The organism is Methylobacterium sp. J-030, assembly GCF_022829545.1.
Lineage (GTDB): Bacteria > Pseudomonadota > Alphaproteobacteria > Rhizobiales > Beijerinckiaceae > Methylobacterium.
This window is the reverse complement of the sequence record NZ_JAKSYM010000227.1, coordinates 1-57671: the sequence shown is the minus strand read 5'-3', so window position 1 is coordinate 57671 and position 57671 is coordinate 1. Positions and strand designations below refer to the sequence as shown.

Sequence of the window (57671 nt, the reverse complement as noted above, 5' to 3'; positions counted from 1 at the left end):
AGTCCTATGGCGACAGACCGGTGCTGCGCGAGGTCAGCCTTGACGTCCGGCAAGGCGAAGTGGTCGTCGTCTGTGGGCCGTCGGGCTCCGGCAAGTCGACGCTGATCAAATGCGTGAACGCGCTCGAGCCGTTCCAGTCCGGTACGATCCGGGTCGGTGAGACTGTGCTCGGTCGAGGGTCGCTCGACGCCCGCGCCCTGCGCCGGCGGGTCGGGATGGTGTTCCAGCACTTCGAGCTCTACCCGCATCTTGATGTCATGGAGAACCTGTGTCTCGCCCAACGCACCGTTCTCAAACGGTCGCGGTCGGCGGCCGAGGAACGGGCTTCGGCGCTGTTGGACCGCGTCGGCCTCCGCGAGAAATGTTCCGCTCTGCCCGCCCAGCTCTCCGGCGGCCAGCAACAGCGCATCGCGATCGCACGTGCGCTCGCCCTCGACCCCGAGGTGATGTTGTTCGATGAACCGACCTCCGCCCTCGATCCCGAAATGGTCAACGAGGTTCTCGATGTGATGACCGCCTTGGCTCGCGAGGGCATGACGATGATGGTGGTGACCCACGAGATGGGATTTGCCCGGCGCGTTGCCGACCGGGTCGTCTTCATGGAGGACGGAGCTATCGTCGAGGATTGCGCGACCGATGTCTTCTTCGGCGATCCGGGGAAACTCTCGCAACGGGCGCAACGCTTCCTGAGTAAGGTTCTCCCTCACTAACGTATCGGCGCTGTTCTTTGGGAGCCGCGACACTTGACTACAGTCTCGAGCCGGAGAAATTTGCACCCAACGTGTGCGTCCCTGTATGCGGATCGCTCGCGTGCGGGTCCGTCGTCGTTCTCGGCGCAAAGAAAAATTTCAACTGCCGCCTTGCAGGTAACGATTGGCAATTATCGAGGCCGCAGTTCTGTTCTCAACCCCAAGCTTAGCATAGATGGCTTCGAGATGCTTGGTTACGGTCCGGTGGCTAAGACCTAGAATTTCCCCGATATCCCGGCTCGACTTGCCTTGGGACAGCCAGAACAGCACCTCCGCCTCACGGGCGGTGATGGGCAGGCTCGCCCGCAACCGGGCGAGATTTAGGGCCGGATCGTCCTGAGATAGGCGCAGCAGGATCTCTTCGGCCGTGCCGCCGACGAACGTGAGCGTGTGCGGAGGTCCACGCGACTCCTTCAGAGCCATGGAGCCGGCTGCCGTCCCGGCGAGACAGGACCGCAGCCAAGCGACAGCTTCGGGTGGCAGGGACAGCACGCCGTCGCGCGTCGGAGCCAGGGCGGCGATGATCTGCCCTGCCTGCGGCGTACACCATAGAACCCGTCCATTCGCCGAAACCGCCAGCAGGGTCCGGCCGATCGCGTCGAAAGCCGTGCGGGCGCTGCGGGTGGAACGCGCCCCGGCAAGGTGGGTGCGGATGCGGGCCAGGAGTTCGTCGGGGACGATGGGCTTCGTCACGTAGTCGACGCCGCCGGCGTCGAGGCCGCGGACGATGTGCTCGGTCTCGCTCAGGCCGGTCATGAAGATCACCGGAACTCCGGCAAGGTGCGGCTTCGCCTTCAGGCGGCGGCAGGTTTCGAAGCCGTCGAGGCCGGGCATGACCGCATCGAGCAGGATCACGTCGGGGGTGACCTCGTCAACGAGGGCGAGGGCGAGATCGCCCGCCACCGCGATCAGCACGGTCGCGCCCGAGCGCTCGATCGCCTCCGTCAGGAAGCTCAGCGTCTCGGGCGAATCGTCGACCACGAGGACCACGTCGCGGCTGGGCTCAATCATCGCCGGCGTGCTCCTTTAAGACCGTGAGGTAGCGGCGCAGGTCATAGCCGGCGATCAGGCCGCGCATCTGCAGCACGAAGGCCGGAGACACGGCCTCGTCCTGTTCCAGCGCCGCAAGCTTCGCCTCGATGCCCCGGATATGTCCGATGCGACCAAGCTGCAGCAGTTCGCCGATCTGGCCGGCGCTGGGGCGGCCCGATGCGGGCCGATGCCCGGGCTCCGCAGCCGGAGGGGACATCCCCGGCGCCTCCGTCCAGTCGAGGCGCAGCAAGGCGCCGGTCCGGTCCAGCACGTCGCGTAGGTCGAACGGCTTGGTCAGGATCGCGTCATGGGGCGGACTGTCGCCGCGCAGGGGGCCGAGTTCGTGGACGTTGGCAGACATCATCGCGATCGGCCCGACATGACCCCGCGCGCGCAGGGCCGCCGCCACGTCCCAACCGCTCATGCCAGGCATCGCGATGTCGAGAAAAATCAGATCGATCCCCTCGGACTCCGTCGCCTCCGCGACGGCCGCGAGGCAGGCGAGTCCCGTCTCGGCCTCGCGCACCGTGAGCCCGCGCGGTTCGAGGATGGCCCGCATCAAGGTGCGGTGCGCGGTATCGTCGTCGACCACGAGGACGGTTCTGCGCGGTCCTGCATAACCGGATTCCGCGCGGGCCGGCGGCGCGGGTGCGGGCGTGACCGCGGGCTGCGTCACCGCGGCCAGCATCAGGCGCAGCCGTGCCTGCGTCCCGCCACCCGGGGCCGCCGCCAGCGTGATCTCGCCGCCGAGGAGTTGCGCCAGCAGGTTGGCGATGGTGAGCCCGAGGCCGGTACCGGGCGTGCTGCGGGCCGCCGGCGTCGAGCCGCGCTCGAAGGGTTCGAAGATCCGGGCGCGGTCCGCCTCCGGGATGCCGGGTCCCGTGTCGCGGATCGTGAAGACCGCGACCTGGCTGCGATAGCTCAGATCGAGCGAGACGGTACCGCGCGCCGTGAACTTGATGGCGTTCGACAGCAGGTTGAGCAGCACCTGCCTGAGGCGCTTCTCGTCGGTGGCGACGACCTGCGGCAGGGTCTCGGGACGCGTGAAGCGGAAGTCCAATCCGGCCTCGCGGGCATGGAGCCGGACCATGTCGGCGAGCTGGTCGAGGAAGTCCGAGAGCCGGATCTCGTCGCGGTTGATCTGCAGGCGACCCGCCTCCATCCGCGAGATGTCGAGAAGCCCGTCGATCAGGCCTGAGAGGTGCTGGGCACTGCGCCGGATGACCCGGATGCCGTTGAGGCGGGCCGCGGGGATCGTCGGGTCCGTCTCGAGCAGCTGGGCGTAACCGAACACGCTGGAGAGCGGGGTTCGCAATTCGTGGCTGAGGCCGACGACGTAGCGGCTCTTCGCCTGATTGGCGGCCTCAGCGCGCTCCTTGGCCTCCTGGAGCTTGGCGTCGGTCACCTTGTGCGCCGCGATCTCGGCCTCGTAGAGGGCGGTCTGGCGTCGCGTCTCGGCCTGGGCGACCCGCCGGCTTTCCTGCGCGAGCACGAACAGCCAAGCGACGATCCCGAGGATGACGACGAGGATGAAGAAGACGCTGGTCAGCGCCGCGCGCAGGACCTCGCGATGGTCCGGATGGGCGAGGCTCGCGCCCGCATGCACGACCCCGAGAATCAGGCCGATCACCGTGCACAGCGTCAGCATCACCGCGAGATAGCGCCCGAGCGGCGCGCCGATCCAGGCGGCCGTGCGGCGGGGCAGGATATGACCGAGGGTCTGCTGGGCCTGGACCTCCAGCCGGCCGTGCGGCTTGCAGAGGTCGCCGCAGCGCGCGTCGAGGGAGCAGCAGAGCGAGCAGATCGGCGCGTCGTAGGCCGGGCAATGGGCCATGTCCTCGCCCTCGAAGGGCAGCTCGCAGACCCGGCAGGTGATCTCGCCCGCGCCCCAGTCGGTGCGCGGTGTCCGGGCGAGGTACCAGCGCCCGCCGGTCGCCCAGGCCAGGGTGGGGGCCGCGCAGAACGCGATGGCGAGCGTCAGCATCGGAGCGAAGGCCTGCAGCGTCGCGCCCCCGAGACCCAGGTGCAGCAGGCAGCCTGCCGCCAGGGCGAGCAGCATCGCTCCGGTGCCGACCGGGTTGACCGCGTAGAGATGCGCCCGCTTGAACTCGATGCCGGGCGGTGACAGCCCGAGGGGCTTGTTGACGGCGAGATCGGCGGCGAGCGCCCCGACCCAGGCCGAGACGACGCAGGCATAGAGCGGAAGGGTGCTCTCGATCGTCTTGTCGATGCCGAGCATCATCAGCAGCACGGCGATGGCGACGTTGAAGACGAGCCAGACGACCCGGCCCGGATGGCTGTGCGTGAGGCGCGAGAAGAAGTTCGACCACGCGATCGAGCCGGCATAGGCGTTGGTCAGGTTGATCTTGAGCTGCGAGACCAAGACGAAGGCCCCCATCAGCAGCAGCGCCGCCTGGCCGTTCCCGCCCGTCACGTAGCCGAAGGCGACGCGGTACATCTGGGTCGGTTCGGCGGCCGCGTCGGGCGGGACGCCGTGCGCGAGGGCGAGGACCGCGAGCCCGGCCCCGAGGAGGATCTTGACCATGCCGGGCAGGATCCAGCCGGCGCCGCCCGCCAGCACAGCCAGCCACCAGGTCCGGTCGCGCGCGGACTCCGGCTCGGGCACGAAGCGCAGGAAATCCACCTGCTCGCCGACCTGCGCCAGCAGCGCCAGCAGCACGCCGGTGGCGGTGCCGAACCGCGCGAGGTCGAAGCCGTCGCCCCGCCCGTCGAGACCGGGGAACGCCGTCAGAGCCTGCAGCGCAGCGGGATCCTGGACGGCGATGCAGACGAGGGGCAGCAGGCCCAGGGCGAGCCAGAGCGGCTGCGTCCAGATCTGCAGCCGGCTGATCAGGCGGATGCCGTAGGCCACGAGCGGGATCACCGCGCTCGCGCAGACGAGATACCCGATCCAGAGCGGCAACCCGAGGCAGAGCTGCAGCGCCAGCGCCATGATCGCCGCCTCGATGGCGAAGAACAGGAAGGTGAAGCTCGCGTAGATCAGCGACGTCACCGTCGAGCCGAGATAGCCGAAGCCGGCCCCGCGGGTGAGCAGATCCATGTCGACGCCGTAGCGCGCGGCATAGGTGGTGATCGGCACGGCGGTGGCGAAGATGATCAGGCCGACGACGAGGATGGCCGCCAGGGCGTTGACGAAGCCCGCGGTGAGGACGAGCGTGCCGCCGATCGCCTCCAGCGCCAGAAACGAGATCGAGCCGAGCGCCGTCTGCGCGACCTCGAAGCCGGACCAGCGTCGGGCTTTCTTGGCCGTGAAGCGGAGCGCGTAATCCTCGAGCGTCTCGTCCGCGACGAAGCGGTTGTAGTCGCGCCGGATCGGGATGATGCGCTGCGGGGCGCTCATCGGCCGCCGATCCGGACCCGGCCGTTGCCGCCAAGGCAAGCGGCCACAACCGCGCGTGACTTGCAACGCGCAGCACAAAACGCCCTTACGCGGCGTGAATACGCGACTCCGAGCGTCATCGGTTCCTGAACGAGTCGGATCGACGGTGCCGCAGAGGCAAGAGCCCGGCCATACGCAAAACAGCGTATATGCTGCACCGCGGCGAGCGCCCTAGCCTGCCCCCGTCGATCCGCGGCCGCCCCTCAAAGGCCCCGGACGGGAACAGGGTCAGGCAGATGGCAGACGACACCGACAAGGGCGCGGATCACGGCTTGCGCTCCCCGTTGCGGCGCAAGCTGCTGATGGGGCTGGCCGGCGCCCCGGCGCTCGCACTGATGCCGCGCACCGCCTGGGCCGCGCCGACCACCGCTTCGGTGAACACCACTGGCCTCGCGGTGACCGACAGCGAGGTGACGGTCGGCATCCTGCACTCGATCACCGGCACGATGGCGATCTCCGAGACGGGCGCGCAGGAAGCGGAAAAACTCGCGATCGCCCAGATCAACGAGGCCGGCGGCGTGCTCGGCCGCAAGATCAAGATCATCCAGGAGGACGGCGCCTCCGACTGGCCGACCTTCGCCGAGAAGGCCAAGAAGCTCCTGGTCAACGACCATTGCGCGGCCGTGATGGGCTGCTGGACCTCGGCCTCGCGCAAGGCGGTTCTGCCGGTCTTCGAGCAGTATAACGGCCTGCTCTACTACCCGACCTTCTACGAGGGGCTGGAGCAGTCGAAGAACGTCTTCTACACCGGCCAGGAGGCGACGCAGCAGATCCTCGCCGGCCTCGACTGGGTCCACAAGGAGAAGGGCGGCGACAGCTTCTACTTCATCGGCTCGGACTACATCTGGCCGCGCACCTCCAACAAGATCGCCCGCAAGCACGTCGAGAACGTGCTCAAGGGCAAGGTCGTCGGCGAGGAGTACTTCCCGCTCGGCCACACGCAGTTCAACTCGGTGATCAACAAGATCAAGCTGACCAAGCCGAAGGTGATCTTCGCCGACGTGGTCGGCGGCTCGAACGTGGCGTTCTACAAGCAGCTCAAGGCGGCGGGTATCGACCTGTCGAAGCAGGTCCTGATGACGATCTCGGTCACCGAGGACGAGATCGACGGCATCGGCGGCGAGAACATCGCCGGGGCCTATGCCTGCATGAAGTACTTCCAGTCGATCGACAACGAGAACAACAAGGCGTTCGTCGCGGCCTTCAAGAAGATGTGGGGCGAGAAGACCGTCATCGGCGACGTGACGCAGGCGGCTTATCTCGGGCCGCATCTCTGGAAGATGGCCTGCGAGAAGGCCGGCTCGTTCGACGTCAACAAGGTGGTGGCGGCCTCGCCAGGCCTGGAATTCAAGGGCGCGCCGGAAGGCTACGTCCGGATCGATCCGAACCATCACCTCTGGTCGAAGACCCGGGTCGGCCGGGCGAAGACCGATGGCCAGTTCGAGATCGTCTACACCAGCCCGGAGCTGATCAAGCCGGATCCGTTCCCGAAGGGCTATCAGTAAGCAGGCGCATAACGCGCATCCAACACGCGACCTCATCCTGAGGTGCAGGGCGATCATCGATCGCCCTGCCTCGAAGGAGCCCTCCAGGATCCGCGCGACTTCTGGAGTCCTCCTTCGAGGCCTCCGCTGCGCTTCGGCACCTCAGGATGAGATGATCTGAGTGGGATCACGGGCCTCCGCCGCGGGCGGAGCGCATCTCGGTCTGGAGATACGGGACCATGCTCGGCGACTATTCCCTCAGCGATCTCGGCGCCATCTTCGCCATGCAGGGCTTCGCCGGCCTGATCCTGTTCTCCGTCTACGTGCTGATGGCGCTCGGGCTCGCGATCATCTTCGGCCAGATGGGGGTGATCAACATGGCCCACGGGGAGTTCATGATCCTCGGCGCCTACGTCACCTACCTCTGCTCGACCTTCTTCCAGACCTATCTGCCGGCGCTCTTCCCGATCTACTTCTTCATCGCGATGGGCCTGGCGTTCCTTGCCTCCGGGGCCTTGGGCATGCTGGTGGAATGGGGCCTGATCCGGTTCCTCTACAAGCGCCCGCTCGATACGCTCCTCGCCACCTGGGGCCTTTCGCTGATTCTTCAGCAGGCCTACCGGTCGATCTTCGGCGCCCGCGAGGTCGGCGTCGAGCTGCCCTCCTGGCTGATCGGCTCGGTGCAGGTCACCGACACGATCGAGATCCCGATCAACGGCCTGTTCGTCATGGCCGTCACCATCCTGATCACGGTCAGCGTCGCGCTGCTGATCTACCGCTCGCGCTTCGGCCAGCAGGTCCGCGCCGTGATGTCGAACCGCGCCATGGCGGGGGCAGTGGGCATCGATACCGAGAAGGTCGATCGCTACACGTTCGGACTCGGCTGCGGCATCGCGGGGATCGCCGGCTCGGCCTTCACGATGATCGGCTCGACCGGGCCGACCTCGGGCCAGCTCTACATCGTCGACACCTTCCTGATCGTCGTGTTCGGCGGCGCCGCGAGCCTTTTGGGCACCATCGCGTCGGCCTTCTCGATCTCCCAGACGCAGTCGACCCTGGAATTCTTCCTCTCCGGCTCGATGGCCAAGGTGATCACCCTGCTCGCGGTGGTCGGCATCCTGATGCTGCGGCCGCAGGGCCTCTTCACCCTCAAGGTCCGGCGCTGAGGATTTTTCGACCATGACGAATCCGGTCCAGACCCTCACCAAATCCGTCACCGTCAACGACAACCCGTTCATGAAGCCGGTCGAGTGGCTGAGCTTGGCTTTGCTGGCCGGGGTGATCCTGGTGGTCCTGCCGATGGTGCTCGACAGCTTCCGCCTCAACCTCGTCGGCAAGTACCTGACCTACGCCTTCGTGGCCCTTGGGTTGGTGATCTGCTGGGGCTATGCCGGCATCCTGTCCCTCGGCCAAGGCGTGTTCTTCGGCCTGGGCGGGTACTGCATGGCGATGTACTTGAAGCTCGAAGCCTCGAGCGTTGCGAATACGAAGATCCAGTCGACGCCCGGCATCCCGGATTTCATGGACTGGAACCAGATCACCGCGATCCCGTGGTTCTGGCAGCCGTTCAAGAGCCTGCCGCTGACGCTGATCCTCGTGGTCGCCGTCCCGGTCCTGTTCGCGATGCTGATCTCCTACGCGATGTTCAAGCGCCGGGTCGGCGGCACCTACTTCGCCATCATCACCCAGGCGATCGCCGCTATCCTGACGATCCTGATCGTCGGCCAGCAGGGCTATACCGGCGGGATCAACGGCATCACCGACCTGCGCACCCTCCACGGCTGGGACATCCGCACCGATGGCGCAAAGACCATCCTGTACTTCGTCAACGGCGGCCTGCTGATCGCCTGCATCCTGGCGGCGCAGTACGTGAAGAAGTCGAAGCTCGGCCGGATCCTCGTCGCCATGCGCGACAAGGAGGACCGGGTCCGCTTCTCCGGCTACGCGGTGGCGGGGTTCAAGGTCTTCGCCTTCTGCTTCGCCGCCGGCCTGGCGGCGATCGGCGGGGCGATGTTCACCCTGCAGGTCGGGTTCATGTCGCCCTCCTTCGTGGGCATCGTCCCTTCGATCGAGATGGTGATCTACGCCGCGGTCGGCGGGCGGCTGTCGCTGTTCGGCGCGGTCTGGGGCACGCTCTTGGTCAACTGGGCCAAGACCAGCTTCTCCGAGAGTTTTCCGGATCTCTGGCTCTTCGGCCTCGGCGCCCTGTTCATCGCGGTGGTTCTGGCCTTCCCGAACGGTCTCGCCGGGATCTGGCGGGAGCATATCGAGCCGCGTCTCACCCGCCGGGTGAAGGGTCTGCGCGCTCCACCGCCCGCGATCGTCCCGCCCCACGGCGCCCCAGCCGAGTGAGGACCTGAATGAACGCCGCGATCCTCTCCTCCCCCGTGGTCGGCGCCGAGGCGGCCCCGCCCGACCATCTCCTCGCCGTCGAGGCCCTGACCGTCTCCTTCGACGGGTTCAAGGCGGTGAACGACGTGTCGTTCTACGTCGAACCCGACGAGATCCGGGTGATCATCGGCCCGAACGGCGCCGGCAAGACCACGGTCCTCGACCTGATCTGCGGGCGCACCAAGGCGAGCGCCGGCTCGATCAAGTACAAGGGCCAGGAACTGACCAAGCTCTCCGAGAGCGCCATCGTGCAGGCCGGGGTCGGCCGCAAGTTCCAGACGCCGTCGATCTACGACGACCTCACGGTGTTCGAGAACCTGGAGATCTCGTTCCCCCGGGGCCGCTCGGTGTTCGGCGCGCTGACGTTCAAGCGGGATGCGGAGGTCCGCGACCGCATCCACGCCATCGCCGAGACGATCTTCCTGAAGGACCAGCTGAAGGAGCGGGCCGAATTCCTGAGCCACGGCCAGAAGCAGTGGCTGGAGATCGGCATGCTGCTGATCCAGGACCCGGAGCTGCTGATGCTCGACGAGCCGGTGGCCGGGATGAGCGTCGGCGAGCGGATCAAGACCGCCGAACTCCTCAACCAGATCATCAAGGGCCGCTCGGTGCTGGTGATCGAGCACGACATGAAGTTCGTCGAGGACATCGCCCACCGGGTGACCGTCCTGCACCAGGGCAAGGTGCTCTCCGAGGGGTCGATGGAGCGGGTCAAGAACGACCCGAAGGTCATCGAAGTTTATTTGGGACATTGACGATGGCGTCGCTTCAGACCGCGCATACCCCAGGAATCCAGGCGCCGCCCCTCGCCACCATCCCGGCCGCGACGCCGGCGCTCGCCGTCGCGGATCTGCACGCCGCCTACGGCCAGAGCGAGGTCCTGCACGGGCTCACCTTCTCGGTGGCGCCGGGCGAGATCGTCGCCGTGATGGGCCGCAACGGCATGGGCAAGACCACGCTGATGAAGACCCTGATGGGCCTCGTGCCCGTCAAGGCCGGGTCGATCCAGGTCGAGGGCACGGATGTCGCCGCCCTCAAGAGCCATGCCCGGGTCGCCAGGGGCCTCGCCTACGTGCCGCAGGGCCGGATGATTTTTTCCACCATGACGGTCCAGGAGAACATCGAGACCGGCCTGACGGTGACCGGCACCCGCAAGGTCCCGCAGGACCTCTACGACATGTTCCCGGTCCTGCTGGAGATGAAGGGACGGCGCGGCGGCAACCTCTCGGGCGGGCAGCAGCAGCAGCTCGCCATCGCCCGGGCGCTGGCGAGCCGCCCGAAGGTGCTGCTCCTCGACGAGCCCACCGAGGGCATCCAGCCCTCGATCATCCGGGAGATGGGCCGGACCCTCAAAAAGATCCGCGATCAGCGCGGCCTGTCGATCGTCGTCTCCGAGCAGGTCCTGAGCTTCGCCCTCGACGTCGCCGACCGGGTGATCGTCATGGAGAACGGCGCCATCGTCCACGAGGCCCCGCGCGACGGGATCGACGAGGCCGCCGTCGCCCGGTTCCTGTCGGTCTAGGGGCGCAGCATGGCCGATTACGAGATCTTCGAACTCGGCGACTTCGTGCTCCAGTGCGGCAAGACGCTGCGCGCGGCCAAGCTCGCCTTCAAGACCTTCGGGACGCTGAGCGCTGCCCGGGACAACGCCATCGTCTACCCGACCTGGTATTCGGGCCAGCACACCGAGAACGCGTGGCTGATCGGCCCCGGCAAGGCGCTCGACCCGGACAAGTACTTCATCATCATCCCGAACATGTTCGGCAACGGGCTCTCGTCCTCGCCGAGCAATACGCCCGCGCCCTGGAACGGGCCGCGCTTCCCCAACGTCACCGCCTACGACAACGTCCGCGCCCAGCACCGCCTCGTCACTGAGCATTTCGGCATCGAGAAACTGGTCCTCGTCACCGGCTGGTCGATGGGCGCGCTCCAGACTTACCACTGGGCGTCGATGTACCCCGACATGGTGCCGAAGATCCTGCCGTTTCAGGGCTCGGCCAAGTGCTCCCGGCACAACTACGTCTTCCTGGAGGGCGCCAAGGCGGCGCTCCAGGCCGACGCCGCCTGGGCGGAGGGCTGGTACACGAGCCCGCCGACCCGGGGCCTGCGCGCCTTCGGCCGGGTCTACGCCGGCTGGGGCCTGTCGCAGACTTTCTACCGGCTGGAAGCCGACATCACCCACATGGGCTACGCCTCGCTGGAGGACTTCCTGATCGGGTTCTGGGAAGGCCTGTTCTACGAACGCGACGCCAACAACCTGCTCGCCATGCTGTGGACGTGGCAGCATGGCGACATCAGCGCCAACGACACCTTCAGGGGCGACTTCAAGGCTGCCCTCGGCGCCATCCGCGCGAAGGCGATCCTGATGCCCGCCTCGACAGACCTGTATTTCCCGCCCGAGGACAACGCCATTGAGGCGGCCGCCATGCCGAACGCGGAGCTGCGCGTGATCGACACGTGGTGGGGCCATTTCGCAGGCGGGCCCGGCACCAGCCCGGACGACATCAAGGTCCTCGACGACGCGCTCAAGGAGTTGCTCGCGAGCGGGTGAGGTTCGCGCAACGGCGCGCGGATGGGGTCCGCCCCAAGGTTCTAGGGAGCTGGAGACAGAACATGCCCGAGACGCTGATCAAGGTCGATCTGACGCAATCGGCCTACGACAACGACATGGTGCACAACCGCTGGCACCCGGACATACCGATGGTTGCCTATGTGAAGCCCGGCGCGGACTTCATCGTCGAGACCTACGACTGGACCGGCGGCTTCATCAAGAACAACGATTCCGCCGACGACGTGCGCGACATCGACCTGTCGATCGTGCACTTCCTCTCGGGCCCGATCGGCGTCGAGGGCGCCGAGCCCGGCGACCTGCTGGTGGTCGACCTCCTCGATATCGGCGCCAAGCCCGAGAGCCAGTGGGGCTTCAACGGCTTCTTCTCGAAGAAGAACGGCGGCGGCTTCCTCGACGAGCACTTCCCGCAGGCCCAGAAGTCGATCTGGGACTTCGAGGGGATGTTCACGAAATCCCGCCACGTGCCCGGCGTCCGTTTCCCCGGCCTGATCCACCCCGGCCTGATCGGCTGCCTGCCCGATCCGAAGATGCTGGAGACCTGGAACACCCGCGAGAAGGCGCTCTACGACACCAATCCCGAGCGCGTGCCGGCGCTGGCCACCCTGCCCTTCGGCCCGACCGCCCATATGGGCCGCCTCCAGGGCGACGCGAAGGACGCCGCGGCCGCCACCGGCGCCCGCACGGTCCCACCCCGCGAGCACGGCGGCAATTGCGACATCAAGGATCTGTCGCGCGGGTCAAAAATCTACTTCCCGGTCTACGTGCCCGGCGCCGGCCTCTCCATGGGCGACCTGCACTTCAGCCAGGGCGACGGCGAGATCACCTTCTGCGGCGCCATCGAGATGGCCGGCTGGGTGCATCTCAAGGTCGAGCTGATCAAGGACGGCATGGCCAAGTACGGGATCAAGAACCCGATCTTCAAGCCGTCGCCGATCACGCCGAAATACGACGACCACCTGATCTTCGAGGGCATCTCGGTCGACGAGCACGGCGGCCAGCACTACCTCGACGTGCACATCGCCTACCGGCAGGCCTGCCTGAACGCGATCGAGTACCTGAAGAAGTTCGGCTACTCGGGCGCGCAGGCCTACTCGATCCTGGGCACGGCACCGGTCCAGGGCCACATCTCGGGCGTGGTCGACATCCCGAACGCCTGCGCGACGCTGTGGATTCCGACCAAGATCTTCGAGTTCGACATCAATCCCGGCGCCGACGGACCGACCAAGTTCCTGGACGGCTCGATCCAGATGCCGCTCTCGCCGGATCTGTGATCATGCCGGTCTACGATTACGCCTGCGAGGCCTGCGGGCCGTTCACCGCCATGCGGCCGATGGCGGAGTTCAAGGATCCGCACGCCTGCCCGGATTGCGGGGAGGCCTGCCAGCGGGCCTTCATCACCGCCCCGCGGATTTCCGGGATGGATGCCGGGCTGAAAGCGGCCCACGCCACCAACGAGCGCAGCCGCCACGCGCCGCGGCGCTCGGGGAGCCACGGGGCGGGCTGCGGCTGCTGCACACCGAAGAAGACAGCCGCACCGGCCGCCGCCAAGAGCTTTCCGGCGGCGCGGCCCTGGATGATCAGCCACTGAACCACCAATCACCCTCCCCCCTCCGCGGGGGAGGGTGCCCCGCGGATGCGGGGCGGGAGAGGGGCAGCGCGACAGGTCAGGATGTCACGCCGGTCGCGCCCTGTCCGGACGCGGCGCTCCCCTCTCCCGACCCCCTTCGGGGGCCACCCTCCCCCGCAGAGGGGGGAGGAAACGGCACCCTTCGAGCCCGAACACCAGGAGGACATCACGCCATGATGCATGGAGACATCTCGTCCAGCCAGGACAGCGTCGGCGTCGCCGTCGTGAACTACAAGATGCCGCGCCTGCACACCCGCGCGGAGGTGCTGGAGAACGCCAAGGCGATCGGCAAGATGATCGTCGGGATGAAGTCCGGCCTGCCCGGCCTCGACCTCGTGATCTTCCCGGAATACTCGACCCACGGCATCATGTACGACGCCGCCGAGATGTACGAGACCGCCTCGATGGTCCCGGGCGCCGAGACCGAGGTGTTCGCCGCCGCCTGCCGGGAGGCCGAGGTCTGGGGCGTGTTCTCGCTCACCGGCGAGCGCCACGAGGAGCACCCCAACAAGGCGCCCTACAACACCCTGATCCTGATGAACGACCAGGGCGAGATCGTGCAGAAATACCGCAAGATCATGCCCTGGACGCCGATCGAGGGCTGGTATCCGGGCGACCGGACCTACGTGTCGGACGGGCCGAAGGGCCTGAAGATCAGCCTGATCATCTGCGACGACGGCAACTATCCCGAGATCTGGCGCGACTGCGCCATGCGGGGCGCCGAGCTGATCATCCGCTGCCAGGGCTACATGTACCCGGCCAAGGAGCAGCAGGTCGTCATCTCGAAGGCCATGGCGTTTGCCAACAACGTCTACGTCGCGGTCTCGAACGCGGCCGGATTTGACGGCGTCTACACCTATTTCGGACACTCGGCGATCATCGGCTTCGACGGCCGGACGCTCGGCGAGTGCGGCGAGGAGGAGATGGGCATCCAGTACGCGGCCCTCTCCAAGTTCCTGATCCGGGACTTCCGCGCCCACGGTCAGTCGGAGAACCACCTCTTCAAGCTCCTGCACCGCGGCTATACGGGCATGATCAACTCGAAGGAGAACCGGCACGGGCTATCGGAATGCCCCTACGACTTCTACCGGCGCTGGATCGAGGATCCCGACGGAACCCGTGATGCTGTGCGGGCTATCACGCGACAGAGTGTCGGGACCGACGAATGTCCGATAGAGGGTATCCCCTTCGTCGGTAAGGGCGAAGGGCCGCCTCATCTCTGATCTATCGAGCTTGCAGAGCCTCAGCGAGCTTTATGTTGCATGACGCCGTCGAGGCTTCTCCGCTCTCGTTCTTGGAACGGCCCCTACTGCAGCGAATGTCTGCATCTGTGACGTTTGAGGCCGAGAGCGGGCTTGCCGCTTTCGGCCCGTAAGCAAGATGCGCGGCGGCCGCAGCGGGATCCTCTCAGCTCATGGAACGTCGAGCGCGGCGTAGACCATGGCGCGGATCAAGGTGCGATAGTGCTGGCGCTGCACGGCCGATGAGGTCTGCATCATCAGGAGGGCGAAGAAGCTCGCCGCCGGATCGACCCAGAAGTACGTGCCGCCGACCCCGCTCCAGAACCAGTCGCCGACGCTGCCGGGAAACGCCGCCTCGCCCGCCACGAGCCGCACCGCCACCCCGAGCCCGAAGCCGTAGCCCGGCCCAGGCGGGTAGTAGGCGCCCTTCGCGATCGTCGTCCCGAGATGGTCGGCGGTCATGAGCCGCACGCTCGTCGGCGCCAGAACGCGCATGCCGCCGAGGCTGCCGCCGGAGAGCAGCATGCGCAGGAAGGCGGCGTAGTCCGCCACGGTCGACACGAGGCCGCCGTTGCCGCGCTGCCCGCGCTTGGGCAAAGCCGGATCGTGGAAGGCCGGCCGCTGCCCGGTCGCCTGCGGCAGGGGTTGCGCCACGCGACCCGCCGCCCCTGCCGGGATCCGGAAGCGGGTATCGACCAGGCCGAGCGGCTCGAGCAGGGCCGCATCGAGCACGCCCTGCATTTCCGCGCCACCGGCCACCTCCAGCACCCGGCCGAGCACGTCCGTGGCGTGCGAGTAGTGCCAGACCGTACCGGGCTCGTGCTCCAGCGGCAGTCGCGCGATCCGTTCGGCGAAGGCCGCGTTGTCGAGATCCTCGGCGAGCAGCCCGTCGGCCTCGTAGGCCCGGCGCGTCGGCCCGTCGCCGAGATAGCCGTAGGCGATCCCGGCCGTGTGCCGCAGCAGATCCTGGATGGTGGGCATCGCGGTGGCCGGGACGCGCGTGCCGTCGGCGTTGACCCGGGAGAGGCGCGCGAAGGCGGGGATGAAATCGGCGACCGGCTGATCGAGGCGCAGGGCGCCGCGCTCGGCGAGGACGAGGGCGGCCACCGACACCATGACCTTGGTCATGGAGTAGATGCGCCAGACCGCGTCCGGCTTGAGGGGATCACCGGTGACGGTGTCGCGGAAGCCTGCGGTGCGCCGCCAGATCTCGCCGCCGGTGCCGCCGATGAGCAGATCTGCGCCCGCGATGGCACCTGCGGCAGCGTCGGCCTCCAGCCGGTCGCCCAGGCGATCGAGGAGCGGGAGCGAGAAGGTCGGGCTGGTATGCATGGGAGCGGTATAGGGCGCTCGGCAGCGCCGCCGAATAGACCGGGTGGGGTGCCGAGCATCGCCGACGCCCCCCCGCCCGCCACATAGACCCTCGATGCCCTCCGAGGGCCGCTGGCAGGCTTCTCAATCGTCGTCAAAGGAGCGGATGCGCGGGCCGGCGTCGAGGTCGTCGCGCGCCCAGATCAGGAACTGGCTCATCGCGTCGACCTGATCGTCGTGGCGGCCGTGCGTGACGGCCAGGATCTCCTTCTCGAACTCGCCGAGCCAAGCGGATATGGCTCGTGAGAAGATACCGGACGGTGATGGCCGAACCTTCTCTGCCGTCGTCCGCGATTAGGCCGGGGCGGTTGTCGACACGGCGACGCTGACGCTGACGGGCGCGTGGGGGCCGGACCAGAAGCCGTCCTAGTCCTGGCGACACTCCTCGACGTGCCCGCCGGCTCGCGCTACCCCCCCCCCCGGCCATGGCCTAAAAAATCTCCAGCGTTGGCGACCTGGGCCGGAAGTCCGAGATGTCGGACGACGGGATCGAGGCGGCCATCGCGGCCTATCTGTCGGACGAGGGCGCCCCGCCGTTCGTGTTCACGTCCGGCCACCGGGTCGACGTGGCGAAAGCCGACAAGCAGCCCCCCGGGCAAAGTCGCTCGCGGCTGACAAGGCGACGCCGCCGGTCCTGCGCCGCACGATGGTGCGGACCGCCGTGGTCTTGGGTTTCCCGGTTCAAGGGTGAGCCAGGAGCGGACAGCGAGCGGCCGCGCGAGCGGATGGCAGCCCCCTGGGCAGCTTCCTTCAGGTCATCGGCCAAAGTGTCGAGCAGGGGCGGTCAACGCTGTGCCGCGCCAATGCCGACGATCCGTCCGCTGCCGCATCCGACATCGAAGCGAAGGCGCGCGCCTGGGCACTGATCGCGCTGGCGTTGCTCTGCCCGTTTGACCGCTCGCCCCGAGGCCTACCAAGAGCGTCCGAGTCCTGTGAACGCGGCTTCGCACAGCACCCTCCGGCGCGTTGCGCAGGCGTCCAGCACTGCCCTCAGCAAAGCCGACAAAGCCCGATCCAGCGCCATCGCGCGCCGCGTCAGGTTGTATCGATCAAAAAATACAATCTTAAGACGAAATCAATCATTCAACCACAGGCTGTTGATCATCGGCCATTCAGGGCGCCCAGGACCGCCGAGTTCTAATCTGCGAACGATTTTCATATGCCTGGAGAAAACTGCGTCATGTCGCGTCTCGATACCGTTAAGATCAGCATTCAGCGATGCGTAAGTGTCAGAGCGCTCGTGCTCTATGCCGGATTTTTTGGGTTCTTGGCTGTGACGCCGGCGCAGGCGCAGCAGCTCAGGGGCGCGCTTGATACAACCGGTGGCGGTATTTTTGGCACTGGCCTGTCGCTCGGCACCACGACGCCGGGCAGCGGTCTCGTCGGGAGTGGCCTCACGGTGAGCACATCCGGCGCAGGCCTTCTCGGGAGCGGCCTCGGGATCGGCACCACCTCACCCGGCAGCGGCGTGATTGGGACCGGCCTGACTGTCGGCGCGTCCGGGACGGGCGTTCTGGGCACCGGAGTGCTCGTCGGCACGACGGGCCCCGGCGACGGCCTGCTCGGGACTGGACTCACGCTCGGGGCGGCCCGTGCGGGCAATATGGGCGGCGGTGAGGGTGGCGCGATCGGCGGCACGGGCAGCGGAGCGGGCGGTGGCCAGGGCGTGTATATCGTCACGGGCGCGGTCGCCCCGTCCGGAGGGCAACTCGTCGTCACCGACCTTCGGCTCTCGTCCTTCTCGGAGACGGCGGGCATCGCGACCAACAACACGAGCCGCCTGGCCGGTCCGAGTGCGCTCGGCGAGGACGCCCTGGCTGTCGGCTACGGTGCGAGCGCGTCGGGTCCCGCATCGACGGCCGTCGGCACCGGTGCCCGCGCAGCCCAAACCGGGAGCGTCGCCCTCGGCTACGCAGCCGGCGCCCAGGGCATCGGGAGCACGGCGGTAGGCACGGCGTCGGCTGCGGTTGGCGATGGAAGTACCGCCCTGGGTTTCGCCGCCGGTGCGGCCGGGTCCGGATCTACGGCGATCGGCGCGACCGTTTCGGCGGCCGGGGATAACAGCGTCGCCTTGGGCAGCGGCGCTCGCGCAGATCAGGCCAATGCGGTCGCCATCGGAGCCAACGCTCAGACGACACGAGCTAATCAAGTGGCCATCGGCACCGCCGGCAGCACCTACACGCTGGCCGGCATCTCCTCGCAAGCGAGCGCGGCCGCTCAGAGCGGCCCGACGAACTTCGTGACCACAGACGCCAACGGCAATCTTGCGGCGTCAGCCTACGGACCGTCGACCGTCGCAAGCTTGGGCGGCCGCGTCGATGCGGTCCAGTCGCAGGTAAACACCCTGGAGGCCAAGACCGACGCCATGCAGCGCTATGCCGTCCAGGCCCGCAAGGAGGCTCGGCAGGGCGTCGCGATGGCGATCGCCATGGCGACGGCTCCGATGCCCTCCGCGCCCGGCAAGACCACCTGGGCCACGAACGGGGCGACCTATCGCGGTGAATGGGCGGGCGGCGTGGCGGTGGCACATCGGCTGCCGACCTGCTGTGTTCCGATCGCGATCACGGCGGGGGTCGCCTATAGCGGCAATAATGCGCTCGGCGCCCGTGCGGGCTTGGCCGGCGAGTTCTGAGGCGAGCGGTCTGCGAATGTCGTGGGCTGCATCCGATGCGACGGCGGGAAGTGCTGAGCTTGGTCGCCGCTGCGGGGCAGAGGGATCCAGCCGATCAGCGCTACTTCCGTCCCACTGCGAGGGTTTGAGCAAAATTTAGCAGCTTCTGCCGGTCAGCTGCGCTCTTCATGCCCCGACAGAGCTGTAGCAGCTCAAAGGCATCGCTGTACTCCGCCCCACCCATCGGCTGATCGAAAAAAAAATCCTCACGCTCACCCAACAGGTGAGCAATCTCCCTCAAGCGGACCGCACCTTTGGTTTGCGCCTTTCCAGCGATCACGGCCTCATCACACAAAGCGGGTTCTCCCGAAACCAGTCGCTGGGATCGCGCATCAAAGCCGGTTTTACAATAGCGTAAATTGTGAAATCTTTGCCATTCAATCAGTCCGTGCAGCGGTCTATACCGGTACAAAACTACCGACTTAGGGCGTGCGATTCTGCATCTAAAGCCCTCGAGAGGACTGGTATGGGCGAGAAAGAGGAGTTTGAGGCGATGGCTCAAGCCTGCATCGCCAATCACGAAAAAATTATGAGACATGGCTCGTCCGAGATGCAGACGGCCTCGCGGATGCTGCTTTACGCACTGGCCGTCGAGATCCGACGGCGCGACGAGGCGCATGCTGAGTCGACCGAGGATGAGTGATAGCAACCGCACCACTCCAGAGGCTGCTGCAAGCTGTTCCGCGTGAGAGACCAACCGGCGTAAGGCCGTGCGTTCGCTGGCCTGCGGCCTGCTTGGTAAACGCCCATCCGGAATGCCCCAGGCCCGCCCTTGCTTGGTCCGGTAGCCCGTCCCTGATCGAACACGACCCGGGTCGGCCCGACCGCCAGGGCCTTGCTGCCGGAGATCACCAGCACCCGCCGACCTCGACGCGCAGTGTCCCGTGCTCCGGATGACGGGCGAAAAACACGGCCGCCGTCCAGCCGAGATGATCGGCTTCAGCCCCGAGCCGGCCGCCGAGGTCGACAGCGGCCTCCCGCAGCGGCACCCACCTGGCTGGGGTCAGATACCGGCATGGCGAGGCGTGCGGCGATAGATCCTGGAGGATAGCGCTGCGCCACACAGCGGCGGCATCGGGGAGCATGGCTGCAGCCTGTTCGGAGGCCATACGGCCGAGCTACGGCAGGCGCGGGCGGGCGACTTTGCGGCCAGAAGCGACCTTACACAACAAGGGTTGAGATAGCCCCCGTCGCCCACCTGATGTGAAAAACCCGCCCGGGTGTTCCAGGTGCGGGCCTGGCGCGTCCGCGCCGAAGGGGCAGCACCGCGAGACCACAGCTCCAGGGCTCGGCTGTTCTTCGTCCGACGCTCAGCCCCCCGCAATACTGTTTCGTTCAGGCGACGACATGCCCTGGATCGAGGGCTTTTTCTAAGAACGCGCGGCACCGCAGGTCTATTTCAATCGTGATCGCCCGCGCCGCGGTCGCATCGGCGACGCAACGCAATTTAACCTTGATGATCGGTATTTGTGCAACCGCGTTCTCACCGAATGAATACCGGTGGTTGTAATTCTGGCTCGATGCTAGGGGTGCATCATCGCTTGGCCGAGAGTGTTTGCTCAAGCCAATATTGGAGGCATCGATGATGAACGTTATTTTCTTTGCCTTATGCTCCTTCGCGGGTGGCGGCCTGGTTTTTGTCTTCACGTGGCCGCACTGGGGATGTGGCGCAATTCTTGTGATGCCCGTCGGAAGCACGGTGACGGTCTTGTGCGGGGCGGTCTTATTGATGGTCTTGCGCCGCCCGGCGCCTGTTCATCGGCGTGATACGCAAACCCAGGCAGTGGAAGCATCGAAAGCGGCTGCGAGTTCCTAACGCTCTGGAAGATGATGGCCGGAAGCCTGATCACTGGTACAGGCAGGGCTGGATCTCAGGCTCACCAATCCGAGGCATTGCGGCCGGCGCCCGCTTACGCTCCGCTGTATCCTGGACCGCATGCAACCTCTCAATTGCGCTCGGCCGATGCGGTGGCAGAATGGCGCGACGCGGGGGCCTCGTGCGGGCCGGGGAGGTCGCCTTCCTGGAGGAGGCTCGGCGCCGGCGTCAGCGGTGCGTCCTGCTCCTCACGAGGGCCAAGCCGCAGGGACCCTCCTCAACGCGACCTCGACGGTGATGGACGACGAGGTGACGAACTGCGAAGCGGCGTCGTTTTTCGTAACCGGAAGCGGTTTCCGGCTTGCTGAGCGCGCATCCACGCCCGCCCATCCCGTCTGCGGTCGGGTGGGCAGAGCAGGCGTGGATCAGAACCAGCAGATGCCGGCCTCCTCACGATGACTAGGAGCGGTTGCAATTTCAGTGCGCGCAATACGCCCCTGAAGCATGCCGCGCGGTGGAACTCGTCCCGGGCTCCATCCGGCCCCTGCAATCGAAGCCGTTCCAGCTTCAGGATCCGCTTCAGTTGGGCAAGCAGCATCTCGACCTTCCTGCGCTTCCGCCGCGAGGTACGGCCCGCCTCCGAGGCACAGATGTCACGCGCCATCTGCCGGGCGCCCTCATGGATCGAGCGTGGGATTTTGCAGGCGGATGCGTTGGGGCAGCATCGCGGCTTCAGCGCGCAGGCATCGCGGTCGTGCTTGCTCGCGCGGTAGCGCAGCGGCTGACGGTCTCGGGTAGCAGGCCGTTCGTACCCTCGACGCCCCTTCGCCGGTTGGCATCGACCGTGATCAGGCTGGCGTCGACCGCGAAGCCCTCGTGGCCTACGAGCCCCTCGGCGATGCGGCGGGTGAGACTGGCGTTCCGCAGCGCGTCATACCACCAATCCCCGCAGATGCTTTCCAGCGCAGGCGTTGATGAAGGTTTCACCGAGGGCACGGTGGAAGATCACGGTGGGCTCCTGCTGGGGTGGCCCTCTGTTCTTCCCGTAAGGGTCTCCGAATTCACCTGTCGAGTTACATTTGTCCGGCTGTGTCGCGCTTGGGTCTAGGTCGCCCGAGGCGACCGAGGCGCCTTCCTGATCGGCTGCCGCCTGCTGGGTGAAACCGACATATCACTCGAGACCCGGTCATGACGGCCCCTTTGACCAGCGCCCCAGACCTGATAGCATCCAATAAAATGAACTGATGCTTCGAATATGAAGCACGATCGGAGGAAGCGGATGCGCACGATTCATGAGCCAGCACGCGAGATCCCCGTCCTGTTGGACGTCGACATCGTCGTCGTTGGGGGCGGCACGACGGGCCCGATAGCGGCTGTCGCCGCCGCACGCCGCAACAAGAAGGTCGTCCTGATCGAGCGCTTCGGCTCCCTCGGCGGAAATCTCACGCTTGGCCTGAACACGAAGCCGTCCGGTGCGCTCGTCGGCGGAATACCTCTGGAACTGTGGACCTTGGCGCGCGCATCAGGCGCGGCCGGGCTCGACTATTTCGCGGGCACCAAGACGGGAAAGGTTAAGATTGCTTCGCCTTGTGATCCCGAAATCATGAAGATGTTGCTGACCCGCATGTGCGCAGATGCGGGAGTCGAGATTCTGTTTGAGACGGTCGTCTCGCGACCGGTTCTGGAAGGGGATGCCGTAACCGGCGTCGTGGTCGAGAACAAGGCTGGCCGCAGCTTCATTGGCGCGAAGGTCGTCATCGATTGCTCGGCCGATGGCGACGTCGCGGCTGGCGCTGGCGCCCCGTTCGTAATGGGATCGGGGGAGGACGGCGACGCGATGAAGATGCAGCCGGTGGGCATGTACTTCACTATGTCGGACGTCGATGTGGTCGCCCTCGCGCGTTGGGCGCGGCAGACGGACGACATTCCCGCGCAGGCCATTCCCGAGAACGATGCGGATCTGGATTACGGATTGTGGCTGACAGGCTTCAATAACACGATCCGGGCCTACCGGGCGGAAACGGACATCGATCTGCCTCGAGAGAACATCACGCTCAAGACGGCCAACGGACTCATGTACGTCAATGCGACGCGCGTCCTTGGCGTCAACGTCTTCTCCCCGACCGAATTCAGCGCCGCCGTTGTGGAATGCTACCGGCAGATCGTTGAGTATGCCCGGTTCCTGGTCGCGAAGGTCCCAGGTTTCGAGAAGGCGAAGATCGCTCAGATCGCCCCGGTCCTGGGCGTGCGGGAGACACGGCACGTCGTCGGCGACTACACGCTGACCGAGAGTGATGTCCGCGGCGACAAATCCTTCCCGGACAGCATCGCGGCCGATGTCTCCGCCTTTGACGTCCACGACGTGAAAGGGGCCGACGTCGATTTCCAGGGTCTGCGCCCCTACGAGCTACCTTACGGCTGCATGGTGCCGCGCGGCGTTGAGCAGTTGCTGGTCGCCGGACGCTGCATTTCGGCGGACCACGCTGCCCACGGGCGGAGCCGCAACGTGCCGGCCTGCATGGCCACAGGGCAGGCGGCAGGCATCGCCGCAGCCATCGCGCTCGAAGGGAACACCACGGTGCGCGCCGTGCCTATCGAGCGTGTTCAAACCGCGCTTCGCGACATCGGGATGCCGCTGCACGCTGACGAACTCCGATGACCTCCTTTGATGCGGGCGGCGGGGTCTCAGCCCCGCCAGCCAAGTTGGGCGGACACCCGCGCGGCCGCCGTCAGCACGTCATCGCAAACGGACGCCAAGTCCTTCAGCACAGTCTCGGAATCGGAGACGTTGATCGACGCAACGATGCTGCCGTCCCGGTCGTGCACGGGCGCAGACAGGCTGACGATGCCGCTGACGAAGCCGGAGATGTTGGCGGCATAACCTTGTGTGCGCTCGCGCTCGATGGTCGCGAAAAGCTCCGCCGCCGTGGTCGGCGTCTGGTCGGAGAAAGCGTGCATCGTGACGCCTTGATAGAGGGCCATGAGCTCGGCCTTGCTCATCCCGAACAGGAGCGCGCGGCCCGAGGCAACGGCGTGGCAGGGGTAGCGCGTTCCAACCGATATGTCGCCGCGCAAGCGGTGGTTGGAGGCGGCACTGAGCACGTAGACGATCTCCGTACCGTCGCGCACGCACATGTGGGCGGAGAAGCCGGTCCGGTCCCGAAGGGCGTAGACTGCCTCCCGCCCGCACGACACAACCTCCGTCCCCTGGAGGTAGTCGAAGCCGAGCATCAGCACCTTTGCCCCGAGCTGAAAGGCATTGGAGTTCGGAAGACGCTGCAGGTAGCCGTCCCGCTCCAGGGTATAGGCCATCCTGAACGCCGTCGCCCGCGACAGCTTCAGTTCGGAGGCGATGTCGGGGACGCTGATGACTCGTCTCTCACGGTGGAAAAGCGTCAGAATAGACAGGCCGCGGCGAAGCGCCGTCACGATGTAGCGTGTCTGTTCCGGCTCGTCCTGCGGCGTCATAGGGTCGAGAGCTTCCCGCTGTTCGGTGCCAAATCCCTCCGGGACTGGCGTTGCCGGATGTCCGCAAATCGCGACGATTTTGCAAGACGGCAGGCGGTGCCTCGCGCTCGGTCGGGATGGTTCCGCACACGATCACCTCACCCCGCGCAGGGAGCCCGTGCATGAGCGATCCGCAGGTTGATCTGGCCGCCCTCCTGCCGTCCGGAATTCGGTCGCGGATCGTGCCGGACGTGAACGGCCTCGCGTTCCACGTGCTCGAGGCCGGGTGGGAACAACCCGGACGTCCGGTCGTGTTCCTCCTGCACGGCTTTCCAGAACTCGCCTTCTCGTGGCGGCACGTCATGGGGCGGATCGCGCAAGCCGGCTATCACGTCATCGCCCCGGACCAGCGCGGATACGGACAAACATCGCCACAACCGATCCCCTTCGCGCACGATCTCGCGCCCTACAGCATCCTGAACCTCGTTCGAGATATGGTGGCTCTCGCCGCCGCGCTCGGCGCGCGCTCAGTCTCTGGTGTTGTCGGTCACGATTACGGAGCGTCGGTCGCGGCAGCCTGCACGCTCGTGCGGCCCGATCTGTTCCACTCACTCGTGATCATGAGCTCGCCGTTTGCTGGACCGCCATCGTGGCCGCTCCCGCCGCCCCGCACGCACGACCCAATCAATGACGGTCTCGCTGCGCTTGGCCCCCCGCGCAAACATTATCAGTATTATTTCTCAACACAGCGGGCTAACGAAGACCTGTGGCGATGCCCGCAAGGGATACATGCCTTTTTGAGAGCGTACTATCACTATAAGAGCGGAAACTGGCCTGGCAATCGGCCGTTCGAGCTTGCCTCGTGGTCGCCGACCGAGCTTGCACGGATGCCGCATTATTACATCATGCCACTGGCGCAGGATATGGCCGCGGCTGTCGCCCCGGAGATGCCTTCCCAGGCGGAAATCGATGCCTGTACTTGGCTGACCGAAGCTGAGCTGTCGTTCTACAGTAGCGAGTACACGCGCACTGGCTTCCAGGGCGGCTTGCAATGGTACCGCACGAGGATGGACGGCAGCTTGGCCCGCGACCTCGCGCTCTTCTCCGGCCGGACCGTCGATTGTCCCGCGCTGTTCATCTCGGGTGATCGCGACTGGGGGGCCTACCAAATACCGGGTGGTCTGAAGCGGATGCGAACCACGGTCTTCTCAGCCATGGGCGAGCCGCACTTCGTCGCGGGCGCCGGACACTGGGTGCAGCAAGAGCAGCCCGAAGCGACTGCGGACGCGGTCGTGACGTTCCTGCGCGCGGCCGGTCGAGCATCGCACTGACGTGCGGGCCGCCACGCGGCGGCACGAAAAACGAGGCCAGCGTCACGCCGAAACGGGTCAGCGTCCCGTTCGGAAAGAGGGCGCGGTAAACCCGGGAGGAGCAAGTCCATGGAGGCAGTCAAAGCACATGGGACCGTTCTAACGGTCACCATCGCCATGATCGTCGTGTATCTCGCGATCACGACCTGGCTGACGTACCGCTATCGCGCCAAGACATCGGCGGATTACATGGTCGCCGGTCGTTCGGTCCCAGCTGTCGTCATCGGCGTCCTGATGATGTCGGAGTTCATCGCGCCGAAATCGACCATCGGCGTTGCCCAGGCAGCATTCGAATCCGGCATGGCCGCCTCGTGGGCGGTGGCAAGCGTGGCCCTCGGCTTTCTATTGTTCGGACTCGGATTTGCGAAAAAGTTATACGCGACCGGGGAATATACAATTTCGGCCGCCATCGCAAAGAGATACGGCCGCTCGACACAGCTCACAGTGTCGCTGATCATGATCTACGCGCTTCTTCTCGTGCTCGTGGCGCAATATGTGAGCGGTGCCGCCGTCCTGGCATCCGCCTTCGGGCTTCCCCTCGGGATCTCATCACTTTTGATCGCCGGCATCAGCACGGCCTACTGCATGATCGGCGGCCAGAAGAGCACGGCCTACGTCTCGCTCATGCATACCGTCCTCAAGATCATCGGCGTCGCCATCGTCTGCGGTGCGGCGCTGACCATGAGCGGTGGTGTCACGCCCGTGATCGCTGCGCTGCCGCCGAGCTACTTTACCTGGGACGGCTCCATTGGGCTCACGACAATCATCGCATGGACCATCGCGAGCGTTGGAGCGATCTTCTCGACGCAGTTCATCGTCCAGGCGATCTCGTCGCTCAAGGGCCCCCAGGATGTACGCGGCGCTTGCGCCATCTCCGCGCTGTTGTGCTTGCCGGTAAGTCTTGCCCTTGGCTTCATCGGAGTCTCTGCGAAATTTCTATTTCCTGAGATGAAGAGCCTCTACGCGTTTCCGGTGTTCCTGAATCACCTATCGCCACTCCTCTCGGGCTTGGTCATGGTGTCGATCATCGCATCGATTCTCGTCTCGGTCGGAACGGTAGTGGTTGCGGCTTCCGCGCTGATCGTGCGCGATTTCTACGTTCCAATGTTTAAGCCGAATCCTGAAAGAGAGCTGCGGGTATCTCGATTGCTCGCTGTCCCGATTGCCTTTCTGCCGCTGCTGCTGGTAATTTTTGCACCCCAAGTACTTCATCTATCGTTCTTCACACGGGCCTTGCGGCTGGCAGTCACGGTTGTGGCCGTTTTCGCCTTCTACTTTCCACGCTTTGGCAGCAACCGTGGTGCAACGCTCGGCCTCGTTGGCGCGGCCGTGACGACGACGGGTTGGTACATGATGGGCGATCCGTTCGGGATCGACGACATCTATATCGCACTCATAACGCCAGCGGTCATCATCGGCTTGGAACGTCTGCTCCGTCGAGACAAGGTAAGCGTCTCTGCACCAGAGCAGGTTGCAGCGATTCCGGCGGCACGCTTGCCGTAAATGGGCGCAGTCCTCCGGATCGGTGAGGACACGATCAGTCGGTAAATTACGACGGCGAGCGGCTGATCGATGTGGTGACATCGGAGGAGCGGATGTCGGCCGTGCAATCGTCGCGCTGACCGGCGGCCTGAGTTTGACTTTGAGCAGCGGTGGGATGGTCCTCGGTGACCCAGTCTATCGCGACATGCAGACTATCATTCGCTCTGCCAGAGCTAGAGACTGTCATGAACTGGCTGCGCGTTGAGCGGCTTGTCTGAGTATGAGACAGACGAAGGCGATGAGGTGCATGCCTGCCAGGGTGCTGGCATAGCGCTCGTAGTCTTTGACGAGACGGCGGAAGCGGGTGGCCCAAGCGAAAGAGCGCTCGACGACCCGGCGGCGTGGCAAGAGCACGCGGCGTGGCAGGAGCACGAAGCCGGCGCTTGGCCTCCGGTAGCTTCACCACCTTCAGTTCGATGCCGTGCTCGCGGGCTGCCGCGGCCGGCTTCTCGCCCGTGTAGTCCTGATCGACGAAGGCGACCTCGACGCTGTCGCCGGTGGCCGCCTGCACGGCTCTGGCCAACTGGCCGACCTGCGCGCGATCATCAGCGTCGGCGGGCGTGACGTGCCGCGCCAGGAGGTGGCCGAGGGTGTCCACCGCCATGTGCAGCTTCGAGCCCTTCTTGCGCTTGGCTTCATCGTAGCCGGCCCGCTCGCCGCTCTCGGGTGAGGAGCGCAAGGTCCGGCTGTCGAGCACGGCCGCGCTCGGCTCTGGCGCCCGACCGGCCGCCATGCGCAGCACCGCACGCAGATCCTCGGCCAATTGCTCGAAACAACCGGCCGCCAGCCAGCGCTGGGCCTGCTGATACACGGCAAACCAAGGCGGCAGGTCGTGGGGCATCAGCCGCCACGGGCAGCCGCTCCTGACGACGTATCGCAGCCCGTTGAACACCTCGCGCAACGCATGCTCACACTGACCGGCATCCTCACGCAAGTGCCCCGACCTCGATCTCGCCCATCAGGATGGCTGCGGCCTGCGTGCTTGATTGCGGCTCGATGAACTCGACGTCGGAGGCTTGAAGCTCGGCGGCCTGAGCCGAGCGAGGAACTCGGTGCCGGACGCCGCCCCGCGTCCGAACGGTTCGAAAGCCGGACGAACTGACGGACAGGACCGAGCGGTGGCAAGACGGTAGGCGGCCATCGCACACCGGCAGCCGCGATACATAGTCCGGGGCCGGCTGGCAGAACATGGCGCCGCACCCGGATCCGAAGGCCCTGCTCATACAGTTGCCCTATCGGCGATGGCTGAATTGGCTTCGTCCATCGAGCACGACAGCGAAGCTGCGGCGACCGTCCCGTTGTCTTCGACATTCACGATCGCGAACAACCGGCTCCATCAGCAAGAGGTCCATGCCCCATGGCCCAGACGCTCGCCCCGCTTCGTTTCGACCCCGCCTACGAGACCATCGCCGAGGACGAGGCGGAAACGCAGCGTGGCCTCACCGAGACGATGCTCGCGATCCAGCGAAAAACTCATGCGGATACCGGCCACGCCTATCGCTCCGTTCACGCAAAGGCGCATGGCTACCTGCGGGCGCGCTTCGAAGTTCTGCCGGGGCTCTCTCCGCAGCTCGCACAGGGGCTGTTCGCGACGCCGGCCGGCTACGATGCAATCCTTCGCTTCAGTACGACACCGGGCGACATCTTGGACGACAAGGTGTCCACCCCGCGTGGGGTCGCCCTCAAAGTTCTGAATGTACCAGGCACACGGCTGCCCGGGAGCGAGGACGAGACCACGCAGAACTATGTGTTTGGGAATTCGCCCGCGTTTCAGATCGGCGACGCCCGGGGGTTTCTGCGTCAGTTGCGGCCGTTGGCCGTCACCACGGGCCGCGCCGAGCCCGTCAAGATCGGAGTATCGGCCGTGTCACGTGCGGCCGAGGCTGTTCTGGAAATGGTTGGCGTGAAGTCGGCCACGCTGACGACCCTGGCGGGGCAAGCTGAGACTCACCTACTCGGCGACTGTTTCTACTCGCAGGCCGCGCTCCTCCACGGCGACTATTTCGCCAAGCTGGCGATCTCGCCCGTCTCACCCGAACTCGTTGCCCTATCGGAGCAGGCCATCGACCTCGCCGGCCGACCCGACGGCATCCGCGAGTCCGTCGAGGCCCACTTCAGGAATCACTCGGCCGTCTGGGAATTGCGCGTACAGCTGGCGACGAGCCTGGACTCCATGCCGATCGAGGACGCTGCCGCGAAGTGGCCGGAGGACGAGAGCCCCTACCGCCCGGTCGCACGCATCACCGCGCTCCCTCAGGAGACGTGGTCCGACGCACTACGCCAGCAGGTCGAGGATCGCTTGGCGTTCAATCCTTGGACGGGCTTGGCCGCGCATCGGCCGCTTGGATCGATCATGCGGGCGCGCCGCCCCGCCTACGCTGCCGCCCGCGCTTACCGTGCCGAGAACAACGCCGTGACGATCGAAGAGCCGACGCGTCTCCCCGTCGGATAGGGTCCCGCAAATCGGAGGTGCCGGTCGACGCCCCCCGCGCGATGAGCGAAGGCGCTGAGAGGAACCAGGATCCCACACCGCGATTGTCGCTGTCGCACTGCCAAGTCTCCGCCTGTCCCGGGGAGACCCGCGCGGCCCGCGACGTCCCTAGCACCTGAAACCCGGTTCGGACGCCCCCGGGCATCTCCGGACATTCGTCCGGAGCCTTGCGCATGGAACACGGAGTGACGACGGCTGTGCTGTGCATCGTGGGCGGCGGAATCGCCGCCCAGGTTCTCGCCGCGCGTCTGCGCATCCCCGCCCTCGTGCTTCTCCTCGGTTTCGGGTTCTTGATCGGACCCATGCTCGGCCTGTTGCACCCGACCCGGGACTTCGGGGAAAACCTCCGGCCGCTGATCGGGCTCGCGGTGGCCATCGTGGTGTTCGAGGGCGGCCTCGCCCTCGACTTCCGCGAACTCCGGGCATCCGGCGAGGGAGTGTTACGGCTTACCGCCTTCGCCCTCCCTGTGAACTTCGTCCTCGGCACTTTCGCGGCCCACTTGGTCGGCAGGATGATGTGGGGCCCTGCGGCAGTGTTCGGTGCGATCCTCGTCGTGACGGGTCCCACGGTGATCCTGCCGCTGCTGCGTCACGCGCGCCTGGAGCGGCGCTCGGCTGCCTTCCTCAAGTGGGAGGCCATCATCAACGACCCGGTCGGAGCGATCCTCACGGCGGTCGTGATCGAGATCCTGGTAGGCGTGCCGCACCAGGTCGGCGAGAACCCCGTCGTCGCACTCACGCTCCATCTCGCCGAGGGCGTGATGGTGGCCGTCGCGCTCGGCGTGGGCTCGGCCTCCCTCGTGGCCTGGGCGTTCCGACGCGATCTCGTTTCCGAGACCCTGAAGACCCCGGTGCTGCTCGCACTGGCGCTCATCGCCTACGTCGTCCCGAACCTGTTCATGCACGAGGCAGGGCTGATCGGCGCGACGGTCTTCGGCATCGCGCTCGCCAACCAGCATGTGCCGGGCATCGCGGAGTTGCGGCGGTTCAAGGAAGCCCTGGTCGTCCTGCTGGTCTCCGGCCTCTTCGTGGTGCTGACGGCCGACCTGAACCTTGGGGTCCTCGGCAAGTTGTCCCTGCCCATCATCGGCCTGACCGCCGCGGTCGTGTTCCTGGTCCGTCCTGCCGCCACCTGGCTGGCGACGCTGAACAGCGACCTATCGTGGCGGGAGCGCATCTTCGTGGGCTGGATCGGGCCACGCGGCATCGTCGCGGCGGCCGTCGCGGGCGTGGCCGGCCCCCGTCTCACCGAGGCGGGCTATCCAGGTGGCGATCTCATCCAACCGACCGTGTTCACGGTCATCGTCGCTACGGTGATCCTGCACGGCTTTTCCCTGGGGCCGCTCTCCCGCCGGTTCGGCCTCTCGGCGGCGGCCGAGAGCCAGCGGCTCGCGGTCGTGGGCGCCTGCCCGTGGGCGACTGATATGGTCGTCGCACTCCACCGTGCGGGCGTGCCGGTCATTCTCATCGACACCTATCCCGGGGCCTTGCACGCGGCGCAGGAAGCCGGAGTCCCGACGCTGCAGGCCGAACTCCTGTCTCGCCATGCCGAGGAAGGTCTCGCCGACTACCCGCCGGACCATCTACTCGCGGCGACCCGCGACGAACTCTACAATGCCCTGGTTTGTACGCGGCTGGCCCCCGAGATCGGCCGCGAACGCGTCTACCAACTTGCCCCATCGGCCGACCACCTCCTGCACGCGGATACGGGTGTGAGCCGCGATGCCCGGGGAAAAGTGCTGGGTGCGGGTAAGGCCGACTTCGACACCTTTTCAAGACACCATGACGCCGGCTGGCAATTCGACGTCGTCCCTGCGGAATCCCCTCTCAAATCAGATGCGATACGCTTGGTGATCATCAAGTCAGACGGAGCAGTGGAATTCATCTCCGTCGACCACGAACAAGCCGCCATTGCGGCGGGAGATCGCCTGCTGACCTACGCCATGCCAGATCATTCGTGCCTCGCGATTGCCGAGACACATCCCATGGCCATGGCATGACGGCCAACCTTCGAAGTTCCCGCTGTATCGGTGAAGCGGACCGGGCGGTGCTGCGGCAGACGCCGGGCGACTGTCAGCGTTCGATTTCGATCTCGGCATCCGTCCGCCGCGGCGTCGCAGATCACGCAGGTGATTCTTCCGACGATCGGTCAAGCCGCCCGTACGACGGTGGGTGACCCCTGAGACGGCGAGGAATCCGTCGCGACCCTCAGGCAGGCATCCACGGCCTCGCGCAGCGACGAGACGTAGGCGTCCGCACCAACCGCTCGGCCGAGCGCCGCGTCGGTGAGCACCTTCTCGCCGACCGGCCATAGCCCCACGAGGATGGGAACACCCGGCGCGCGTCGCTTCAACCGCTCCAGCAGGTAGCGGAGGTGCGAGGGGCTCCCGGTGATGTCGAGGTACGAGATGCACACCATCGCCACGCCGGAGAGGTCGAGCTCGCGGATGGCCGCGCGGGAGGCGGCCTGGTACGAGATCGCCCGCGCGCCGAGCCCGTGCTTGCGCAGGAGCTGGGCCAGCATCGCCGAGGAAGCTTCGTCGAGGGGCCCGCGGCCGGCCAGGCACAGCACCGGTGTATCGGCCCGCCATGCTTCCGGCAGGGCATCCCGCGGCGGGGCATGAGCCGGTACCGCCTCGGTTTTCGGATGCACGCGCTCGGCCAGGGTCGGGGTTTCGGATGGGTTGACCGCCTTGTCGTCGACCGGCGGCTCGACGTCGTCAAGGTCCTCGAAGTCCTCGACGAGTGAGCGCGCTGAAGCGCGGATGTTCTCGAGTTGGGCGGGCGTGACGACCCCGCGGGCGTGGTCGTTGGCCGCGAGTTGGAGACCCTTGAGCGCCACCTCGTCGTAGTACGACGACAGCGAGCGGTCCTTCAGCATGCCCTCGGCGATCTCCCGCACCTCATCCGGGTCGCCGGCCAGCATACGCTGATAGAAGTTCTCGACGGGGGTCAAGGGCGGGCGGTCACCGAGCAGCACGTCGAAGAACTCGAGGCTATCCACGTGCCGTCCGAGCACCACCAGGCAAACGGTGAACGGGGTTGCCAGAATCAGTCCGATGGGCCCCCATAGGAAGCCCCAGAACAGCGTCGAGACGATCACCGCGAAGGGCGAGAGCCCGGTGGAGTGGCCGTAGAGCAGCGGCTCGACGACCTGCCCGAACACCGGCTCGGCGATCAGGAACAGGGCGGCGGTCGCGATCACCATCGACCAGCCCGGGTCGACCGCAGCGGCGAGCGCCACCGGGAACACGCCCGAGATAATGGCGCCGATGTATGGGATGAAGCGCATGATCGCCGACAGCACGCCCCATAGGAGCGGGTTGGGCACGCCGATGAGCCAAAGCCCGACGCCGACGATGACGCCGAAGGCCGCGTTCATGCCGAGCTGGGCGAGGAAGTAGGTACCGAGCCGGCCGGCCGCGTCGTCCATGGCCACTGTCGTGCGGTGCAGGTCGCTCGACCCGAACAGGCGGATCATGCGGTTGCGCAGGTCTTCACGCTGCAGGAGCAGGAACACGACGACGACGAGGACGATGCCGACGTCGGTCAGCGGCGAGACGACCGGGCCGAGTACTTTCTCGGCCAGCGCCAGGGGCGAGGGCTCGGGCTCCTGGACGCGCACGAGTTGCGCCTTCGGCGTGTCGCCAGCCGGGCCGGTCTCAGCGGTCGTGCCGGCGGCGTCAGCCTTCTGCGTCACGTCCTGGACTTGGTGATTGAATTTCTGGAGGAGCTTGTTTGCCTCGCCGAGCCAACCCTGCTGCAGGCCGGCGAACTTCTTCTGTATTGTCGACTGGTACTGCGGCAGGTTGCCGGCGAGCCCCGCGACCTGGGTGCCGATGACCGCGCCGATGCCGCCGACCACGGCCAGCGCCAGCAAGACGGCGACGATGACCGAGGGAACACGCCCGAGCTTGACCCGCCGCAGCAGGTGGACCACCGGCGCCAGGACAAAGCTGAGCAGGATGGCCAACACGAGGGGAACGAACACCTCGCGGCCGAAATACAGGGCTGCAACCAGCACGACGCCGACAGCGAGGGTCAGGAGGCCGCGCAGGCCCGGCACGAGCGGCGGAGGCACCTGTGCAGGCGGCTTCACGGCATCCGGCACATCGGTTGGCATACGCAAACTCCTCACTGCCCGGCACCGGACAGCTTCTCCATAACGTCGCTACCTCCGTTTCGTCTCCCGTAACGCAAAGCTGGATGTGCGATGGTCCGCGTATCGATGCACGTCCCGCACCGCAGAAACGACCTTCTGGCCGGCATCTTGCTCGCTGATCATCGGCCGAAGGTGCGCGGCGGTTGTCGCGGGCGGTAGGCAATGCCCGCGTCAGGGTCATTGCGTACGACCTTTGCAGGACTGAGTTGAGCGCATTGCCGCCGGGTGGGCTTCGAAGCCCCTCGACGCCGAAGCCGAGGGACCAAACGCTCAAATCTCCGTTCCTTCGGCCGGCGTCAGAGCATCCTCGACGTCGACACAACCGGCCGCTCAAGGACTTCGGCTGGGGTTATTGATCTGTCGTTGGATCCTCGTCCGAGGTGGACATTGTCCGCGCTCATCGTCGCCGTTCTGCGCTCAGTGGTGCGCCACCAACATCCAGACGGCCATGGCGACCATCATCAGGTTTTCGGTCAGCGAGACGAAACCCAGCGGTACCTTGCTCGATCCGCCGACGCAGGCGCACTTGATCTCGCGCTTGTCGACGTAGACCGCCTTGAACACCGAGGCCGCGCCGACCGTGCCGATGAACAGGGCTACGGGGATCGACAGCCAGTTCAGGGCGGCCGCCGCCATCAGGACGCCGGCCCCGGCTTCGAGGTAGGGATAAGCGTAGGCGTAGCGCACCCAGCGCCGGCCCAGCAGATCGTAGCCGAGAAACATCGACGAGAAGGTCTCGACGTCCTGAAGCTTCAGCAGGGCCAGCACGCACATGCTGAAGGCGATGAACCACTCCCCAGCCCGGACTGTCAGGGGAGTGCCGTAAACGGCGTCGCTCGCCGCCAGGGCCATCAGGGCTGTCATCGAGAACACCGCGACGACGGGGGTGTACGTCGTGGCGTTCGGGTCGTTGGCAGCCTCGCCGAAGTAGCGCTGCAGGTCGTCGAAGCCGCCAACGCGCGTTCCGTTGATGAAGGTTTGGGGTGTGCTCTTGACCCCGTGCTCGGCCTTGAAGCGATCCGTGTCCGCGCGCGTCGTCAGCCAGTGATCCTCGACCTCGAACCCCTGGCGTTCGAGAAGATCTCTGGCCTTCAGGCCATAGGGGCAGACGTGCTGGGGCATGACCATGCGATAGAGGTCGGCCTTACGGGCGGCCGTGGTTGGCATCGGAGCCTCCGTTCGTCGTGCGGGATCGGACCGCCCCGTGCCTTGGAGCAGGTGCCTGGGGCGAAGCCGGTCGGATGCGGTTGCAGACCTTCGTGGACCTTCCCATCGTGGTAAGGTCAACAGGGATATGGATGCGATGAACATCGGACAGGCGAGCCGGGCCTCCGGGGTCTCGACCAAGATGATCCGGCATTACGAGAGCATCGGTCTCGTACCCCCAGCGCAGAGGCGCGGCAGCGGGTACCGCGACTACGGCGCCGCAGACCTGCACCGGCTCGGCTTCATCCGGCACGCCCGGGACCTTGGCTTCTCGCTGGACCGCATCCGCGTGCTGCTCGGCCTCTGGAGTGACCCGGGCCGCAGCAACGCCGACGTGAAGGCCATCGCAAAAGCGCACGTCGAGGAACTTGAACTCCGCGCGCGCCAGCTCAACGCGATGGCAGACGCCTTGCGGTCTCTTGCCGATGCGTGCGACGGGGACGGGCGTCCGGACTGCCCGATCATCGCCAGCCTGGAGACCGGCACGGCCGTTCCCGCCTGCCATCCGGGTCCCCCGACGGGGGCCATCGAACCACCGACACCGCGCAGGAGAGCCAGTGCCGCTCGCTGAGCTGCCTGGGTCTCGCGCCGGTCGGTCGAGGCGTGCCGACGGTGCCGCCTCGGGCTGCCTGGAATGGCGCCCGAGCCCCCTGCAGCGGGTTGGAAGCGGCTGTTGGGATCGTGTCCGGGGATACCAGCATCGGACCGCGTCGCGCATGAATTGACGTCGGACCGGGCCTACTGTTACGCCAATGGCAACCGGAACTGTAAACCCATCACAGGCTGAGCTTGGGCCTCATCGCGTATCTGACGCGGATCGTTCTCCTCGCCGTCATGCTGACGGCCTGCGGCGCCGCTGCGTCCGCGACGGCGCACGAGGGACACGGCGGATCCCACGCCGTCATGCACGACCATTCGAGGCACGGCGGCAGTGCTGCGGGCGGTGTCGTGGCCTCGGCTGCGATCAGCGCGAGTTCCACCCGTCACGGCTGCCACGACGGGATGCCCGGTTGCCCGTCTTGCAATGTCGGCGCAGCGTGCTGCGCGCCAGCCATCATCGGCGACGCGACCGGTGTCGTGTGCCCGGATGATCGTGGTCGCCGGATCACCTTCGCGGAGCCGCCGATCCTGTCTGGGTGCGAGCCCGAGCGGCCAGCCGAGCCTCCGCGACCGTTCGGCGCCTGAGCCGCCGCCCGCGCTGGTTGTCGCGGCGCATCTCCAACCATCCCGATTCTTCGCCCGCGATCCGCCGTCGAGCGGTCGATGGGGCATGTTCCATAGGACGTACCATGCGACATCTCGTTGCCGCGGCCACGCTGCTGGCCGCCACCACGGCTGCGTGGGCCCAGCACCAACATCATCTGCACGCCGCTGGATCGAAGCCAGCCGCGGCGCAGACAGCGGCCACGCAGGAGTTCGTGGCCGCCCATCATAAGATGATGGCCGCGATGGATCAGCCCTATACGGGCGACCCGGATGCGGACTTCCGCATCCAGATGATCCCGCACCACCAAGGCGCCATCGATATGGCTCGGGTCGCGTTGAGCCGCGCCCAGGATCCGTGGACGCGTCAGCTCGCCGAGGCGATCATCGTCGAGCAGCAGCGCGAGATCTACGACATGCGCGGCTGGCTAGCCCGGCATGGCTACCCCGCACCACCCGGTGGCGAGCCCGTCCATGTGATCGGTTGGAACTCCTACCGCACCCTGCCGGCGAATGACGGGTCCCTGCAGGAAACGCAGGGCCAGTCGTGGACCCCCGGATCGGGGCTGTCTCGGCAAGGACGTTAGGCGAAGATCGGCACGGCGGGCTGGTGCAGTCCGCCGTGCTCGGATGCTGACGCTGCAGCCATTCTCGGACGGAACGAACCAGTCGGAGTACCCGATTGGGGTTGTGGACCAGGGAGGCGGTCTGCTCCGCCTCCCGGACCGCCTGACCGGCCAAGTCCTCCGAGCCGGCGACCTGCCGCCCGATCTCGTCGACGGGTGCCCCAAGCTCCTCGGCCGCCGCCGCGACGATGTTGACGTTGGCCGAGGCTTGGTTCGCCGCCGCCACGGCGGTCGATTGTTGCACGGTCTCGGTCGCGATGCTCGACATGCTGGGGGCGGTCGCCCGTGAGATCGAGCATGACAACTATTCCAGCTTCTGTTGGCAGCACGGTGCCGACGGGCAAAATCACCCCGGCCCGAGCGATTGCCCATGATCGCCTGCCTGGGATTGCAAACATCTGAATTGAATTTTCTGTATATCGCGCGAAAACTACCATTTTGGCAGGAAAAGTCGTCAATCGAACCCTATCGAGATCTATTATCCGCCTGCTTCCGGGTACGGATGGAAGCGCCTCGAACGGCCGGGATGGGTGCGAAGCTGAACGGCTGGTTTTGCGGATCGCGGTGATCCGGCGCGGCGTAACTTGGCCGGATGCGGCGGCTCCGCCTTGGGGAAAGTCCGTCGCGACGGCAGATACGTGACCCGATTGTCCGTCCCGCCGCCATGGCCGATCGTTGCAACGCAGGCCGCAAGGGTCGGGTCCGCCCGCGTTGACAGACAAGTTCCGCACCCCATACCTCTTGGGAGAACCTGCTTTCAAAACGCAGGACTTGGGAGGTCGATATGCGGAGCGGGGCTCCCGAAGCCGCTTGGCCTGCATGGCGGCGGCGGTTTCCACACGCCTGCGACTGGGATGCGCCCCTGGAGATCGCAACGCTGCCCGACCTTCTGGCCGCCGGCTGTGTGGCGGCCGGTCAGGGACCAGCCATCGAGTTCCGTGGACGACGCCTGAGCTATCCGGATTTCGCCGCGCAGGTCGAGCGCTTGGCGGCCGGTTTCCTCGCCATGGGACTGGCAGAGGATGCGGTCATCGGCCTGTACCTACCCAACACCCCGCTGCACCCGATCGCCTTCTTCGCCGCCGCGCGCGCGGGGCTGCGGGTCGTTCTCTTGTCCGGTCTCGATGCCCCCCGGGAACTCGCCCACAAGCTTGCGGTGACGCACGCCCGGATCATCCTGACCACAAACCTTCCGAGCTATCTCAAGGCGGCCCTCCATCTGCTGGAGCAGGGGCTCGTCGATGGACTGGTCGTCGCCGAGGATCGCGACTGGGGGCCCTGCGCCGAGACCGAGCCTCAGAGCGTCCCGCAACGTGCCGGAATCGTGCCCCTCGCGCGCCTGCTCGATGCTCCGCCCCCCGCCGCGTGGCCGGTTCGCCGGCCGGACGACGTGTTCCTCCTACAATTCACCGGCGGCACCACCGGCCTGCCGAAGGCGGCCATGCTCACCCAGGGGAACCTGACCGCGGCGGTCGCTATCTACAGGCTCTGGAACGAACACCCGGATATGCCCTCCCGCGACAACCGGGTCGTCGGCATGCTGCCGCTGTTTCACATCTACGCCCTCACCGCCGTCCTCCTGTGCACGATCAGGGATGGCGGGCTGATCCTTCTGCACCACCGTTTCGACGTCGAGGCCCTGGCCGACGACATCGCGCTCAAGAGAGCGACGTGCGTCTATGGCGTGCCGACCATGTGGTTCGCCCTCCTCGAAAGGGCGACCCGCACGCCGATCGATTGCACCTCGCTGCGCCTGTGCATGAGCGGCGGCGCCCCCCTGCCGTTCGACGTGCAGGCCCGCCTCGGGAGGATCCTCGGTCAGCCGCTTCAGGTCGGCTGGGGCATGACCGAGACCGCGCCGGCGGGGACCCGCGTGCCGGACGAGGCGGAGCCGCGCCCCGGCCTGATCGGCGTGCCGCTCCCCGGGATCGCCATGCGGGTCGTCGCCCTCGACGATTTCAGCCGGGAGGTCGCCACGGGCGAGGTCGGCGAGATTGCGATCCGCGGCCCCAACGTGTTCCGCGGCTATTTCGAGAACCCGGAGGCGACGCGCGACGCTTTCCGCGACGGCTGGTTCCTGACGGGCGACATCGGTCGGGTCGATGAGGACGGGCTGTTCGACCTGATCGACCGGCGCAAGAACATGATCCTGTCCAGCGGTTTCAACGTTTACCCCACGGTCATCGAGAGCGCGATCTACGAGCATCCGGACGTCGCCGAGGTCATCGTGATCGGTATCCCCGACGCTTATCGCGGACAGTCGGCCAAAGCGTTCGTGACCCTGCGGCCCGGTGCGGCACCGTTCGATCTCACCGAACTGCAAGGCTTCCTCGCAGACCGGATCGGCCGCCACGAGATTCCCCGCGCGCTGGAGTTCCGGGACAGCCTGCCCCGCAGTCCCGCCGGCAAGCTCCTGGCCAGCGTTCTGGTGGCCGAAGAGCGGGATCGAGCCGCACATGCGGGGAGCAAGGGTGCATAGCGCACATTCCGACGCGGTGGAGCCGGGCCACCGCGGGGATCACGGCCGAACCTTGCCGCCGCGCCGCAAGTCGACATCACCACCCGCAAGGCCAGCGATCCGCCACTGGTCCCAAGGGGGCGGCGATCCGGCCTGCGACGTCCGCGCGACACCCTCGCGCGGCGGTCCGGACGCGGGATGCTTCGGCAGCCGCACACCGTCCACAACGACGCGCAATACTGCATTATAGTGTAACATTTTTCGACCGTTTGTCATTCGACCTCCCGGCTTTGGACCTCCCTGTCCCGTGGAGCGCGCGATTCTGTGTCCGTACTGCAACATTATGGCCGATAAACTCGCACCATGGTGGCGAGGCATATGTTCAAACCGGCAAAATAAGTCATGATCGTCAGCGTGGCTTTTGCCGGCAGGGATCGCCGGGCCAGCCGGGTCAACGGGCACGCATCGCGATCGAGCCCGGCCAAAAAATACCGCTGCGTGGGGAGGATCATGCGAAAGGTTTTTGCTGCGGCCGCGGTCTCCGTGGCCTGCTCCGTCACGGCCGCCCAGGCCGCGCCCGTGACGCAACCGGGCGAGCAGGTCGGCCTGGCGGCGGGTTTCCCCCTGCCGGAGGGTTTCTACGCCATCGACACGTTCAGCGTCGGACGCTCCGATTACCGCTATGCCCCCGATATTGGGGTGAACATCCCGCTGATCGTCTGGTCGTCCCCGTACCGGATTTTCGGAGCGCATATCGAGCCGCTCCTGGCCGTTCCGTCCGTATTCGTCAGTCCTCATAACCCTGCGCCGATCCCGAACCGGGACGCCAGCGTGTTCTTCAACCCGATCATCGGCAGCACCTTCGCCTGGAACCTCGGCGGCGGCTTCGGTGTGGCTTACCTGATCGGCGCCTACCTTCCGTTCGGCGACCGCGGCTCCCTCGGCCTCGGCTTCGGCGGGACGCCGCTCGTCCCACAGGACGCCTCCACGACCCTGCGTCAAAGCTTCTTCGCAAGCTTCGTCGGCGATGGCAGCTACAATCTCACCGCGGCGCTGACCTACAACCGGACGCTCGATCCCGCGGCCCGTTATGGCGGCCTCGTCGGTGCGGCGCTCGGCCCGATCCCCAACGCCGACTCGCTGAACCTCGACCTGACCGCGACGAAGAAGTTCGGCGCCTTCGAGATCGGCCCCGTCGCCTACGCCTACACCGATCTGCCGGTGAACCGCGGCAACCCGCTCTACGCGCGTTACCAGGCGCAGGGTTACGTCGCGGTCGGCGGTCTGGTGGGCTACAATTTCGGCCGGTTCGCCGTGCAGACCTACGTGACCCGGCAGGTGATCGCCCGCGAGACGCTGAACGCCGCCGGCCGGCGGCAGCGCAACGAGGAGACCCGGGGCTGGCTCCGCGTCGTCGTGCCATTCCCGACCGGCGGCGGCGCGGTGGCCAGCCCGGCGCCGGCACCGCTCCTTCACAAGGGCTGATCGGCGATCCTGGCAGGGGTGATCTCGGCTTCGGCCCGCCCCTGCGGCGTCAGGTAGGGCAGGAACAGGTTCAGGACCTGCTGCGCCCCCCAGTCGATATGGGCAGGCGTCACCGCGTCGATGCCCCTGCGCGAGCGCAGGTAGTCGATCCAGTAGGCGGAGACGATCCAGGCGTTGATCACCAGCGGGTCGAGCCCATCGGCCGGGATGGCCACGAGCCCGGCCCGCTGCATCGCCTCCAGGGCCTGACGGGTGAGGGCTTGACCCTCGTCGCTGAGGGTTCTCAGGCGCGGGCGCAGTTGCGGTGCGAGTCGGAAGACCACGCTGCCGTCCCGGTAGAAGAAGCGCCATTCCCACATCGTGCGGAACCAGCCCATGAGGTAGGTGCGGTAGCGCGCCGGCCCGTCGTCGCTGGCGGCATAGGCCGTGGCCGTGGCGCGCAGCGCCTGCTCGAACTCGGCGAACAGCGCCTCCAGCACCTGCTCCTTGCGCTGGAAGTGGTAGTAGAGGTTGCCCTCGTTGATGCCGACCGCCCCGGCGATCTCGGCCGTCGTCACGACGCCCGGACCGCGCTCGTTGAACAGGACGCGGCAGGCATCGAGGATGCGAAGGCGCGTCCTGCGGGGTGCCGCGGGCTTGGCCCTGGACCGCATCGTCGGCTGCGCCGTGCCGCCCGCCCCCGTCATCGGTATCCCGTCCGAAGCCCCATCAACCGGGGACCTTATACCGAACCTTGATGCGCCTGCCTCATCGCGGTTCGTCCGCGCGAAGACGCGGCGGCGGTCGTCCCCTGGGCGCGGTATCAGCGGTCCCCGTCCCGAGCCTCGATTAAGGTGTCTGCCCGTTGACGGTCGTAAGGTGTATACCTTAGAAATGGGTCGGACATCACGGGAGCTTCGGCGATGCGGATGGCGGACGATCAAACAGTCACGGCGCGGGAAGCGCGGACGCCCGCAATCGAGCACCTCGATGTCCTCGTGATCGGTGCCGGGATCTCGGGCATCAGCGCCGGCTACGCACTCCAGACCCGCTGCCCCGGCAAAAGCTACGCGATCCTGGAGGCCCGCGACGCGCTCGGCGGCACGTGGGACCTGTTCCGCTATCCGGGCCTGCGCTCGGATTCGGACCTCTACACGTTCGGATTCAGCTTCCGGCCCTGGACCGAGGACAGATCCATCGCCGACGCGTCCGCGATCCTGACATATCTCAGGGAGACGGCCGCGGAATTCGGTATCGACCGCAGGATGCGCTTCGGGCAGCGGGTGGTCGCGGCCGCCTGGAGCACGCCGGAGGCGCGCTGGACCGTGGAGGTCGAGGCGGGGCCGGAGCGCGAGCGCCTGACCTATACGTGCCAGTTCCTCTACGTCTGCGCCGGCTACTACGACTACACGGGCGGACACGCTCCGGAATGGCCCGGCGCCGCGGATTTCTCCGGCCGCATCGTCCATCCGCAGGCCTGGCCGGAGGATCTCGACTACGCCGGCAAGCGCGTCGTGGTGATCGGGAGCGGCGCCACCGCGGTCACCCTGGTGCCGGAGCTGGCCAAGGCGGCCGCCCACGTCACGATGCTCCAGCGCTCGCCGACCTACATCGTCGCGCTGCCGGCCAAGGACCGCATCGCCCATTGGCTGCGGCGCCGGCTCCCGGCCGCGCTCGCCCACCGGCTGGTCCGGTGGAAGAACATCGGCCTGACGATGTTCTTCTATCAATTCGCCCGCCGGAAGCCGGAGGCCATGACGCGCCGGATCCTCGGCGGCATCCGGACCCAGCTCGGTGCCGGCTACGATGTCGGGACGCATTTCACGCCGCGCTACAAGCCGTGGGACCAGCGCCTCTGCCTCGTGCCGGACGGCGACCTGTTCCGGACGATCCGGGCGGGGCGGGCCTCGGTCGAGACCGACACGATCGAGACCTTCACCGATACCGGGCTGCGGCTGACCTCGGGCAAGACCCTGCCCGCCGACATCGTCGTCTCCGCCACCGGGCTGAGGATCAAGATGATGGGCGGGGTCCAACTCAGCATTGACGGCAAGACGTTCGATCCGGCGGGGGCCTATTTCTACAAGGGCATGATGTTCAGCGGCGTGCCCAACCTCGCTCTGGCGCTGGGCTACACCAACGCGTCCTGGACGCTGAAATGCGAGCTGACGGCGGGCTATGTCTGCCGCCTCCTGAACCGGATGGCGGCCCGGGGCGAGCGCTGGTGCGCCCCCCGCCGGGGCGCGGCAACCGGTGAGGAGCCGATGATCGGGTTCACCTCCGGCTACATCGAGCGGGCCCGGCATCTCATGCCCAAGCAGGGGACCGCGCGCCCCTGGAAGCTCCACCAGAACTACGTGCTCGACCTCGCCAACCTCCGCTTCGGCCGTCTCGCGGACGGCACGATGGAGTTCGGCGGCCGGCGCGAGGAGACACGCCGCGCGGCGTGAGGGCGGTTCGCCCGCCTTCCGTCCTGCCGGGGAGCACGGAGCCATGTTCGATCTGAAGGGGCGCACGGCCCTCGTGACCGGGGCGGCCAGTGGGATCGGGCGCGCCCTCGCCGTCTCGCTCGCCCGCCGCGGCTGTCACCTCGCCCTGGCGGACCTGAACGAGGCCGGGACCGCCGAGACCGCACGCTTGCTGCCCCCGGGTATCCGCGTGTCCCGCCACCGTCTCGACGTGGCGGATCGGGAGGCGGTCGCGGCGTTCCCCGCGGCCGTCACGGCGCAGCACGGCGATCTCGACCTCCTCGTCAACAACGCGGGCGTGGCCCTCGGGGGCACCTTCCTGCAGGTCAGCGAGGCCGATTTCGAGTGGCTGATGGAGATCAATTTCTGGGGGGTGGTGCGGATGACCCGCGCCTTCCTGCCGATGCTGCTGACCCGTCCCGAGGCGCGGATCGTCAACCTGTCGAGCATGTACGGCCTCGTCGCGCCGCCGAGCCAGACGGCCTATGCGGCGAGCAAATTCGCCGTGCGCGGTTTCTCCCAGGCCCTCGCCCACGAACTCGCGGATGGACCGGTCGGCGTCACCGTCGTCCATCCCGGCGGTGTAGCGACCGCCATCGCCGATTCCGCACGGCTCCCCGCGAGCCTTTCGACCGAGGAGGGTGAGCGGGGCCGCCGGGCGATCAATGCCCTGCTCAAGATGCCGCCGGCGCAGGCCGGCGAGATCATCGTGCGGGCCGTCGAGCAGCGGCGGCGGCGCGTTCTCGTCGGATCCGACGCGAAGCTGGTATCCCTCATCGAGCGCCTGATGCCGGTCGCGTACTGGCGGCTCGTGCAGCGCTTGTCCCGTCGCAGCCGCTGACCGCCCCCAGAACGGATCGGTCCCGACCCGCACCCCCGAGCCGCTCCGGCACTCCGCAGGCTTCGCAAAACTGGCCGCCGGTTTTGCGCCGAAAGCCTGCGGTCCGCCGAGGACTTGAGCGGATGAAGCGTTGGCCCGCCCACGGTACACGACGCGAGACTGGGACACCGCAAGCCGGCCATCCAATCCAACCCCGTCATCCCCAGGTGCCGGAGCACGGCACAGGCCTCGACGGCGGAGCCCTCCAGGGATCGCGCGGCCGGCTGGAGCCCTCCGTCGAGGCCCGCTGACGCAGTCACCGCAGGATGAGGGGGTCGGTCGGGATCACCCGACCGATCTGCCCCGGCGTGCTGTCGTGTCCCGTGTGGGCCGGCCAACGCGACTCTGCTTCGGGGCGCCAGTGCGCTTCCGCACATCCGAAGATTTACACCGTACACAAGTCTCCGAAACAAGCTTACATTGTAAGCGGAGGCCCTGGCCAAGCGGCCGGCCGTCACGAACGGAGACTCCCATGCGCACGATTGCCCTCGCCGCCGGCCTTGTCCTCGTCGGCACGATCGCCGCCTCCGCCGCACCGCATCACGGATCGCGCCGGCCGAACCCGGCGGTCGACGCCACGCAGGTTGCCGCGCCGCGCACCACCGGAAGCATTCAGACCGCCCCGGTCCAGAATCTCGAACTGTTCGGCGACCGGGCGAACTGGGGCCGTCGCGGCCCGGGGCTGCCGAGCCCGATCAATCCGCTTGGTTACACCGGCGAGTGATTTGCCGCCGCCGGCGGCGCGGCGGCACGCGGCCCGGCCTCGACCGTGGCAGAAGGTCCCGACGTCCCGTGCGGATGACGCACGGCCGCTGGGGGATCATGGGATGGACGAGGCCGAACCGATCCAGCGCCAGCGCGGCGACCTCGGTCCCGCGCTGATCGATGCGGCCCTGGATCTGCTCGCCGCCGAGGGGGTGGACGCCCTGTCCCTGCGCGGGGTGGCGCGCCGCGTCGGCGTCTCGGCGATGGCGCCCTATCGATACTTCCCCGACAAGGCCGCGCTGCTGGCGGCCGTCGCCCGGCACGGTTTCGAGGGGCTCGCCACCGCGATGAAGGACGCCTCGTCCTCCGGTGACCCGCGAGAAGCGCTCGTGGCCATCGGCGTCGCCTACGTCGCGTACGCCATCGATCACCCGGCCCTGTTCAGGCTGATGTTCGGGTCCCGGTGCCGCTCCAGCGATCCGGACCTGCGTGGCGCGCGCGATGCAACCTATGCCGTCCTTTCGGGCACTGTCGCCCGCGCCTATCCCGAGGCGCAGCACGAGGCCCTGATCCTCGGCTGCTGGTCGTTGACCCATGGCCTCGCGAGCCTGTTCCTCGACGGCCGCTTGAGCGATCGTGCGGCTGGCTCCTGCGCCGAGATTGCCGAGCGGGTGAACCGCGCGATGCTGGCCCTCGACGGCGCCGCCGGGGCATCACCGGCGCGGTGATGCCCCGGCGGCGTGTGGCCGTAAGCAGAATGGCGGCTTCGGAGAGGCCGCGCCGGAGAAGCGGACCGCAGCCGGGACGGGCTCAGACGGCAATCGGGTTGATGTTGACGTCCGTGGCGCCGGACGACGCGGACAGAGGACGCACACTGACGGAGACCGGAAACGTCGGGTCGACGGCGAGGGATCAGCCATCATGATCGAGCTGTACACGTGGGACACGCCAAACGGGCGCAAGATCAGCGTTGCGTTGGAGGAGATGGGTCTGCCCTATCGAGTGCGGACCGTCGACATCACCAACCGCCAGCAGTTCGATCCCGCATTTCTGGCGATCAGCCCCAACAACCGCATCCCCGCGATCGTCGACCCGGATGGGCCGGACGGCGCGCCACTATCGGTGTTCGAGTCGGGTGCGATCCTGCTTTATCTCGGCGAGAAGACCGGGCTGTTTCTGCCCGTCGACCGTCGGCAGCGCATAGCGGTGCTGGAATGGCTGATGTGGCAGATGGGCGGCTTCGGGCCGATGCCGGGGCAAGTCCACCACTTCCTCGGCGTGGCGGAGGCGGATCGGGCCTACGGGTTGGAGCGCTATCAGGCCGAGACGCGGCGGCTCTACGGCGTGCTGGATCGGCGGCTGGCGGCGGTCGAGTACGTGGCCGGCACGCTGTCGATTGCGGATTTCGCGATCTTGGGTTGGGCGTGGCGGCACGAACGCCATCGGATCGACCTCGGCGACTACCCCCACGTCCGGCGCTGGTACGAAGCGCTGATGCTTCGCCCGGGCGTCAAGCGCGGCTTCGAGATCGCCTTGCGGTGACGGGCCGAGAACGGAGGGGGCGAGACCTGCCATTCGCAGGCTTGGAGCGCGCTCCGAGAGACTTTAGATTGCCGGCAATGCGACACGCGGGTCGGTACCGCCGGGCCGCATGTCGCCTGTCACGCTAGCACCCGCGCCCGCACGGGGATTTTCCGGCCCCCGGCGCGTTCGAAGCGCGAGGGAGCGCGATGTTCCCGCCGTGGGAGGTACGGGATGGCGGCCACCGGCAGCGTCGCGGACGTACACCTCATCCCGGTCCTGTCCGAGGCCGAGCACCGCGCGCAGCTCCGCCGCGCGGTCATAGCCGGCACGATCGGCACGACGATCGAGTGGTACGACTTCTTCCTCTACAGCACCGTCACCGGCCTCGTTTTCGCCAAGCTGTACTTTCCGGGCTCGGATCCCCTCGGCGGAACCCTGGAGGCCTTCTCCGTCTACGCCCTCGGCTTCGTCGCCCGCCCAGTGGGGGCAGCCATCTTCGGCCACTACGGCGACCGCATCGGGCGCAAGTCGGCCCTGATCGCGACGCTCCTGCTGATGGGGCTCGCAACCTTCCTCGTGGCCTTCGTCCCGAGCTACGCCTCGATCGGCAACTGGGGGGCGATCATTCTGACGATCTTGCGGGTCGTTCAGGGGATCGGGGTCGGTGGCGAGTGGGGCGGCTCGGTCCTGATGGCGATGGAGTGGGCGCGCGGCAACGGGAACCGCGGCTTCATCGCCGCGTGGCTGCAGCTCGGCGTGCCGGCCGGGCTGTTCCTGGCCAACCTCGCCGTGCTCGCCTTCAGCGCGCTCTCCGGCGACCAGTTCCTCACGTGGGGATGGCGCATCCCGTTCGTCCTGAGCATCCTGCTCGTCGGCCTCGGCCTATGGATCCGGCTCGGCATCCAGGAGACCCCGGCCTTCCGCGCCGTGACGGCGGGGAAACAGGTCGAGAAGGCGCCGGTGAAAGAGGTCCTGCGCAGGCATCCGCGCGAGGTCGCTCTCACCGCGCTGGCCCGCCTGGGCGAGCAGGCCCCGTTCTACATCTTCACCGCCTTCGTGTTCGGCTACGGTGTGGGCGAGCTGAAGCTGTCGCGCGACCTGCTGATTAGCTCCGTCCTGGCCGCCTCGGCGGTCTCGCTGGTGATGATCCCGCTCGCCGGCTGGCTGTCCGACCGGTTCGGGCGCCGGCGGATCTACATGGCCGGAGCGGCGCTCACCGGCGTGTACGGCGTCGTCTACTTCATGCTGCTCGACACCCAGCGTCCGGCCCTGATCGTCCTTGCGATCGTGCTGTCGCTGGTGCCGCACGACATCATGTACGGCCCGCAGGCCGCGCTGATCGCCGAGTGCTTCCCCGGACGGCTGCGCTACAGCGGGGCTTCGCTCGGCTACCAGCTCGCCTCGATCCTGGCCGGGGGGCCGGCGCCGCTGATCGCCACCGCGCTGCTGGCGCGCACGCATTCCGGCTACGCCATCGCGGGCTTCATCGCCGCTTGCGCGGTGATCAGCCTGATCGCAACCGCGCTGCTCAAGGACGACACCAACCGCGCCCTCGACCCCGGCTGAAGCCGCCCCGACGCGGGCGACTTGCGTCGGGGCAGGCGTCCGCCGCCGGGCCGGTGACCGCGTCCGTGGAAACCGCCTCAGGGAGTCTGCGGGATGGGCCGTAGATCGCCGGGGGCGGCGGGCGTCGCATCGTGCGCGGCACGGTAGCGCCGTCGCGCCGGCAACAGGACGAGCCAGGCCAGAGTGGCCGTTACGACATCGAGGCCGATCGCGATCCCGAACACCGGCGCCCAACCACCGGCCGCGTCATGGACGAGTGCGGCGATCGGGCCGCCGAGCAGTGAGCCGACGCCCTGTGCCGTGTAGAGGAACCCGTAATTCGTCGTTGCATGCCGCGTGCCGAACGCATCGGTCAGCAGCGAGGGGAATAACGAGAAGATCTCGCCCCAGGCGAAGAACACCACGCCCGACAGCAGGGCGAAGGCGTAGGCGTTCTCCCGGAAATGCAGCAGCAGGGCGATTGCGCAGGCCTCCCCCAGGAAGGCGATCGTCATCGTCCGCTCGCGCCCGATGCGGTCGGAGACCCAGCCGAAGAACGGGCGGGTCAGGCCGTTGGTGATCCGGTCGAAGGTGAGCGCGAAGGGCAGCGCGGCCACGCCGAACACCACCGCGTCCGCGACGCCGAATTCTCGGGCGAAGGCGGCGAAGTTGGCGACCACCATCAGCCCGCCGGTCGACATCATCGTCATCATGGCGAACATCAGCCAGAACAGCGGCGTGCGCAGCATCGCCGCCGGAGCGGTGTCGGTCACCGCACCGACCACGCGCGTGCCGCCTGCGGTAACCTCACCCGCACGGGGCGCCCTCAGGCCCAACGCCGCCAGGACGCCGACCACGCTGAGGACGAGGCCGAACACGAACAGCGTGTGGCGGAAGCCCGACGCCGCGATCATATCGGTGATCGGGAACGTCGTGATCATCGCGCCCATGCCGTAGCCGGCCGCGACGAGTCCGGCCGCGAAGCCGCGTCGATCCGGGAACCAGCGGACCATGAGCCCGACGATCCCGACGTAGACGATGCCGGTGCCCAGACCACACAGCAGGCCGTAGGTGGCGTAGAGGCCGAGTAGCGTGTCGACGGCGGAGGCGGCGACCCAGCCGAGGCCGGAGAGGCCCGCGCCGAGCGCGATCATCAGTTTGGGGCTGAAGCGGTCGATCAGGTAGCCCTGCACCGGCGAGAAGAAGGTCTGGAGGACGATCACCGCCGTGAAGGTGACCTGCACGGCGGCCAGCGAGGCGTTCGTGGCCTCCTGGAACGGCTTGACGAACAGCGTCCAGACGTATTGCGGGCTGGAGATCGCCATCATGACGATGAGGCCGAGGGCGAGTTGCACCCAGCGGCTGCGGTCGGGCGTGTCCATGCGGCGGCTCCTGTCAGCCGATGGCGGTGCAAGTTCCGTGCGCCGCGCGCGCGGCCGGCTCAGCGCGACGCACAGCCACTGCGCGGCGGATGCTGCACGCCGATCCTGCCGGCCGGACAGAACCTGGACCCGCCGATCAGGGCGGCGGCACGGAAGTGCGTCGGTTGCGACGGATCCGGCCCCGTATCGCGTCGCCGGAAACCCAATCTTTACCATGATCCGGTCTGCCCGGCCGCGTCCGCGGAGCCGACAGAGGCACAGACGAGAGGACGCGTCGCGACAGTGCCGGCGGACGGATCGATCAGGAACGCGGCCGAGGACGCAGGCTTCACCCTCGTCGAGATGCTCGTGACCCTCGCGATCATCGGGCTGGCCGCCGGTCTCGCCGCCCAGTTCGCCGGCGGCTTCGATGCCGGGCGCCGCGCCGGACGCCTGTCCGGGATGATCGCCGCCGCGATCGGCCTCCTGCACGCGGAGGCCCTCCGCTCCGGGCGGACGACGCGCCTCGCCTTCGAGCCCGAATCGGGCCGGTTCCTCAGTTCCCGCGCGGGCGCCGCGCCGATCCCGACCGCGCCGCTCCCGATCCGCGTCGAGACCGCCGGGGCGGAGGCAGGCCTGCCGCCCGAGATCCGCTTCCTGCCGGATGGCGGATCCAGCGGCGGCCGCATCCTGATCGGACCGCCCGGGGGCGCAATCCTGTCGGTCGGCACCCTCACAGCCCGCGTGGACCGGGCGGTGATCCGGTGAGCGCCCGGGAGCCTTGCGGCGAGGCCGGATTCACGGTGGTCGAGGTGCTTGTCGCCTTCGCGGTCGCCGCCCTCGGGATCCTGCTCGCCCTGCAGATCGCGGGCGAGACCACGCGCGGCCTGACCGCCCCCTGGGGCCGGCCCTACCTGTACCGGTCGCCGGGCAGCCAGGGACCCTACGAGGTCTACTCCCTCGGCAGCGACGGTCAGGTCGGCGGCACGGGCGACGCCGCCGACAAGGCGAGCCCATGAGGACGGCCCTGGATTTGCCTCGCCGCCACCCCGGCGCCACTCTGCGGGGCGAGATGAGACGAAGGGCATGCGAATTCCGATGCTGATCAACCCGATCGGGTGCCCATGAGGCGCCGCGACGTCCTGGGAGGCTTGGCCGCCGCGTCCCTGACTCCCGCATCCTTGGCCACCGCGTCCTTGGCCACCGCGTCCTTGGCCCGCCCCGCCGTGGCCCAGCCCGCCAAGGTCCTGCGCTTCATCCCGGAGAGCGACGTCGCGGTCATTGATCCGGTCTGGACGACCGCGACCGTGACGCGCAACCACGGCTACCTCGTCTTCGACACTCTCTACGGCCAGACCGCGCGCTACGATTTCGAGCCGCAGATGGTGGCGGGGCACGCGGTCGAGGCGGAGGGCCGCCTCTGGCGGCTCACCCTGCGCGAGGGCCTGCGCTTCCACGACGGCGAGCCGGTTCTGGCGCGGGACGCGGTGGCGAGCATCCGCCGGTTCGCCGCCCGCGACGCCTTCGCCCGGGCGCTGATGGAGGCCACCGACGACCTCGCCGCCGCCTCCGACCGCGAGGTGGTGTTCCGCCTGAAGCGGCCCTTCCCGCTGCTGCCCGCGGCGCTCGGCAAGACCGGCACGTCGATGCCCTGCATCATGCCGGAGCGGCTGGCGAAGACCGATCCCAACGTTCAGGTCACCGAGATGGTCGGCTCCGGCCCGTTCCGCTTCAAGGCGGACGAGCGGGTCCCGGGGGCGCTCACCGTCTACGAGCGCTTCGCCGGCTACGTGCCGCGCCCGGACGGCACGGCGAGCTTCACCGCAGGGCCGAAGCACGCGCATGTCGACCGGGTCGAGTGGCGGATCGTGCCCGACGCCTCCACGGCGGCGAGCGCGCTGGCGGCGGGCGAGGTCGACTGGTGGCAGAACCCGACGCCGGACCTGCAGGGGCTGCTCCGGGCCAAGCCGGAGATCCGGCTGGAGGTGCTCGATCCGGCCGGCGGCATCGGCTGCCTGCGCTTCAACCACCTGCACCCGCCCTTCGACAACCCCGCGATCCGCCGGGCGCTGCTCGGCGCCATCGACCAGAGCGAATTCATGAGCGCGGTGGCGGGCGACGAGCGCGCCCTGTGGAAGGACCATGTCGGCGTCTTCAGCCCCGACGCGCCGATGGCGACGCGGGCGGGCACCGAGGTGCTGGTCGGCCCCCGCGACTTCGGCGCGGTGAAGCGCGCGCTCATTGAGGCGGGCTACCGGGGCGAGCGCGTGGTCATGCTCGATCCGACCGACTATCCCGCCACCCACCCGCTGGCCCTGGTGGCCGCCGAGGCGTTCCAGAAGAGCGGGCTGAATGTCGACGTCGTCGCGATGGACTGGGGCACCTTGGTGCAGCGCCGGGCGAGCCGCCAGCCCCCGGACACGGGCGGCTGGAGCACCTTCGTCACCTACCTGAACGGCACCAACAACTTCGATCCCGCCGGCCAGCTCGGCATCCGCGGCAACGGCAACCAGGCCTGGTTCGGCTGGCCCCGGGCGCCACGGCTGGAGGCGCTGCGCGCGCAATGGTTCGCCGCACCCGATCTGGCGGCCCAGACGGCGATCTGCGCCGAGATCCAGCGGCAGTTCTTCATCGACGTGCCGTACCTGCCGCTCGGCGCCTATTACGAGGCCACGGCCTATCGCGGGCTGACGGGCCTGCGCACCGGCTTCCCGCAATTCTACGACGTCCGGCCGGCCTGAGGAGACGAAGCCGATGCGCATCGCCGTGCTCCAGTTCACCCACGAGACCGTGACGTTCCTGCCGAACGACACGACCCGCGACGACTTCGTCTATCCGGGCTCCCCGGCGGGCGGCGCGGCGCTGCTCGCCACCGATCCGAAGGGCTACATGGGCGGCTTCGTCCAGGTCGCCCGGGAATACGCGGGGGTCGACCTCGTCGGCCTCACCTCCCCGCTCTGGCCGCGCACCGGCATCGGCTCGGGCTGGGTGACGCAGGACGCGTTCGCGCACTTCCTCGGCGCGATGCTGGCGGAACTGGAGGCGGGGGCGCCGTTCGACGGGGTCTACCTCGCGCTGCACGGGGCGATGGCGGTGCGCGGCGTGCAGCGGCCCGAGGCCGAGATCGCCCGGCGGGTGCGGGCGGTGGTGGGGCCGGGCGTGCCGATCGCCGCGACCTTCGATCCGCACGGCAACGAGGATGCCGAATTCCTGCGCCATGCCGACATGGCCTTCGCGGTGAAGTATTTTCCGCATTACGACATGCACCTCCAGGGGCAGCGCGCCGCGCGGATGCTGGTGCGGACGATCCGCGGCAGCTTCCGGCCGGCGCACCGCACGATCCCCATCCCGATCCTCGCCCCGACGGTGGTGATGTGGACCGGCGCCCCGCCCTGGTCTGACCTCGTCCAGCGCGCGCTGGTCTGGGAGGCGCGGGAGCCCGACGTCTTCGTCAACGTGTTCTTCGGCTTCCCCTGGTCGGACGTGCCGGATGCCGGCATGGCGGTTCAGGTCCTGACGAACGGCGATCCCGATCTCGCCGACCGGATCGCCCGCGACATGGCGGCCTGGACCTGGCGGCACCGGGCCGCCCTGGTGTCGAGCGTCGCGATCCACCCGATGCGGGACGGGGTCGCCCGGGCGGCCGAGGCCGTGCGCGCGGGCGCGGCGCCGGTCGTGCTCGCCGATTACAGCGACCGCTCGGGCCGGGCGACCTGGCTCCTCGCCGCGGTGGTGGCGCAGGGGCTGGAGCGTACGCTGATCGCCACAATCGCCTCGCCGGCGGTGCTGGACCGGCTGATGGCCGGGGGCGTGAAGGCCGGCGATCCGTTCGACGCGGAGGTCGGCGGCCCCGTGGGCGACGAGGCGGAGCCCTCCGCGGGCGCCCCGGTCCGCGTCACCGGGACGGTGCAGGCCGTCGTCGCCGGCACGACCGGCCGGGGCGCCGGCACCTGGCTCTGCGTCGCCTTCGGCCGGGGCAACCTGCTCGTCCTCAGCCCCTACCTCGTCCAGATCATGGAGCCGTCGGAACTCTGGGACCTCGGCCTGAAGCCGGAGGATTTCGACGTGGTGGCGATCAAGTCCCGGGTCCATTTCCGCCGGGGTTTCGACGACGGCGGCTCTGCGAAAACGATCCTGCTGGTCGAGCCGTCCGAGCCGTTCGTCGGGACGGTGCATCTCGACGCCCTCCCCTATCGGAACCTCAAGCCCGCCGACTTCTACCCCTACGGCGATCCCGCCTTCGACGCCGGGTAGCGGGTCGCCCGTCCCGGTTCATCGATCCAGTCTCCGGGCGATCACGGGTGCTTGTGGATCGGGTCGACCCAGTAGACCGTCTCGGGCGCCTCGGCGGCCGCGACGTCGGGCAGGTTGACCACCACCGCCTCGTTGTCCGAGCGCACCAGCACGCAGTGCAGGGGCTCGTCGGTCGAGGCGTTGATCTCCTGGTGCGGCACGAAGGGCGGCACGAAGATAAAATCGCCGGGGCCGGCCTCCGCGACGTATTCCAGCTGCTCGCCCCAGCGCATCCGCGCCCGGCCCGAGACCACGTAGATCACGCTCTCCAGCGCGCCGTGATGGTGGACGCCGGTCTTGGCGTCGGGCTGGATCGCCACCGTGCCGGCCCAGATCTTCTGCGCGCCGACCCGGGCGGCGTTGATCGCCGCCTGCCGGAACATGCCGGGCGTCTGGGCGGTGTTGGCGTCGAGCCGGTCGCCCGGGATCACCCGCACGCCGTCGTGCTTCCAGCGCTCGGAGGCGTCGTGGTGATGCCCGTGCGCCTGCGCAGGGTCGTGCGGATGGGTGTGCCGGTCGTCGCCGTCGTGCATGTCGAATCCTCTGGGGGCATCATCGCACGGCTTCGGCGCCCTGCGAAAAGCGCGCGTTGCGACGGGGCCGGACGGCGATCATTGCGGGATCGGCGGCGCGACGGCGAGCCCCGGCATCCTGTGCATCCGGGCGGGCCGCGGGTCGGCCACCACGAGGCGCCCCGAGAGATCGGGAGTGCCGAGGTTGTTGAACCACCGCCAGAACGGTCGCGGCGCGTCCTGCCCCTCGGACTTCGCCTGCGCCAGGGCGTGCGCCCGCCAAGCCCGCGGGGTGACGTCGAACCGCGCCCGGAAGCTGCGGCTGAAATGCGGCAGGCTCACGAACCCGTGATCATCTGCGAGTTGCGTGATGGTGCGCGGCTCGACCGGATCCGCGAGGGCGGCGCGCATGGCGAGGAGGCGCTGCTCGTACACGTAGCCCATCACCCCGCCACAGGGCGCGAACAGCCGGTAGAGCGACGTCCGCGAGATGCGCAACGCGGCCGCGATCCGCTCGGGCGTCAGGTCGGCCCGCCCCATGAGGCCGAGGATGACGCCCTCGGCCAGGGCGAGGAGGCCGCCATCGAGGTCCCGGCCGTCGAGGACATCGACCGCCCTGGACGGGTCGAGGATGCGCTGGAGGAACGCGATCAGGTCCGCCCGCAGCGCGGGAATCGCGGCGGCGTCGGTTTCCGGCAGGCGGCGATAGAGGGCCAGGATCCAGGCCGCCAGCAGGCGGTTGCGGGCCGCGTCGAAGCGCAGGCCGAGCGTTTCGAGATCGATCCCGTGCAGGAGGTTGCGCGGCACGACGAGGCCGATCGTGTCGGACGGCGCGAAGCGGACGTCGAGGGTCCGCCGCCGATCCGACAGGGCGACGGTTCCCGCGCCGAGGACGATCGGCTGCCCCTCGATCTCGCCGGCATAGCCGCCGGTGCGCCAGAGCTGGAACAGGATGTGGTCCGGCGTGCTGTCCACGCGCTTCCGGTCGCGCGTGACGTGCTGCCCGCTGAAGTAGGTGCGGTTGGCCAGCATGTCGCCGAGGAGATAGGCGACGGTCCGGCCCCCGGGGCGACGTCCGCGCCGCCGGCCGGGGCGGATATCGTACATGGGCGCCATGAGCCGGCGCCATGTCTCGAATCCTTCCTCCTCCGGCTGATCGCTCGTCGTATAGTAGAGGCGATGCAACCTTGACATGGCTAGAGGAAAGTCGAGGGCCGGCTCGAAGTCAAATCATAACGCTGAGCAGCGCATTTATGACGCAAGAAATAGGCTGGGATACTCCGTCTCCGGTGCGCACGGCGACACGACGGCATCCGGGACCGGGCGCGCGTCCGCCCGCATAGGTTGCATGGGCAAAGCTGCGCTCGTCGTCTGGTCCGGCGGTTGCTACGCTCGCGCCTCTCGGGCCCAGGAGCACGGATGAAGCGTCGCACATTCCTCGCCGCGGGGGCCGCGGCCCTGGCAGCCCCCAGGATCGGCCGGGCCCAGGGCGACCGGGTCCTGCGCATGGTGCCCCAGGCGAACGTGACGTCGATCGACCCGATCTGGACGACGGCGATCGTGACGCGCAACCACGCCTACGTGATCTACGACACGCTGTTCGGCCTCGACGCCGACCTGCAGCCCCGGCCGCAGATGGCCGCCGGCCACCGGGTCGAGGACGACGGGCGCCGGGTCACCATCACCCTGCGCGAGGGCCTGCGCTTCCACGACGGCACGCCGGTCCTGGCCCGGGACTGCGTCGCCAGCATCCGGCGCTGGGCCGCGCGGAACGGGTTCGGCCAGGTGCTGATGGCGGCGACCGACGAGCTGAGCGCCGACGGCGATTCCACGATCGTGTTCCGGCTCAAGCAACCGTTCCCGCTGCTTCCGAACGCGCTGGCGAGCGTGAGCCAGCCGCCGTTCATCATGCCCGAGCGGATCGCCCGCACCGACCCGTTCAAGCAGATCACGGACGCCACCGGCTCCGGCCCGTTCCGCTGGAAGGCCGACGAATTCAACTCCGGCAGCCTGATGGTCTACGAGCGGCACACCGGCTACGTGCCCGCCCCCGGCGCGCCGAGCCTGACCGCCGGCGGCAAGGTCGCGCATTTCGACCGGATCGAGTGGCAGATCATCGCGGACGGCGCGACCGCGGCCGCTGCGCTCCAGAACGGCGAGATCGACTGGTACGAGCAGCCCCCGCCCGAGCTGCAGCAGTTGCTCGCCCGCAACCGCGACATCGTGGTGGAGGGCCTCGACCGGCTGACCAACCCCGCCATCCTGCGCATGAACCACCTGCACCCGCCCTTCGACGACGTCGCGGTGCGCCGGGCGGTGCTGCCGGCCATCCTCCAGAGCGACTTCATGGCGGCGGTCGCGGGCGACGACCCGGCCAACTACAACGACCGCTGCGGGATCTTCACGCCGGGCACGCCGATGGCGACCGAGGCGGGTCTCGACGCGCTCACGGGCCCGCGCAGCCTCGACAAGGCCAAGGTCCTCCTGAAGGCGGCGGGCTACGACGGCGCGAAAATCCGGCTGATCGGCCCGACCGACATCCTGGCGCCCTCGGCGATCACCCAAGTGGCGGCCGATCTCCTGCCGCGGATCGGCTTCAACGTGGACACGGCGCTGAGCGACTGGGGCACCGTGATCCAGCGGCGGGTCTCGCGCGAGCCGGTCGACAAGGGCGGCTGGTCGGTGCTGCTGACCACGTTCTCGTCCTTCGACAACGCCGACCCGGCCGCGCTGCAGCCGCTCCGGGCGAACGGCACCAACGCGTGGTTCGGCTGGCCGACGATCCCGAAGCTGGAGGCCTTGCGTACCGCGTGGTTCGCCGCCCCCGACGAGGCGGCGCGCAAGGCGATCTGCGCCGACATGCAGCGGGTCGCGCTCGACGAGGTGGTCTACGTGCCGGTCGGCTCCTATCGGTCGATGACCTCCTACCGGCGCAACCTCACGGGCCGAGTCGTGGGATTTCCGATCCTCTGGAACATCCGGAAGGCGTGACCGGAGCCTCCGATGCCGGCCGCGGCGATGGGTCGTCCGGCGGGGTCTTTGACGGATAGCGGCTCCTGCCGCACACTCGGCACGCCGACGACAGGCCTGCGCGATCCGGTTCCCCGCGCCGCGGGCGACCGGTGGTTGAGGCACCACTCCGGGAGGGACCTGTGCGCGCTGATATCCCGCTCGACGCCGCCACCGGCCGGGGAGCAAGTCTGCCGCGGCCGGGTCGCACCGCGCTCGTCCTGCTGACGGTCGCGGCGCTCGCGATTGCGGGGGCGGCAGCGGCCCGGGCGCCCGTGACGCGCCTCGATCCCGACCTCGTCCGGGTGATCCGCTTCATGGCGGTGATCAAAGGTGGGCTGGCACTTGCTGCGGTCGCGGCCTGCTTCTGGCGCCTGGCCCGGCCCGCCGGCCCGTGGCGAACGGCGATCTACGTCGTCGGACCGCCCGCGATGGCGGGGGCCTCCATCGCCCTCGGCGCAGTGCTGAGCCCCGCGCTCGCGGCGGCGGCCCTGCATCTCGGCCTGCTCGCGGTGGTGGCGGCCGCGCTGACCGATCGCGATTTCATCCCCGACCTGCCGCAGCGTCGGTGGGCTCGCGCAAAAGCACCCAGCAAGAGGCGTTAGGCGCACCTCCTTTCCCGGGCGCATGCAGCGAATGCGGAATGCAACCCGGGATCCAGCGGACAACGTCGCGAAGCGTCTACCGGCAGCAAACTGTGCCGCTGCGCGGTGCTTCGCCCCCGGATCACCTTCCACTTGCGTTCCAGGCGTCCGGGAAACGGGCGCGCCGCATGAAGCCGGGATGACGATACCGCGGGCAGGTCCCGCCTCACGCGGCCGCCTCGGTCCGGTCGGGCACGGCCATCCCCAGGTGCCTGTAGGCATGGGGAGTGAGCACCCGCCCGCGGGGGGTGCGCTGCACGAAGCCACGCTGGATCAGGTAGGGCTCGATGATGTCCTCGATCGCGTCCCGCGGCTCCGACAGCGCCGCCCCGATCGTCTCGATCCCCACCGGCCCGCCCCCGAACGAGCCCGCGATCAGGCGCAGGTACTTGCGGTCCATCACGTCG

General features: G+C 67.8%; 48 protein-coding genes and 2 pseudogenes (1 of these 50 running past the window's edge). 34 read left to right on the top strand and 16 right to left on the bottom strand.

All coding sequences use genetic code 11. The annotated features are described in order from the left end of the window. Window positions 1-710, top strand: the 3' portion of a protein-coding gene (locus MKK75_RS17080; RefSeq protein WP_244043738.1) for an amino acid ABC transporter ATP-binding protein. 25 nt of this gene lie to the left of the window's left edge; only the last 710 of its 735 coding nucleotides appear in the window; its start codon lies beyond the left edge, outside the window; the stop codon is at window positions 708-710. Window positions 711-848: 138 nt separating this feature from the next. Here MKK75_RS17080 and MKK75_RS17075 read toward each other — a convergent pair whose 3' ends face one another. Both MKK75_RS17075 and MKK75_RS17070 read right to left on the bottom strand, forming a co-directional pair. Then, the gene (locus MKK75_RS17075) at window positions 849-1760 is read right to left on the bottom strand and encodes a DNA-binding response regulator (RefSeq protein WP_244043737.1); all 912 of its coding nucleotides are present in this window, start codon (window positions 1758-1760) and stop codon (window positions 849-851) included. Next, window positions 1753-5142 carry an ATP-binding protein gene (locus tag MKK75_RS17070; RefSeq protein ID WP_244043736.1) on the bottom strand — a complete coding sequence of 1130 codons (3390 nt, stop codon included), beginning with the start codon at window positions 5140-5142 and terminating at the stop codon, window positions 1753-1755. The genes MKK75_RS17075 and MKK75_RS17070 overlap by 8 nt, the downstream gene beginning before the upstream one ends. Window positions 5143-5417: 275 nt before the next feature. On the opposite strand from MKK75_RS17070, the gene urtA reads away from it, so the two are divergent. The 9 genes from urtA (at window position 5418) to MKK75_RS17025 (ending at window position 14478) form a co-directional block, all read left to right on the top strand. Continuing rightward, window positions 5418-6686 carry an urea ABC transporter substrate-binding protein gene (urtA, locus tag MKK75_RS17065; protein WP_244043735.1) on the top strand — a complete coding sequence of 423 codons (1269 nt, stop codon included), beginning with the start codon at window positions 5418-5420 and terminating at the stop codon, window positions 6684-6686. A gap of 218 nt (window positions 6687-6904) precedes the next feature. Continuing rightward, window positions 6905-7831, top strand: coding sequence for an urea ABC transporter permease subunit UrtB (urtB, locus tag MKK75_RS17060; protein WP_244043734.1), 927 nt, complete (start codon window positions 6905-6907; stop codon window positions 7829-7831). Between the two features lie 13 nt (window positions 7832-7844). After that, on the top strand, window positions 7845-9017 hold the full coding sequence (gene urtC / locus MKK75_RS17055; RefSeq protein WP_244043733.1) for an urea ABC transporter permease subunit UrtC: 1173 nt from the start codon (window positions 7845-7847) through the stop codon (window positions 9015-9017). A gap of 8 nt (window positions 9018-9025) precedes the next feature. Continuing rightward, window positions 9026-9811 carry an urea ABC transporter ATP-binding protein UrtD gene (gene urtD, locus MKK75_RS17050; protein WP_243966584.1) on the top strand — a complete coding sequence of 262 codons (786 nt, stop codon included), beginning with the start codon at window positions 9026-9028 and terminating at the stop codon, window positions 9809-9811. 2 nt (window positions 9812-9813) lie between these two features. Then, entirely contained in the window at window positions 9814-10578 is a 765-nt protein-coding gene (urtE, locus tag MKK75_RS17045) for an urea ABC transporter ATP-binding subunit UrtE (RefSeq protein WP_244043732.1), read from the top strand. A gap of 9 nt (window positions 10579-10587) precedes the next feature. Continuing rightward, on the top strand, window positions 10588-11607 hold the full coding sequence (locus tag MKK75_RS17040; protein WP_244043731.1) for an alpha/beta fold hydrolase: 1020 nt from the start codon (window positions 10588-10590) through the stop codon (window positions 11605-11607). A 62-nt stretch (window positions 11608-11669) separates the two neighbouring features. Then, window positions 11670-12899 carry a formamidase gene (gene fmdA / locus MKK75_RS17035; RefSeq protein WP_244043730.1) on the top strand — a complete coding sequence of 410 codons (1230 nt, stop codon included), beginning with the start codon at window positions 11670-11672 and terminating at the stop codon, window positions 12897-12899. Between the two features lie 2 nt (window positions 12900-12901). Continuing rightward, window positions 12902-13216, top strand: a complete 315-nt coding sequence (locus MKK75_RS17030; RefSeq protein WP_244043729.1) for an FmdB family zinc ribbon protein — start codon at window positions 12902-12904, stop codon at window positions 13214-13216. A gap of 212 nt (window positions 13217-13428) precedes the next feature. Next, complete coding sequence (locus MKK75_RS17025) at window positions 13429-14478, top strand: aliphatic amidase (RefSeq protein ID WP_244043728.1); 1050 nt, start codon at window positions 13429-13431, stop codon at window positions 14476-14478. A 189-nt stretch (window positions 14479-14667) separates the two neighbouring features. Here the strand turns inward: MKK75_RS17025 and MKK75_RS17020 are convergent, their stop codons facing one another. Further along, a complete protein-coding gene (locus MKK75_RS17020; protein ID WP_244043727.1) occupies window positions 14668-15828 on the bottom strand; it encodes a serine hydrolase domain-containing protein in 1161 nt (386 codons plus the stop codon). Between the two features lie 1312 nt (window positions 15829-17140). Here MKK75_RS17020 and MKK75_RS17015 point away from each other — a divergent pair. Continuing rightward, a complete protein-coding gene (locus MKK75_RS17015) occupies window positions 17141-18499 on the top strand; it encodes a hypothetical protein (RefSeq protein WP_244043749.1) in 1359 nt (452 codons plus the stop codon). Window positions 18500-18599: 100 nt separating this feature from the next. Here the strand turns inward: MKK75_RS17015 and MKK75_RS17010 are convergent, their stop codons facing one another. Then, on the bottom strand, window positions 18600-18818 hold the full coding sequence (locus MKK75_RS17010) for a hypothetical protein (protein ID WP_244043726.1): 219 nt from the start codon (window positions 18816-18818) through the stop codon (window positions 18600-18602). A 186-nt stretch (window positions 18819-19004) separates the two neighbouring features. Here MKK75_RS17010 and MKK75_RS17005 point away from each other — a divergent pair, with 186 nt between their 5' ends. Next, window positions 19005-19181 (top strand): hypothetical protein, encoded by a 177-nt coding sequence (locus MKK75_RS17005; protein ID WP_244043725.1) that lies wholly within the window; start codon window positions 19005-19007, stop codon window positions 19179-19181. 692 nt (window positions 19182-19873) lie between these two features. On the opposite strand, the gene MKK75_RS17000 is transcribed toward MKK75_RS17005, so the two are convergent. From MKK75_RS17000 to MKK75_RS16990, 3 genes and pseudogenes are all read right to left on the bottom strand, one after another. Then, window positions 19874-20185, bottom strand: coding sequence for a hypothetical protein (locus MKK75_RS17000; protein ID WP_244043724.1), 312 nt, complete (start codon window positions 20183-20185; stop codon window positions 19874-19876). A 632-nt stretch (window positions 20186-20817) separates the two neighbouring features. Further along, window positions 20818-21156: pseudogene (locus tag MKK75_RS16995) on the bottom strand (transposase); the annotation flags it as partial. Next, on the bottom strand, window positions 21087-21341 hold the full coding sequence (locus MKK75_RS16990; RefSeq protein ID WP_244043723.1) for a hypothetical protein: 255 nt from the start codon (window positions 21339-21341) through the stop codon (window positions 21087-21089). The pseudogene MKK75_RS16995 and the gene MKK75_RS16990, both read right to left, overlap by 70 nt. A 292-nt stretch (window positions 21342-21633) precedes the next feature. On the opposite strand from MKK75_RS16990, the gene MKK75_RS16985 reads away from it, so the two are divergent. Beyond that, window positions 21634-23013, top strand: coding sequence for an FAD-dependent oxidoreductase (locus MKK75_RS16985; protein WP_244043722.1), 1380 nt, complete (start codon window positions 21634-21636; stop codon window positions 23011-23013). A 26-nt stretch (window positions 23014-23039) separates the two neighbouring features. On the opposite strand, the gene MKK75_RS16980 is transcribed toward MKK75_RS16985, so the two are convergent. Beyond that, on the bottom strand, window positions 23040-23822 hold the full coding sequence (locus MKK75_RS16980) for an IclR family transcriptional regulator (protein WP_244043721.1): 783 nt from the start codon (window positions 23820-23822) through the stop codon (window positions 23040-23042). A gap of 161 nt (window positions 23823-23983) precedes the next feature. On the opposite strand from MKK75_RS16980, the gene MKK75_RS16975 reads away from it, so the two are divergent. Then, complete coding sequence (locus MKK75_RS16975) at window positions 23984-25132, top strand: alpha/beta hydrolase (protein WP_244043720.1); 1149 nt, start codon at window positions 23984-23986, stop codon at window positions 25130-25132. A gap of 108 nt (window positions 25133-25240) precedes the next feature. Then, window positions 25241-26674, top strand: a complete 1434-nt coding sequence (locus tag MKK75_RS16970) for a sodium:solute symporter family protein (protein ID WP_244043719.1) — start codon at window positions 25241-25243, stop codon at window positions 26672-26674. Window positions 26675-26896: 222 nt separating this feature from the next. On the opposite strand, the pseudogene MKK75_RS16965 reads toward MKK75_RS16970, so the two are convergent. After that, window positions 26897-27647: pseudogene (locus MKK75_RS16965) on the bottom strand (IS5 family transposase); the annotation flags it as partial. 423 nt (window positions 27648-28070) lie between these two features. On the opposite strand from MKK75_RS16965, the gene MKK75_RS16960 reads away from it, so the two are divergent. Together MKK75_RS16960 and MKK75_RS16955 are read left to right on the top strand one after the other, a co-directional pair. Further along, complete coding sequence (locus MKK75_RS16960) at window positions 28071-29165, top strand: catalase family protein (protein WP_244043718.1); 1095 nt, start codon at window positions 28071-28073, stop codon at window positions 29163-29165. A 212-nt stretch (window positions 29166-29377) separates the two neighbouring features. Next, window positions 29378-31204: a cation:proton antiporter gene (locus MKK75_RS16955; protein WP_244043717.1), complete on the top strand. Its 1827-nt coding sequence runs from the start codon at window positions 29378-29380 to the stop codon at window positions 31202-31204. A gap of 149 nt (window positions 31205-31353) precedes the next feature. On the opposite strand, the gene MKK75_RS16950 is transcribed toward MKK75_RS16955, so the two are convergent. Beyond that, window positions 31354-33327 carry an AI-2E family transporter gene (locus tag MKK75_RS16950; protein ID WP_244043716.1) on the bottom strand — a complete coding sequence of 658 codons (1974 nt, stop codon included), beginning with the start codon at window positions 33325-33327 and terminating at the stop codon, window positions 31354-31356. A 456-nt stretch (window positions 33328-33783) separates the two neighbouring features. Next, complete coding sequence (locus tag MKK75_RS16945) at window positions 33784-34533, bottom strand: glutaredoxin (RefSeq protein WP_244043715.1); 750 nt, start codon at window positions 34531-34533, stop codon at window positions 33784-33786. A gap of 136 nt (window positions 34534-34669) precedes the next feature. Here MKK75_RS16945 and cueR point away from each other — a divergent pair, with 136 nt between their 5' ends. The 5 genes from cueR to MKK75_RS16915 all read left to right on the top strand — a co-directional run bounded on the left by cueR (window position 34670) and on the right by MKK75_RS16915 (window position 40344). Further along, window positions 34670-35143 (top strand): Cu(I)-responsive transcriptional regulator, encoded by a 474-nt coding sequence (cueR, locus tag MKK75_RS16940; protein ID WP_244043714.1) that lies wholly within the window; start codon window positions 34670-34672, stop codon window positions 35141-35143. Between the two features lie 718 nt (window positions 35144-35861). Further along, a complete protein-coding gene (locus MKK75_RS16935; RefSeq protein WP_244043713.1) occupies window positions 35862-36362 on the top strand; it encodes a DUF305 domain-containing protein in 501 nt (166 codons plus the stop codon). Between the two features lie 236 nt (window positions 36363-36598). Beyond that, the gene (locus MKK75_RS16925) at window positions 36599-36775 is read left to right on the top strand and encodes a hypothetical protein (protein ID WP_244043750.1); all 177 of its coding nucleotides are present in this window, start codon (window positions 36599-36601) and stop codon (window positions 36773-36775) included. A 410-nt stretch (window positions 36776-37185) separates the two neighbouring features. Continuing rightward, window positions 37186-38880, top strand: coding sequence for an AMP-binding protein (locus MKK75_RS16920; RefSeq protein ID WP_244043712.1), 1695 nt, complete (start codon window positions 37186-37188; stop codon window positions 38878-38880). A gap of 489 nt (window positions 38881-39369) precedes the next feature. Continuing rightward, complete coding sequence (locus tag MKK75_RS16915; protein WP_244043711.1) at window positions 39370-40344, top strand: transporter; 975 nt, start codon at window positions 39370-39372, stop codon at window positions 40342-40344. Here MKK75_RS16915 and MKK75_RS16910 read toward each other — a convergent pair. Continuing rightward, window positions 40332-41030, bottom strand: a complete 699-nt coding sequence (locus tag MKK75_RS16910) for a TetR/AcrR family transcriptional regulator (protein WP_244043710.1) — start codon at window positions 41028-41030, stop codon at window positions 40332-40334. The genes MKK75_RS16915 and MKK75_RS16910 overlap by 13 nt on opposite strands. 222 nt (window positions 41031-41252) lie before the next feature. Here MKK75_RS16910 and MKK75_RS16905 point away from each other — a divergent pair, with 222 nt between their 5' ends. The 6 genes from MKK75_RS16905 (at window position 41253) to MKK75_RS16880 (ending at window position 47466) form a co-directional block, all read left to right on the top strand. Further along, entirely contained in the window at window positions 41253-42773 is a 1521-nt protein-coding gene (locus MKK75_RS16905) for a flavin-containing monooxygenase (RefSeq protein WP_244043709.1), read from the top strand. 43 nt (window positions 42774-42816) lie between these two features. Further along, window positions 42817-43632: an SDR family NAD(P)-dependent oxidoreductase gene (locus tag MKK75_RS16900; RefSeq protein WP_244043708.1), complete on the top strand. Its 816-nt coding sequence runs from the start codon at window positions 42817-42819 to the stop codon at window positions 43630-43632. 511 nt (window positions 43633-44143) lie between these two features. Beyond that, window positions 44144-44395: a hypothetical protein gene (locus tag MKK75_RS16895; protein WP_244043707.1), complete on the top strand. Its 252-nt coding sequence runs from the start codon at window positions 44144-44146 to the stop codon at window positions 44393-44395. A 103-nt stretch (window positions 44396-44498) separates the two neighbouring features. After that, window positions 44499-45104 (top strand): TetR/AcrR family transcriptional regulator, encoded by a 606-nt coding sequence (locus MKK75_RS16890; protein ID WP_244043706.1) that lies wholly within the window; start codon window positions 44499-44501, stop codon window positions 45102-45104. Window positions 45105-45294: 190 nt separating this feature from the next. Next, a complete protein-coding gene (locus MKK75_RS16885; RefSeq protein WP_244043748.1) occupies window positions 45295-45918 on the top strand; it encodes a glutathione S-transferase N-terminal domain-containing protein in 624 nt (207 codons plus the stop codon). Between the two features lie 213 nt (window positions 45919-46131). Then, window positions 46132-47466, top strand: a complete 1335-nt coding sequence (locus MKK75_RS16880; RefSeq protein WP_244043705.1) for an MFS transporter — start codon at window positions 46132-46134, stop codon at window positions 47464-47466. 77 nt (window positions 47467-47543) lie between these two features. Here the strand turns inward: MKK75_RS16880 and oxlT are convergent, their stop codons facing one another. Further along, entirely contained in the window at window positions 47544-48827 is a 1284-nt protein-coding gene (gene oxlT, locus MKK75_RS16875) for an oxalate/formate MFS antiporter (protein ID WP_244043704.1), read from the bottom strand. Window positions 48828-49109: 282 nt separating this feature from the next. Between oxlT and MKK75_RS36120 the strand changes: the two genes are divergently transcribed. The 4 genes from MKK75_RS36120 to MKK75_RS16855 all read left to right on the top strand — a co-directional run bounded on the left by MKK75_RS36120 (window position 49110) and on the right by MKK75_RS16855 (window position 53060). Further along, a complete protein-coding gene (locus tag MKK75_RS36120; RefSeq protein ID WP_244043703.1) occupies window positions 49110-49574 on the top strand; it encodes a Tfp pilus assembly protein FimT/FimU in 465 nt (154 codons plus the stop codon). Next, entirely contained in the window at window positions 49571-49825 is a 255-nt protein-coding gene (locus tag MKK75_RS36115) for a type II secretion system protein GspG (RefSeq protein ID WP_244043702.1), read from the top strand. The genes MKK75_RS36120 and MKK75_RS36115 overlap by 4 nt, the downstream gene beginning before the upstream one ends. Before the next feature lie 105 nt (window positions 49826-49930). After that, entirely contained in the window at window positions 49931-51547 is a 1617-nt protein-coding gene (locus MKK75_RS16860; RefSeq protein WP_244043701.1) for an ABC transporter substrate-binding protein, read from the top strand. A 13-nt stretch (window positions 51548-51560) separates the two neighbouring features. After that, window positions 51561-53060: a M81 family metallopeptidase gene (locus MKK75_RS16855; protein WP_244043700.1), complete on the top strand. Its 1500-nt coding sequence runs from the start codon at window positions 51561-51563 to the stop codon at window positions 53058-53060. 41 nt (window positions 53061-53101) lie between these two features. Here MKK75_RS16855 and MKK75_RS16850 read toward each other — a convergent pair whose 3' ends face one another. Both MKK75_RS16850 and MKK75_RS16845 read right to left on the bottom strand, forming a co-directional pair. Then, window positions 53102-53632 carry a cupin domain-containing protein gene (locus tag MKK75_RS16850; RefSeq protein ID WP_244043699.1) on the bottom strand — a complete coding sequence of 177 codons (531 nt, stop codon included), beginning with the start codon at window positions 53630-53632 and terminating at the stop codon, window positions 53102-53104. 78 nt (window positions 53633-53710) lie between these two features. Next, window positions 53711-54805 carry a helix-turn-helix domain-containing protein gene (locus MKK75_RS16845; RefSeq protein ID WP_244043698.1) on the bottom strand — a complete coding sequence of 365 codons (1095 nt, stop codon included), beginning with the start codon at window positions 54803-54805 and terminating at the stop codon, window positions 53711-53713. Between the two features lie 225 nt (window positions 54806-55030). Between MKK75_RS16845 and MKK75_RS16840 the strand changes: the two genes are divergently transcribed. Together MKK75_RS16840 and MKK75_RS16835 are read left to right on the top strand one after the other, a co-directional pair. Next, entirely contained in the window at window positions 55031-56602 is a 1572-nt protein-coding gene (locus MKK75_RS16840) for an ABC transporter substrate-binding protein (RefSeq protein ID WP_244043697.1), read from the top strand. 161 nt (window positions 56603-56763) lie between these two features. Then, window positions 56764-57225 (top strand): hypothetical protein, encoded by a 462-nt coding sequence (locus MKK75_RS16835; protein ID WP_244043696.1) that lies wholly within the window; start codon window positions 56764-56766, stop codon window positions 57223-57225. A gap of 205 nt (window positions 57226-57430) precedes the next feature. Here the strand turns inward: MKK75_RS16835 and MKK75_RS16830 are convergent. After that, a partial coding sequence (locus MKK75_RS16830) for a Holliday junction DNA helicase RuvB C-terminal domain-containing protein (protein ID WP_279593944.1) occupies window positions 57431-57671 on the bottom strand: 241 nt, incomplete at its 5' end.

What these genes read in the sequence shown, in the direction of transcription:
- urtC (WP_244043733.1), top strand. Translation starts at nt 7,845, where the DNA reads ATGACGAATCCGGTCCAGACCCTCACCAAATCCGTCACCGTCAACGAC.
- MKK75_RS16915 (WP_244043711.1), top strand. Translation starts at nt 39,370, where the DNA reads ATGCGAAAGGTTTTTGCTGCGGCCGCGGTCTCCGTGGCCTGCTCCGTC.
- urtD (WP_243966584.1), top strand. Translation starts at nt 9,026, where the DNA reads ATGAACGCCGCGATCCTCTCCTCCCCCGTGGTCGGCGCCGAGGCGGCC.
- MKK75_RS16955 (WP_244043717.1), top strand. Translation starts at nt 29,378, where the DNA reads ATGGAACACGGAGTGACGACGGCTGTGCTGTGCATCGTGGGCGGCGGA.
- MKK75_RS17005 (WP_244043725.1), top strand. Translation starts at nt 19,005, where the DNA reads ATGGGCGAGAAAGAGGAGTTTGAGGCGATGGCTCAAGCCTGCATCGCC.
- MKK75_RS16910 (WP_244043710.1), bottom strand. Translation starts at nt 41,030, where the DNA reads ATGACGGGGGCGGGCGGCACGGCGCAGCCGACGATGCGGTCCAGGGCC.
- MKK75_RS16935 (WP_244043713.1), top strand. Translation starts at nt 35,862, where the DNA reads ATGCGACATCTCGTTGCCGCGGCCACGCTGCTGGCCGCCACCACGGCT.
- MKK75_RS16975 (WP_244043720.1), top strand. Translation starts at nt 23,984, where the DNA reads ATGAGCGATCCGCAGGTTGATCTGGCCGCCCTCCTGCCGTCCGGAATT.
- MKK75_RS17075 (WP_244043737.1), bottom strand. Translation starts at nt 1,760, where the DNA reads ATGATTGAGCCCAGCCGCGACGTGGTCCTCGTGGTCGACGATTCGCCC.
- MKK75_RS17070 (WP_244043736.1), bottom strand. Translation starts at nt 5,142, where the DNA reads ATGAGCGCCCCGCAGCGCATCATCCCGATCCGGCGCGACTACAACCGC.
- cueR (WP_244043714.1), top strand. Translation starts at nt 34,670, where the DNA reads ATGAACATCGGACAGGCGAGCCGGGCCTCCGGGGTCTCGACCAAGATG.
- MKK75_RS17040 (WP_244043731.1), top strand. Translation starts at nt 10,588, where the DNA reads ATGGCCGATTACGAGATCTTCGAACTCGGCGACTTCGTGCTCCAGTGC.
- MKK75_RS16895 (WP_244043707.1), top strand. Translation starts at nt 44,144, where the DNA reads ATGCGCACGATTGCCCTCGCCGCCGGCCTTGTCCTCGTCGGCACGATC.
- MKK75_RS16985 (WP_244043722.1), top strand. Translation starts at nt 21,634, where the DNA reads ATGCGCACGATTCATGAGCCAGCACGCGAGATCCCCGTCCTGTTGGAC.
- MKK75_RS16920 (WP_244043712.1), top strand. Translation starts at nt 37,186, where the DNA reads ATGCGGAGCGGGGCTCCCGAAGCCGCTTGGCCTGCATGGCGGCGGCGG.
- MKK75_RS16855 (WP_244043700.1), top strand. Translation starts at nt 51,561, where the DNA reads ATGCGCATCGCCGTGCTCCAGTTCACCCACGAGACCGTGACGTTCCTG.
- MKK75_RS16905 (WP_244043709.1), top strand. Translation starts at nt 41,253, where the DNA reads ATGGCGGACGATCAAACAGTCACGGCGCGGGAAGCGCGGACGCCCGCA.
- MKK75_RS17020 (WP_244043727.1), bottom strand. Translation starts at nt 15,828, where the DNA reads ATGCATACCAGCCCGACCTTCTCGCTCCCGCTCCTCGATCGCCTGGGC.
- MKK75_RS16840 (WP_244043697.1), top strand. Translation starts at nt 55,031, where the DNA reads ATGAAGCGTCGCACATTCCTCGCCGCGGGGGCCGCGGCCCTGGCAGCC.
- MKK75_RS16880 (WP_244043705.1), top strand. Translation starts at nt 46,132, where the DNA reads ATGGCGGCCACCGGCAGCGTCGCGGACGTACACCTCATCCCGGTCCTG.
- MKK75_RS17025 (WP_244043728.1), top strand. Translation starts at nt 13,429, where the DNA reads ATGATGCATGGAGACATCTCGTCCAGCCAGGACAGCGTCGGCGTCGCC.
- MKK75_RS16945 (WP_244043715.1), bottom strand. Translation starts at nt 34,533, where the DNA reads ATGCCAACCACGGCCGCCCGTAAGGCCGACCTCTATCGCATGGTCATG.
- MKK75_RS16980 (WP_244043721.1), bottom strand. Translation starts at nt 23,822, where the DNA reads ATGACGCCGCAGGACGAGCCGGAACAGACACGCTACATCGTGACGGCG.
- MKK75_RS17030 (WP_244043729.1), top strand. Translation starts at nt 12,902, where the DNA reads ATGCCGGTCTACGATTACGCCTGCGAGGCCTGCGGGCCGTTCACCGCC.
- urtA (WP_244043735.1), top strand. Translation starts at nt 5,418, where the DNA reads ATGGCAGACGACACCGACAAGGGCGCGGATCACGGCTTGCGCTCCCCG.
- MKK75_RS16950 (WP_244043716.1), bottom strand. Translation starts at nt 33,327, where the DNA reads ATGCCAACCGATGTGCCGGATGCCGTGAAGCCGCCTGCACAGGTGCCT.
- fmdA (WP_244043730.1), top strand. Translation starts at nt 11,670, where the DNA reads ATGCCCGAGACGCTGATCAAGGTCGATCTGACGCAATCGGCCTACGAC.
- urtB (WP_244043734.1), top strand. Translation starts at nt 6,905, where the DNA reads ATGCTCGGCGACTATTCCCTCAGCGATCTCGGCGCCATCTTCGCCATG.
- MKK75_RS16860 (WP_244043701.1), top strand. Translation starts at nt 49,931, where the DNA reads ATGAGGCGCCGCGACGTCCTGGGAGGCTTGGCCGCCGCGTCCCTGACT.
- oxlT (WP_244043704.1), bottom strand. Translation starts at nt 48,827, where the DNA reads ATGGACACGCCCGACCGCAGCCGCTGGGTGCAACTCGCCCTCGGCCTC.
- MKK75_RS16850 (WP_244043699.1), bottom strand. Translation starts at nt 53,632, where the DNA reads ATGCACGACGGCGACGACCGGCACACCCATCCGCACGACCCTGCGCAG.
- MKK75_RS16960 (WP_244043718.1), top strand. Translation starts at nt 28,071, where the DNA reads ATGGCCCAGACGCTCGCCCCGCTTCGTTTCGACCCCGCCTACGAGACC.
- MKK75_RS16900 (WP_244043708.1), top strand. Translation starts at nt 42,817, where the DNA reads ATGTTCGATCTGAAGGGGCGCACGGCCCTCGTGACCGGGGCGGCCAGT.
- urtE (WP_244043732.1), top strand. Translation starts at nt 9,814, where the DNA reads ATGGCGTCGCTTCAGACCGCGCATACCCCAGGAATCCAGGCGCCGCCC.
- MKK75_RS16845 (WP_244043698.1), bottom strand. Translation starts at nt 54,805, where the DNA reads ATGTCAAGGTTGCATCGCCTCTACTATACGACGAGCGATCAGCCGGAG.
- MKK75_RS16890 (WP_244043706.1), top strand. Translation starts at nt 44,499, where the DNA reads ATGGACGAGGCCGAACCGATCCAGCGCCAGCGCGGCGACCTCGGTCCC.
- MKK75_RS16970 (WP_244043719.1), top strand. Translation starts at nt 25,241, where the DNA reads ATGGAGGCAGTCAAAGCACATGGGACCGTTCTAACGGTCACCATCGCC.